The sequence below is a fragment of the Corynebacterium sp. 239_CJEI genome, assembly GCF_001055995.1.
Lineage (GTDB): Bacteria > Actinomycetota > Actinomycetes > Mycobacteriales > Mycobacteriaceae > Corynebacterium > Corynebacterium jeikeium_D.
Genome location: NZ_JVOW01000017.1, coordinates 1 through 54,330, shown reverse-complemented (window position 1 = coordinate 54,330; position 54,330 = coordinate 1). Strand labels below are relative to the sequence as shown.

General features: G+C 59.0%; 45 protein-coding genes, 2 tRNA genes and 1 pseudogene. 36 read left to right on the top strand and 12 right to left on the bottom strand.

Features of this window, described 5'->3' with window-relative positions; translation table 11 throughout:
- The first annotated feature begins 111 nt into the window (after window positions 1-111).
- The 7 genes and pseudogenes from ADB08_RS05420 (at window position 112) to ADB08_RS11890 (ending at window position 6,540) form a co-directional block, all read left to right on the top strand.
- A tRNA-Glu gene (locus ADB08_RS05420) sits at window positions 112-184 on the top strand.
- 76 nt (window positions 185-260) lie between these two features.
- Window positions 261-1,040: a tRNA threonylcarbamoyladenosine dehydratase gene (locus ADB08_RS05415; RefSeq protein WP_049171606.1), complete on the top strand. Its 780-nt coding sequence runs from the start codon at window positions 261-263 to the stop codon at window positions 1,038-1,040.
- A complete protein-coding gene (locus ADB08_RS05410) occupies window positions 1,040-1,822 on the top strand; it encodes a TatD family hydrolase (protein ID WP_049171604.1) in 783 nt (260 codons plus the stop codon). Before ADB08_RS05415 ends, ADB08_RS05410 begins: the two co-directional genes overlap by 1 nt.
- Before the next feature lie 84 nt (window positions 1,823-1,906).
- Window positions 1,907-1,979 (top strand) — tRNA-Glu (locus ADB08_RS05405).
- 193 nt (window positions 1,980-2,172) lie between these two features.
- Window positions 2,173-3,609: a hypothetical protein gene (locus tag ADB08_RS05400; RefSeq protein WP_049171601.1), complete on the top strand. Its 1,437-nt coding sequence runs from the start codon at window positions 2,173-2,175 to the stop codon at window positions 3,607-3,609.
- A 1,221-nt stretch (window positions 3,610-4,830) separates the two neighbouring features.
- On the top strand, window positions 4,831-5,106 hold the full coding sequence (locus tag ADB08_RS11490; RefSeq protein ID WP_141747121.1) for a hypothetical protein: 276 nt from the start codon (window positions 4,831-4,833) through the stop codon (window positions 5,104-5,106).
- A 376-nt stretch (window positions 5,107-5,482) separates the two neighbouring features.
- Window positions 5,483-6,540, top strand: a pseudogene (locus tag ADB08_RS11890) (acyltransferase family protein).
- Here the strand turns inward: ADB08_RS11890 and ADB08_RS05390 are convergent.
- The gene (locus ADB08_RS05390) at window positions 6,534-6,959 is read right to left on the bottom strand and encodes a carboxymuconolactone decarboxylase family protein (protein ID WP_049171597.1); all 426 of its coding nucleotides are present in this window, start codon (window positions 6,957-6,959) and stop codon (window positions 6,534-6,536) included. The pseudogene ADB08_RS11890 and the gene ADB08_RS05390 overlap by 7 nt on opposite strands.
- Entirely contained in the window at window positions 6,943-7,845 is a 903-nt protein-coding gene (locus ADB08_RS05385; RefSeq protein WP_049171594.1) for a LysR family transcriptional regulator, read from the bottom strand. The genes ADB08_RS05390 and ADB08_RS05385 overlap by 17 nt, the downstream gene beginning before the upstream one ends.
- 69 nt (window positions 7,846-7,914) lie before the next feature.
- Between ADB08_RS05385 and ADB08_RS05380 the strand changes: the two genes are divergently transcribed.
- Window positions 7,915-8,838 carry a TDT family transporter gene (locus ADB08_RS05380; RefSeq protein ID WP_065421654.1) on the top strand — a complete coding sequence of 308 codons (924 nt, stop codon included), beginning with the start codon at window positions 7,915-7,917 and terminating at the stop codon, window positions 8,836-8,838.
- Here ADB08_RS05380 and ADB08_RS05375 read toward each other — a convergent pair whose 3' ends face one another.
- Together ADB08_RS05375 and ADB08_RS05370 are read right to left on the bottom strand one after the other, a co-directional pair.
- Window positions 8,839-10,029, bottom strand: coding sequence for an MFS transporter (locus ADB08_RS05375; protein ID WP_049171589.1), 1,191 nt, complete (start codon window positions 10,027-10,029; stop codon window positions 8,839-8,841).
- Window positions 10,029-10,754 carry an IclR family transcriptional regulator gene (locus tag ADB08_RS05370; RefSeq protein ID WP_049171587.1) on the bottom strand — a complete coding sequence of 242 codons (726 nt, stop codon included), beginning with the start codon at window positions 10,752-10,754 and terminating at the stop codon, window positions 10,029-10,031. The genes ADB08_RS05375 and ADB08_RS05370 overlap by 1 nt, the downstream gene beginning before the upstream one ends.
- A gap of 65 nt (window positions 10,755-10,819) precedes the next feature.
- On the opposite strand from ADB08_RS05370, the gene leuC reads away from it, so the two are divergent.
- The 4 genes from leuC (at window position 10,820) to ADB08_RS05350 (ending at window position 16,820) form a co-directional block, all read left to right on the top strand.
- The gene (gene leuC / locus ADB08_RS05365) at window positions 10,820-12,247 is read left to right on the top strand and encodes a 3-isopropylmalate dehydratase large subunit (protein ID WP_049171584.1); all 1,428 of its coding nucleotides are present in this window, start codon (window positions 10,820-10,822) and stop codon (window positions 12,245-12,247) included.
- A 62-nt stretch (window positions 12,248-12,309) separates the two neighbouring features.
- Window positions 12,310-12,900, top strand: coding sequence for a 3-isopropylmalate dehydratase small subunit (gene leuD / locus ADB08_RS05360; protein WP_048735441.1), 591 nt, complete (start codon window positions 12,310-12,312; stop codon window positions 12,898-12,900).
- A gap of 48 nt (window positions 12,901-12,948) precedes the next feature.
- Complete coding sequence (locus ADB08_RS05355) at window positions 12,949-14,349, top strand: 3' terminal RNA ribose 2'-O-methyltransferase Hen1 (RefSeq protein ID WP_048735444.1); 1,401 nt, start codon at window positions 12,949-12,951, stop codon at window positions 14,347-14,349.
- 2 nt (window positions 14,350-14,351) lie between these two features.
- Complete coding sequence (locus tag ADB08_RS05350; RefSeq protein ID WP_049171581.1) at window positions 14,352-16,820, top strand: polynucleotide kinase-phosphatase; 2,469 nt, start codon at window positions 14,352-14,354, stop codon at window positions 16,818-16,820.
- 3 nt (window positions 16,821-16,823) lie between these two features.
- On the opposite strand, the gene ADB08_RS05345 is transcribed toward ADB08_RS05350, so the two are convergent.
- A complete protein-coding gene (locus ADB08_RS05345) occupies window positions 16,824-17,804 on the bottom strand; it encodes an NUDIX hydrolase (RefSeq protein ID WP_172954645.1) in 981 nt (326 codons plus the stop codon).
- A 112-nt stretch (window positions 17,805-17,916) separates the two neighbouring features.
- Here ADB08_RS05345 and ADB08_RS05340 point away from each other — a divergent pair, with 112 nt between their 5' ends.
- Both ADB08_RS05340 and ADB08_RS05335 read left to right on the top strand, forming a co-directional pair.
- Window positions 17,917-18,915 carry an NAD(P)H-dependent glycerol-3-phosphate dehydrogenase gene (locus ADB08_RS05340; protein ID WP_049171574.1) on the top strand — a complete coding sequence of 333 codons (999 nt, stop codon included), beginning with the start codon at window positions 17,917-17,919 and terminating at the stop codon, window positions 18,913-18,915.
- Window positions 18,916-18,950: 35 nt separating this feature from the next.
- Window positions 18,951-20,054, top strand: coding sequence for a D-alanine--D-alanine ligase family protein (locus ADB08_RS05335; protein ID WP_049171570.1), 1,104 nt, complete (start codon window positions 18,951-18,953; stop codon window positions 20,052-20,054).
- Window positions 20,055-20,064: 10 nt separating this feature from the next.
- Here ADB08_RS05335 and ADB08_RS05330 read toward each other — a convergent pair whose 3' ends face one another.
- Complete coding sequence (locus ADB08_RS05330) at window positions 20,065-21,045, bottom strand: DUF3515 domain-containing protein (RefSeq protein ID WP_048735456.1); 981 nt, start codon at window positions 21,043-21,045, stop codon at window positions 20,065-20,067.
- A gap of 112 nt (window positions 21,046-21,157) precedes the next feature.
- Here ADB08_RS05330 and ADB08_RS05325 point away from each other — a divergent pair, with 112 nt between their 5' ends.
- The 16 genes from ADB08_RS05325 (at window position 21,158) to ftsY (ending at window position 39,398) form a co-directional block, all read left to right on the top strand.
- A complete protein-coding gene (locus ADB08_RS05325) occupies window positions 21,158-22,114 on the top strand; it encodes a thiamine-phosphate kinase (protein WP_049171566.1) in 957 nt (318 codons plus the stop codon).
- A 37-nt stretch (window positions 22,115-22,151) separates the two neighbouring features.
- Window positions 22,152-22,817, top strand: coding sequence for a uracil-DNA glycosylase (locus ADB08_RS05320; protein ID WP_048735462.1), 666 nt, complete (start codon window positions 22,152-22,154; stop codon window positions 22,815-22,817).
- Between the two features lie 6 nt (window positions 22,818-22,823).
- Window positions 22,824-24,350 (top strand): DAK2 domain-containing protein, encoded by a 1,527-nt coding sequence (locus ADB08_RS05315; RefSeq protein ID WP_049171563.1) that lies wholly within the window; start codon window positions 22,824-22,826, stop codon window positions 24,348-24,350.
- A gap of 4 nt (window positions 24,351-24,354) precedes the next feature.
- Window positions 24,355-26,505 (top strand): ATP-dependent DNA helicase RecG, encoded by a 2,151-nt coding sequence (locus ADB08_RS05310; RefSeq protein ID WP_049171560.1) that lies wholly within the window; start codon window positions 24,355-24,357, stop codon window positions 26,503-26,505.
- 24 nt (window positions 26,506-26,529) lie between these two features.
- Window positions 26,530-26,802, top strand: coding sequence for an acetyl-CoA carboxylase biotin carboxyl carrier protein subunit (locus tag ADB08_RS05305; RefSeq protein WP_049171558.1), 273 nt, complete (start codon window positions 26,530-26,532; stop codon window positions 26,800-26,802).
- Window positions 26,803-27,369: a 16S rRNA (guanine(966)-N(2))-methyltransferase RsmD gene (gene rsmD / locus ADB08_RS05300; protein ID WP_048735471.1), complete on the top strand. Its 567-nt coding sequence runs from the start codon at window positions 26,803-26,805 to the stop codon at window positions 27,367-27,369.
- A 45-nt stretch (window positions 27,370-27,414) separates the two neighbouring features.
- Entirely contained in the window at window positions 27,415-27,888 is a 474-nt protein-coding gene (gene coaD / locus ADB08_RS05295) for a pantetheine-phosphate adenylyltransferase (protein ID WP_016422540.1), read from the top strand.
- A 10-nt stretch (window positions 27,889-27,898) separates the two neighbouring features.
- Window positions 27,899-28,660, top strand: a complete 762-nt coding sequence (locus ADB08_RS05290; protein ID WP_049171555.1) for a DivIVA domain-containing protein — start codon at window positions 27,899-27,901, stop codon at window positions 28,658-28,660.
- Window positions 28,661-28,689: 29 nt separating this feature from the next.
- Window positions 28,690-29,250 carry a YceD family protein gene (locus ADB08_RS05285; RefSeq protein WP_048735478.1) on the top strand — a complete coding sequence of 187 codons (561 nt, stop codon included), beginning with the start codon at window positions 28,690-28,692 and terminating at the stop codon, window positions 29,248-29,250.
- 42 nt (window positions 29,251-29,292) lie between these two features.
- Window positions 29,293-30,021 (top strand): ribonuclease III, encoded by a 729-nt coding sequence (gene rnc, locus ADB08_RS05280; RefSeq protein WP_049171552.1) that lies wholly within the window; start codon window positions 29,293-29,295, stop codon window positions 30,019-30,021.
- Window positions 30,021-30,884 (top strand): bifunctional DNA-formamidopyrimidine glycosylase/DNA-(apurinic or apyrimidinic site) lyase, encoded by an 864-nt coding sequence (gene mutM / locus ADB08_RS05275; RefSeq protein ID WP_049171549.1) that lies wholly within the window; start codon window positions 30,021-30,023, stop codon window positions 30,882-30,884. Before rnc ends, mutM begins: the two co-directional genes overlap by 1 nt.
- A gap of 18 nt (window positions 30,885-30,902) precedes the next feature.
- Window positions 30,903-32,363, top strand: coding sequence for an alanine/glycine:cation symporter family protein (locus ADB08_RS05270; RefSeq protein WP_049171612.1), 1,461 nt, complete (start codon window positions 30,903-30,905; stop codon window positions 32,361-32,363).
- Window positions 32,353-32,634 carry an acylphosphatase gene (locus ADB08_RS05265; protein WP_049171546.1) on the top strand — a complete coding sequence of 94 codons (282 nt, stop codon included), beginning with the start codon at window positions 32,353-32,355 and terminating at the stop codon, window positions 32,632-32,634. The genes ADB08_RS05270 and ADB08_RS05265 overlap by 11 nt, the downstream gene beginning before the upstream one ends.
- Window positions 32,635-32,891: 257 nt before the next feature.
- Window positions 32,892-34,208 carry an ammonium transporter gene (locus ADB08_RS05260; protein WP_049171543.1) on the top strand — a complete coding sequence of 439 codons (1,317 nt, stop codon included), beginning with the start codon at window positions 32,892-32,894 and terminating at the stop codon, window positions 34,206-34,208.
- An 88-nt stretch (window positions 34,209-34,296) separates the two neighbouring features.
- The gene (gene smc, locus ADB08_RS05255) at window positions 34,297-37,791 is read left to right on the top strand and encodes a chromosome segregation protein SMC (protein WP_049171541.1); all 3,495 of its coding nucleotides are present in this window, start codon (window positions 34,297-34,299) and stop codon (window positions 37,789-37,791) included.
- 47 nt (window positions 37,792-37,838) lie between these two features.
- On the top strand, window positions 37,839-39,398 hold the full coding sequence (gene ftsY, locus ADB08_RS05250) for a signal recognition particle-docking protein FtsY (protein WP_049171536.1): 1,560 nt from the start codon (window positions 37,839-37,841) through the stop codon (window positions 39,396-39,398).
- 167 nt (window positions 39,399-39,565) lie between these two features.
- On the opposite strand, the gene ADB08_RS05245 is transcribed toward ftsY, so the two are convergent.
- Both ADB08_RS05245 and ADB08_RS05240 read right to left on the bottom strand, forming a co-directional pair.
- Window positions 39,566-40,282 carry a hypothetical protein gene (locus ADB08_RS05245; RefSeq protein ID WP_049171534.1) on the bottom strand — a complete coding sequence of 239 codons (717 nt, stop codon included), beginning with the start codon at window positions 40,280-40,282 and terminating at the stop codon, window positions 39,566-39,568.
- Between the two features lie 477 nt (window positions 40,283-40,759).
- Complete coding sequence (locus ADB08_RS05240; protein ID WP_049171532.1) at window positions 40,760-41,611, bottom strand: hypothetical protein; 852 nt, start codon at window positions 41,609-41,611, stop codon at window positions 40,760-40,762.
- Window positions 41,612-42,216: 605 nt separating this feature from the next.
- Here ADB08_RS05240 and ffh point away from each other — a divergent pair.
- Window positions 42,217-43,830, top strand: coding sequence for a signal recognition particle protein (gene ffh, locus ADB08_RS05235; protein WP_048735500.1), 1,614 nt, complete (start codon window positions 42,217-42,219; stop codon window positions 43,828-43,830).
- A gap of 16 nt (window positions 43,831-43,846) precedes the next feature.
- Here the strand turns inward: ffh and ADB08_RS05230 are convergent, their stop codons facing one another.
- Window positions 43,847-45,997: an acyltransferase family protein gene (locus ADB08_RS05230; protein ID WP_049171528.1), complete on the bottom strand. Its 2,151-nt coding sequence runs from the start codon at window positions 45,995-45,997 to the stop codon at window positions 43,847-43,849.
- Window positions 45,998-46,295: 298 nt separating this feature from the next.
- Between ADB08_RS05230 and rpsP the strand changes: the two genes are divergently transcribed.
- The 4 genes from rpsP to ADB08_RS05210 all read left to right on the top strand — a co-directional run bounded on the left by rpsP (window position 46,296) and on the right by ADB08_RS05210 (window position 48,948).
- Window positions 46,296-46,778, top strand: coding sequence for a 30S ribosomal protein S16 (gene rpsP / locus ADB08_RS05225; protein ID WP_038628648.1), 483 nt, complete (start codon window positions 46,296-46,298; stop codon window positions 46,776-46,778).
- A 144-nt stretch (window positions 46,779-46,922) separates the two neighbouring features.
- Entirely contained in the window at window positions 46,923-47,417 is a 495-nt protein-coding gene (rimM, locus tag ADB08_RS05220; protein ID WP_049171609.1) for a ribosome maturation factor RimM, read from the top strand.
- A complete protein-coding gene (gene trmD / locus ADB08_RS05215) occupies window positions 47,414-48,301 on the top strand; it encodes a tRNA (guanosine(37)-N1)-methyltransferase TrmD (protein ID WP_049171525.1) in 888 nt (295 codons plus the stop codon). Before rimM ends, trmD begins: the two co-directional genes overlap by 4 nt.
- Window positions 48,301-48,948: a phosphatase PAP2 family protein gene (locus ADB08_RS05210; protein ID WP_049171524.1), complete on the top strand. Its 648-nt coding sequence runs from the start codon at window positions 48,301-48,303 to the stop codon at window positions 48,946-48,948. Before trmD ends, ADB08_RS05210 begins: the two co-directional genes overlap by 1 nt.
- Here ADB08_RS05210 and ADB08_RS05205 read toward each other — a convergent pair.
- Window positions 48,908-49,402, bottom strand: a complete 495-nt coding sequence (locus tag ADB08_RS05205; RefSeq protein WP_049171521.1) for a DUF1877 family protein — start codon at window positions 49,400-49,402, stop codon at window positions 48,908-48,910. The two genes, ADB08_RS05210 and ADB08_RS05205, sit on opposite strands and share 41 nt — an antisense overlap.
- Window positions 49,403-49,484: 82 nt before the next feature.
- Here ADB08_RS05205 and ADB08_RS05200 point away from each other — a divergent pair, with 82 nt between their 5' ends.
- A complete protein-coding gene (locus ADB08_RS05200; RefSeq protein WP_049171519.1) occupies window positions 49,485-51,800 on the top strand; it encodes a Tex family protein in 2,316 nt (771 codons plus the stop codon).
- Between the two features lie 38 nt (window positions 51,801-51,838).
- Here the strand turns inward: ADB08_RS05200 and ADB08_RS05195 are convergent, their stop codons facing one another.
- Window positions 51,839-52,822: a DUF1648 domain-containing protein gene (locus tag ADB08_RS05195; RefSeq protein WP_049171516.1), complete on the bottom strand. Its 984-nt coding sequence runs from the start codon at window positions 52,820-52,822 to the stop codon at window positions 51,839-51,841.
- Between the two features lie 143 nt (window positions 52,823-52,965).
- Window positions 52,966-54,177, bottom strand: a complete 1,212-nt coding sequence (locus tag ADB08_RS05190) for an IS110 family transposase (RefSeq protein ID WP_011273191.1) — start codon at window positions 54,175-54,177, stop codon at window positions 52,966-52,968.
- Window positions 54,178-54,330: the final 153 nt, after the last annotated feature.

Here is a 54,330-nt window from a genome sequence, read left to right as displayed (position 1 = left end):
AATTGGCAACACTACGGTTTCTGGTACCGTCATTCTAGGTTCGAGTCCTGGTAGGCCAGCGGAATTCGCTTGCTTAACTAACTTGATTAGTTGAGTTGAATTCAGTTCTAAGCCCCGTTCGTCTAGCGGCCTAGGACGCCGCCCTCTCACGGCGGTAACACGGGTTCAAATCCCGTACGGGGTACAAAGTTACTCCCCAGTCAGTTGGCTGGGGAGTTTTTGTTTTTTAAGAATCGAGGCCGCTATGACCAGAGGTGACTATGACCAGTGAACGTTTCGCACGACTGAAGCTTCTCCTAGGGGAGGAGGGGCTGGAAACGTTGGCTGAATCTACCGTCATGGTTGTCGGACTCGGAGGCGTGGGGTCGAGTTGTGCCGAAGCTCTCGCGAGAGGTGGCGTGGGCAACCTCATCTTGATTGACGGCGATGTCGTGGAGCCGAGCAATCTCAACCGTCAGGCGCTGGCATTTGTCTCCACGATTGGTCGGGTCAAAGCCGAGGTTATGGAGGCGATGGTTGCCGATATCAACCCGGATTGTACGACCTATGCCCGCCAGATTTTTCTCACACGCGAAAACCTGTCAGAGACCTTCGAGAAGTTCCCGCGTCCGGATTACATCATCGACGCTATCGACGATGTCACCGGGAAAATTGAGATCGCGCAGTGGTGCGCGGAAAATCGCATCCACCTCATTTCCGCTATGGGCGGCGGAAATAAGCTCGACCCATCTCGGCTGACCTTCTCAAAAATCAATAAGACAAAGGTCTGTCCGCTGGCGAAGGTCGTCCGTCAGGTGTGTATCCGCCGACGCATTCGCGGTCTTGAAGTGCTGTACTCATCCGAAGAGCCTGTGCGCATTGCGGACAAGGGCAGCGGCACCAAAGCGGAAACCCTCGGTACCATGAGCTACATACCGCCAATCATGGGGCAGATGCTGGCCGGAAAGGTCATTCGCCGTCTGCTCGGGTTCGAGGAAACCCCGCTGGCCCCGCGAATCGGCGGTCCAGCCGACGATAGCCAGCCACCGACGGAAAAGTAATGCGGTTCATCGATACCCACTTTCACTACGACTTCCTGCCACAGGATTCGCGCGAGCGTTTTAAGGCTGATCTTGCACGGGAGGGTGTAGAGATTATCGCGCAGACGGTCCGGCCCTCCGGCTTTGTCGAGCTAGAGAGTGAAAGCTTGCCCATGGCCGCCGTGGGCTATCACCCGTGGTACATCGATGGCAACTATGAGCGAGAGCTCGAGATTTTTCGCGCGGCCCTCCCTCGCACTCGCTTCATCGGCGAGATTGGCTTGGACTTCGCGCCCCGCAGGCTTGACGACGTTTCTGCCGAGACTCAAATCCATGTCTTTACCAGCATCCTGGATGCTGTCCAAGCCTCGAGCCTGTCACATATCCTGTCCATTCACACGGTTCGGAGTGCTGGTGTGGTGCTTGGCCTAATCGAACCACGTTTGGACACCAGCTCCAGCGTCGCACCAGGCGAGACCTTCGTGCCCATCTTTCACCGCTTCGGTGGCACTAGCGATGAACTGACGCGGCTGATCCGCGCCGGTGGTTATATCTCCGTCAACCCGCTCATGTTGCGGACAAAGCGCGGACGGGCCTATGTGTCGCAGGTGCCCGTCGATAGGCTCTTGCTGGAGACAGACCTTCCGCGCGAGCCTGGAAGCGGTGACGCGGTGGAAGCGGTCGCTGCAGAGGTAGTCGCTGCGTTGCGGGAAACTGTCGCCGAGGTTGCGGCCTTGCGAAAAATGGATGAAGCGGAGCTTGCAAACGAGCTGGCCAACAATGCGAAAACGCTAGGGATTTAATGCCTTAACCTGCGGATTTGCAGTTACTATCCACGTCTAGTGTATTGTTTAACAAGTCCGCAGCGCGCGGATGAAAAGTTCTAAGCCCCGTTCGTCTAGCGGCCTAGGACGCCGCCCTCTCACGGCGGTAACACGGGTTCAAATCCCGTACGGGGTACAAAGTGGCAGTTTCGCTTTTCTGACCTAGACAGTTCATGAAAACGGAATTTGCGACACGGGATCCCGATTCGGCTGAATGCGAATCGGGATTTTGCCTTTTCAAATGTCCTTCAACCCTATTCCATGACAATTACAGGGTTAGCAGCAAGAAACTCTTTTTCGCTGCTATTGGGGTGGGTGACAATAGAGGTATGGCTGCGAAAGAGCTAACCAGCAGACAGAAGAAGATTCTTGGATGGATCGTGGATGGTTGCGCCGGTGACCCTCCGCATGAATTTTATAAGAATACAGCGCGCATGCTAGAGGGGCACAAGTTAGTCAAGATTTCAGGTCACGGTGATAAGTGGAAGGCTGTAGCTACAAAACGTGGTGAGAGGGTTTACGCCGGTACCGAAGCGCTTGTAGTCAATAAGAAGCGGCGGAAGAACACGGCGGCGAAGGAGCCACCGGTACCCTCCACATTGAGAAAACCAAAACCAACGCCAAAACCCGACGAGCCTGAAGTTGATTTAACTCCTTACATGGCTCGAATACGCCATGGTATTGGAGAGTCAGACCTCGACGTTTTCACAATCGTGGCCTCGGCCGGTGAGATTCGCGACTTCTGGTTACCGGCGGCGGCGAAACTATCCCGTGATAGGTCTTGGTTGGAAGATGGCCACGTTTTTGACTACGCAGGAAGTACCTACGTATATGGCCAGGAGAAGCCCCGATTCAAGGCCGCTGTTATCTCTATTGAGCCAATGAAACTGGTTGGGTGGAGGGAGATTTTACGTGGCGATAAACGCGTGGCGAAATACAATAAGAAAGCTGTCGAAGCGTTTGGATACTACAAGAGGCAGTTTAGTTCCGATGTGCAATTGCGGATTAAGCGAGTTTTGCATGTGCTCTTCACAGAGATTGAACTGAACGGTGGCCGGATAGAACTAGAGACTTGGTACGACTCATGGTCTAAAGAGAAAGTGCTTCGTGCAGTTAAGCTCGGCTTTGATTTCGATCTTCAAGATCTCAAGTTCCGCGAGAGATATAACCGTGTGCAGCGTGAGCCAACACAAGATGAAATCGATTATCACAACCGTTGGCACGAGGGCGAAAAGATGAGGCGCTTCTGGGAAAAAATCCCGAATGGTCAACTTGTCCTTGAATTTCGAGGGATGTCCGCTCGTGATTCGAAGAAGAACTCAGAAGCGTTTGCCGACGGCATTGAGGCCTATTTCAAGTGGCATCAAATTCGAGAATTCTGGAAGAAGACAGATTATGAGATTGCGGGCAGAGAGAGGGCGCTCCGAGCGAAGCAATATGAGTTCGCTAAGCCAATCGCTGCGAAGACTGTCGCGAAGGATTTCTATTTCAACGCGTTGTATCAGCGCTCTCAGGAGTTAAAAAAGTTTGAAGCGGTGTGTTCCTATCTCGAATATGTGAAGCGAATTGAGCCTGACAGCCCGTGGATCTCGTGGGCTGAGAAGTATCTCGATACGTTCAATCCGAGAGACTGTATTACGATGCCGGATCCACCTGCGCTCGACATCAAGGCTCATGCCGGGCTCATTGAAAAGATTATTGATGCGCTTGGCAGGGATGAAAGCACGTGGGCTGACGCGTTCCCCGACGGTGAATTTCACGGATGATTTTTCTGTAGCACCGTGCATGTGAAGGTCAACTTACGAGTCCGTGGACTCACTACTCATTGCTGTCTTCAAATGAGCTGAGCTCAGCGAGGAGTACTTCTTGTCCGACCTTCGACTCTGAGATTGCAGCCGGTGCACGCATTTGCGCAGTATATTCTGAGCGCTGTCGAACTCTACACACTTGATGAACTAGCCTTCTGGCTGACCGAAACCGGCTTCATGCCACCGAAGTCCTGGAAGAAAACCCGCTGCAAAATCTGGTCGGGCTAGGCCGCAACTGCGCACTATTCGAATCAGCACGCACCTGAGCCTATCTCGAAATCCGCCACCACCTCGGCGACCCCGATGGGCTTGGTCTCGCTATCCAAACCGCAGCGCAATCCATGAACCAGAACTCTTCAGCGGACCACTTTCCACACGCGAAGTCGACCAGATTGCCCGATCTATCCACTGATGGATCGTCAACCGCTCACGCATGTGAGCAGACGGCTCAGCAATCTACGAAGAAACCTTTAGCACCATCCAAAGCGCACGAGGGAGAGAATCTCGTAGCAAACGTCAAGGAAGAAGAGCTGAAACCGACAAATGGATTGAGGCTGGCCATGAGTAGGGATCCAAGAAATAGATATCCGGGTTATCCACGAAAGGGGTGGTCAGTTCGGGAACTTGCTGAAAAACCGGAGTATTTACCCGTGCAATTTCTAATTGTACAAGCGAGCCAAGAGCGAGCTATCTCGCTCGAGCAGTTGAAAAACGCCAACGCGTACGCGAGCTACGTGCCAGGAGCCTAACCATCCGAGCGATAGCACAGGAAACTGGGTACTTCGTTGGCACAGTTCATAGATACGCGAGTGAAGAATCTCGCGTATAACGCGTATAACGTGCTTACGTAGTGATGAGTAACCAATCTCCATCGTTATTAGGGTCTGGGATGCACGTAACTGAGCCAAATGCATCGGTTACAAGCCAGTACCGAAACTTAGCCGTCTCACAGTCGTTCGCTGATAAGTGCACACTGATTACTCTTCCGTATAGGTCATTCCCGGCTAGAGTAGTGGCAGCCATGCCATTTGCTGTTTCGGCAGAAGGCGATGCCGCAGCAACTCCGCTTAGGCCAAAACACAGCGAAAAAAGGAAGCGATAGATGCAACTGCTATTCTCTTCATGCTTTTCCCTCAACTAGGTTCACCATTAAAGAAACACGAACTCTGGAGAGATGCAATGGCAAAATTTCCTCCTGAAACGGACTTGTCGCTCCACGATGTCATTGACATCCTGGAGTCAGTTCTCCGTGAAGAAGAGATAGACAATGCTCCAGCAGCAAAAGTATGGATAAAGTCTACCCTTCCAGAGCTAAGACGAGCTGAAGAAAAATGCGCTTCCATCTCGACTAATAGAGTTATCGTAAAAATTCTCGAAGCGATGGTTCTTATCGAGAGAAAATATGGGAAAAACCATAATCTTTCTTCACATGATGATCGTCTAGATCTGTCTTAAAAACGGCAAGAACCCAATTCCCGTTACCGTATATAGACATACGGATACCCAAAAAGTAACCCGCTTTCAGCATGAGTGTTTCCTCCGCTTCTACGAGAAGCAGAAGCACTTCGACTTTTATTTCCAACTCGCGATTGGGACAATGCCCCCGCTAGCTGGATAGGATTGCTGAGCACGGTAGGGGAACCAGACCTTCCGCATCAATATTTGAACCTCGCTGGTCACAGAACAGTTTCCGGGGTGTGTACTGAGGTAGCAAGATTTTGTAGACCGGGCTTGTGCCAAAACGAGCACGCCAAGTAGTTTGCAGTCATAAAATATTGGCATGAATTCGGCCAAGTCCTCCTACGTTCCGGAGCTGACCAGCATTCGAGCCATCGGTGCGTTCGGTGTCCTGCTTACGCATGCCGCGTTCTGGACTGGACATTACACGGACGATTGGTGGGGGCGTCTCAACGGTCGATTCGAAATTGGCGTCACCATCTTCTTCGTGCTCAGTGCGTTTCTGCTCACAGGGCGTTGGCTCGGTTCGCCTGACGACGTCCCTGCGAATCGACCGGACTTGCGGAAGTACTTCACCAGTCGCGCGAAGAGAGTTCTGCCGGCCTACTGGATTGTGGTTACTGCGGCATTCCTCATTCATGCCGCAGATGACCCGCCACCATCGGGTGGAGGGCTACAGGGCTGGTTGCGCACGATGTCGTTTACCCAGACGCTCCAATTCGGCTGGATTCACCGGGCTTGTCGCAGATGTGGTCGATGGTGGTGGAAGTCGGCTTCTACTTGGTATTGCCGCTGGTGGGGCTTGGCATCTGGACGATCACAAAGGGGCGGCTACGGCCTGGTCCAACGTTGGCCATCATTATTGGTTTTGGCCTCATTGGCCCGGTCTGGACTGTGCTATCGCACCAGGAAAACCTGCTGCCGGTAGTGGCACGGCTGTGGCCGATGGCGTATTTCGACTGGTTCGCCATCGGAATGCTGCTGGCCTACGGGCGAAAAGTTGGCTGGCGCGTTAATTTGGCGGCCAGCTGGCTGATAGCGCTAGTCCTGTTTTTCCTATCCACAACCACTCACGTGGGGCCAGCAACCTTGGTGCCGGATGATGTCGACCAGGCGTTGTGGAAGACCACGCTGTATGGCTTGTCCGCAGGCGCATTCGTGGCCCCGATTGCGCTGGGTACGGAGGTAAGGTGGCTTCGTCATCCAGCCTTGATGTGGTTGGGGGAGGTCTCCTACGAGTTCTTCCTCGTCCACGTGTTGGTCATGGACTGGGTAATGAGCTTGATGGGTTATCAGACCTTCCAGGGCTCGATGTTGGCAGTGGCAATTGTCACCACAGCCATCGCCCTGCCATTGTCGTGGCTGCTGCGCCGCATCACTGATGTACTAATGCGGAGGCCAGGGCCTGAGAGCCCGTGGGCTGCCTACTGATCGTCGTCGTCAAGCGGGCCGAGCTCGGCAACGAGCACTTCCTGCGCGACCTTCATTGCGGACAGTGCGGCCGGTGCGCCGCAGTAACCGGAAGCGTGGACGATGGCTTCGGTGATCTCGGTGCGGGTCAGACCGTTGGCGAGGGCGCCCTTGATGTGGCCGCGCAGTTCCTCGGTGGCTCGCAGAGCGACGAGCATTCCAATGTTGAGCAGAGAGCGATCGCGCTTGGCCAGCCCTTCGCGGCTCCAGACAGAACCCCAGACTGTGGCGGTGATGTGCTTCTGCAGGGTCTCTCCGTCGGAGCCAGCATTGCGGGCGAGGGCGGCATCGACGAATTCGTCGCCCATTACCTCGCGGCGGATTTGGATACCGGCATCGTAGCGGTCGGAGGAAAAGAGTTCATCATTCGAATTGCTCATGCTTGCTAAGTATAGGACTAGCAATGCGGATAAATTCCGAAATGTCCCCACTAGCTTTACTGCCACGACGCATAACCACGCTGAGGTTGCGAGTAAAAACGGTGTCGGTGGGAACGATGACGATGCGCCCGAGCGTTACCTGATCGCGAATTGCGCCGCGGGCGATGATTGTTGGCGCTGCCAGCGCAATCATTCCAGCGCGCTGTGCTGAAAGGGAGCCAAATTCTCCGGCGGGTTCGGTGAGAGTGCCCAGTGCATCTTCCACCACCTGTCGGCTGCCGGAACCCGGTTCGCGAATAACGAGTGGCGTCGCGCGCAGTTCCTCGGCGGATATCTCGGCCCGCTCAGCCCACGGATGGCCAGTCGGCACGGCGAGGACCAATTCGTCGGTGCCGATGATTCGTTCTTCGAGGTCGTGCCGACCAGCCTCGCCCTCTACCAGCCCGAAGTCCACCGCACTGTCGGCTACTAGTTGCCGCACCTCACGGGAGTTTGCCTGCACCATCGAAAGTTTGACTGCGGGATGTTGCCGGTGGAACTCTGCGGCCCAGCCGGGGTAGTAGAGCTCAGCGACAGTGTTGGACACCGCAAGGGTGAGGTGGCGGGGAACATTGTCGGAACGCAAGCTGGCGGCAATGCCCGAAAACCTGTGGCAGGCGGCGAGGAGATCTGGGAGGGCGTCGATAAGCACTTGCCCTGTTTCTGTAGGTGAGACGCCGTAAGGGGAGCGTTCGAAGACGGTGATTCCCAGCGCTCTTTCCGCCCGTGCGATGCGTGCGGACATGGTCTGCTGGTTGGTGCCGAGCTCACGCGCGGCCTTCGAGATCGACCCCGCACGGGCGACGGTGAAAAGTGCTTCGAGTTCGGCCACAGCGGAGGGGTACATGCGTCAATGGTACCCCTCACAGAGTTTCGTGATAGCGGTGACTGCAGCAAGAACAAATACGGTATGGGCATGACCAACTCTCCTTGCAGTGATGTGCTTGCGCCCGCCGGGCCTGCGTGGGCAGGATCGCTGATGGGCACCTCCATCTTCGCCACGCTTACGCACATTCATGATGTGCCGGTGGTTCCGGAACTGCTTCTCGTCGTGGCAGGTGGCATTCTCGGTTTCATAGTGGTCGGTTGGCTGCGCCTTCGAAACCCGCCTTTCCACTCGAAGCTGATGGCGCCGTGGGGCATGCTCTCGATGGGCATCATGGCTCTCGGTAGTGCTGCGACTGCGCTAGCTAGTAACTCATCGTGGCAGCTGATGTCCTGGTGGATCGGTGCGCCGCTGGCAATCTACGTCAGCCTTCGCCAACTGCGAGGATTCGAAGGCGAACCAACTTTTCAGTGGGGCCTCGCGCTAGTCGCCCCGATGGTGGCGGCGACAAGTGGCGCACAGCTGAGCGTTGACTACGGCACGTTCTATCACGTCTGCGCACAAATACTCTTTTGGATGGCGCTGATTACGGTTCTGCCGGTTTTCGTACGCTGCTACGTCGCGCTGTTCTCTGGCGCCATGCGCATCCCCGATTCCATCGCCGGTACTGCCTGGATTCCGCTCGGGCTGGTCGGTCAGTCCACGGCCGCTGCGCAGCTGCTTTTCAACCGAACCTCCGCTGTCGCTTACGGCACCGCTGTGCTCATTGTCGGTGTCTTCCTCGCCGCCATCGCTTTACGACGATTCACCCGCGCCGTAATCAGTTGGGCCGGATACAGCCCTGGTTGGTGGGGTGCAACCTTCCCCGTGGGCACTCTGAGTCTTGGTACGCACAGCCTGGGTGACATTACCGGCGTGCAGTGGCTATACGTGGCCAGCGCTGGGCTGCTGTGTTTGCTGGCTGTGCACTGGTGCGCGTGCGTGGCTCGATTTGTTTGGTGGGCGCGGAGCTAGCTAGTCAAGCTCGACCCGCACCCGCCCGTTGCGGTTCTGGTCTTCTCGTGGCGCAATACCCAGCGCGGCGGCGGGGAACAGAGCCGTGACGGCAAACAGCGCGGGGAAGCCCGCAGCGGCCACAATCGCACCCGAAACCGGAGGCGTTGCAGCGTAGATAATGCTCTGGAACGTGTTCTGCGTACCCATAGCGCGTCCGGACCAGAAGGGGCCTGCGTATTCAGCAACTGCGGTGAAGGCGAGTCCATTCGGGCTGACCACAGCAACGGCCAGTGCGCAGACCAGCAAAGTTCCAAGCGTGCGCCAATCAGCCCAGCTGGCAATCATCATTGCGACAGCCAAAACAAAGGTCGCACCCGAGACCCAGCGGTAGGGGCGGATGCGAGATCGCACTCGGTCAGAGACCACACCCATCAGTGCTCGCGATCCGGCACCGAGCAGCTGCGAGACCATCACAATTGTGCCCGCCGTGCCATCGGAGTACCCCACAGACAGCAACCACACCAGAATGTAGGCACCCATCATCGACTGCGGCCAGGACAGCAGCGCCGAGGCGATGTGGATGCGCACGAGGTACTTGCCGTCCCGGTAGGGGCTGGCCGTGACGGTGGGGTTCGAGGCATCAGGGCGAGGGGGATTCTTCACGCCTATCAGTACAAGCAACGCCAGCACGGCGCACAGGATTGCGGGCATCGCGAGTGCGACTCCGATGCTGTAATTCTGCGCGAGAGGGTGCAGGGTTACCGCTGATAGTGCAGCGCCGAGGGGCTGAGCCATTTGGCGAATGCCCATCGCAGTGCCGCGCTGATGCGGTGGGTACCAGCCCGACACCACGCGGCCGGATGCCGAATTCACGCTCGCCGCCGCACACCCGGCGAGAAAGAGCGTGGCCCCGAGCAGAGCCGGGCTTGACGACGAAGCTAGCGCCGCAAGCCCCGTCGTTAAGGCAGTAGAGGTCAGGCCGGCGAACAGAGCTGCGCGTTCGCCATAGCGGTCGACAAACCAGCCCCAGGCGATGAGCGTGAAGACAATACCGGCCGCCGGCATTGCTGCGACGAGGCCGGCGGCGGAGAGGCTTAAGCCGTTTTCCTGTAGGGATGGGATGAGAAAAGGCACACCCATGTGAACGACGGACGAACCGACCGCCGCGAACATGGACAGAAGAAGGACAAGGTGACGGTAAGCGGGCATTACAGTCGGGAGCTCATCTCTTCAGCGGCGCCGAGAACCTTTGCGCCCCAGCATTCGTAGGGCGACGGAGTCATGCGCTCCACGGGGCCGGAGACGGATAGGACTGCAATCATGCGCTGGTTGCTGTCGAAAACCGGGGCGGAGACGGAGGCAAGTGCGGGGTCGCGCTCACCCATGGACTCGGACCAGCCGAGACGTCGGCAGTCGTCGAGGTCCTGTTGGTTGAAGTCGGCGTCGGGAAGCATTCGCTCAGCGAGGTTGGCCGGGCCAAAGGCCAGGAGAACACGTGCGGCGGAGCCGGCGGTTAGCGGCATGCGAGAGCCAACTGGCACGGTGTTGCGCAGTCCGGTGGCGGGCTCCATGGAGGCAATACAGGTGCGGGTATCGCCGGTGAGACGGTAGAGCTGCACGGACTCTCCGGTTACCTCTACTAGCTTCGGCAGGATGTGCGCTGCGGCGTCGGCAAGCAGGTCGGTTGTGACAGGCGTGATCTCGGTGAGGCCGGGGCCCGTCGTCCAGCGGCCGTCCGGAGTGCGGGTGACAAGGCGGTGTACTTCCAACGCCGTGGCCAGCCGATGGGCGGTGGCGCGGGGCAGGCCGGTGTCGTCACAGAGCTCGGCGAGGGTGCGTGGAGTTTCTGCAACAGACTTGAGAATGAGTACCGAACGGTCGAGAACCTTAATGCCACTTAGAGCTGGCGTCTCGGATGTGCTAATCTGTCCCATGCCATGATATTAACATCTCATTCCTTGAGATAAAAGAGATATATCCGGAAGGCGGCTCACCCACTATGCGCACCACGGACACCAGCCCGAAGACTCTGGCCGAGAAAGTCTGGCGTGACCACGTAGTCAAGCAAGGCGACAACGGCGAACCAGATTTGATTTATATCGATCTGCACCTCGTCCACGAGGTTACCTCGCCACAGGCTTTTGATGGCCTCCGTCTGGCAGGGCGCAAGGTGCGCCGCCCGGATTTGACCATCGCAACCGAGGACCACAACGTTCCGACTACTGTCGCCGGCGGCAAAATCAATCTGATTGAGGAACCGACCTCTCGTACCCAGATTGCCACACTGCGCAAGAACGCCGAGGAGTTCGGTATCCGCCTGCATCCGATGGGCGACCGCGAACAGGGTATCGTGCACGTCGTCGGCCCACAGCTGGGCCTGACTCAGCCGGGCACCACCGTCGTCTGTGGTGACTCGCATACCGCAACCCACGGTGCTTTCGGTGCTATGGCCTTCGGTATCGGTACCTCGGAGGTTGAGCACGTTCTGGCTACCCAGACCCTGCCGCTGAAGCCTTTCAAGACCATGGCGGTCAACGTCACCGGCGAACTGCAGGATGGTGTTACCGCCAAGGATTTGATTCTGGCGATTATCGCCAAGATTGGCACCGGCGGTGGTCAGGGCCACGTTATTGAGTACCGCGGCGAGGCCATCGAGAAGCTGTCGATGGAAGCCCGCATGACCATTTGCAACATGTCCATCGAAGCCGGTGCCCGTGCCGGCATGATTGCTCCGGACGAGACCACCTTCGAATACCTGAAGGACCGCCCGCACGCGCCGCAGGGCGAGCAGTGGGACGAGGCAGTCGAATACTGGAAGTCCCTGGTTACTGACGAGGACGCGAAGTTCGACAAGGTCGTCGAAATCGACGGTTCCGCGCTGACCCCATTCGTTACCTGGGGTACTAACCCTGGCCAGGGCGTGCCGCTGGGGGAGACCGTGCCAGATCCGGAGTTCATCGCTGAGGACTCCGACCGCATCGCGGCCGAACGCGCACTGGAGTACATGGATCTGAAGCCGGGCACCCCGATGCGCGACGTCAAGGTCGACGTGGTCTTCGTAGGTTCCTGCACCAACGGCCGCATCGAGGACATGCGCGCCGTCGCCGACGTGCTGAAGGACCGCAAGGTTGCCGACGGCGTCCAGATGCTCATCGTGCCGGGCTCCGCAAAGGTCCGTGCGCAGGCTGAGGAAGAGGGACTGGGCAAGATCTTCGAAGAGGCAGGCGCTGAATGGCGTATGCCGGGCTGCTCCATGTGCCTGGGCATGAACCCGGATCAGCTGACCCCCGGCCAGCGTTGCGCTTCGACCTCCAACCGTAACTTCGAGGGCCGTCAGGGCAAGGGTGGTCGTACCCACCTGGTCAGCCCGGCTGTCGCCGCAGCCACTGCCGTCGCCGGTCACTTCGCAGCACCGGCTGATCTCTAACTGACTCTCACTGCCGATCTTTGTACAACAGACCCAAGCAGAACTTCTAAGGACCTTTCACCATGGAAAAGTTTGATACACACACCGGCGTCGGCGTTCCCCTGCAGCGGTCCAACGTCGACACTGACCAGATCATTCCGGCTGTCTACCTAAAGCGCGTCACCCGCACCGGATTCGAGGATGGCCTGTTCAGCAACTGGCGCAACAACGAGTCCGACTTCGTGCTCAACCGTCCGGAATACGCAAAGGGCTCCGTCCTCGTAGCAGGGCCGGACTTCGGTACCGGTTCTTCCCGCGAGCACGCCGTGTGGGCCCTGATGGACTACGGTTTCCGCGTCGTCATCTCCTCCCGCTTCGCCGATATCTTCCGTGGCAATGCCGGCAAGGCGGGGCTGCTCGCCGCACAGATGCAGCAGTCCGATGTCGAGCTGCTGTGGAAGCTGCTGGAAGCTAACCCCGGCATGGAGCTCACCGTCAACCTGGAGACCCGCACCGTCGAGGCAGGTGAGCAGGTCTTCCCGTTCGAGGTGGACGACTACACCCGCTGGCGTCTGATGGAAGGGCTTGACGACGTCTCCCTGACTCTGCGCAACGAAGCGGACATTGTGACCTACGAGGAGAGTCGTCCGGCCCACAAGCCGAAGACGCTGTAGGTCAAAAAATGCTCTAGTCCAATCCGCGGTAGGCGTTAGACTTGCCGTATGTATCTGGCAATCACTAAACACTCTCGGCTCGGTGAATCTTCGCCTGCTGAATCGGCACGCGATTTGGGATTTATTTTGCGAAAGCATCCCGATCGCGTGCATGAGTCCGAGTTAAAGTTCGGTGTTGCCAGAGTCTTTTTCCCCACGGCTACCGATGCCGAATGCACGGCAGTTCTCTGGGTTGATATTGACCGCGACGAGCTGCTGAAACTCAAGCAGTACCGCGCTGATACGTTCAATCTGACCGGCTACATCAATGACCGGCAATGGGCCGCGTCATCGATTATGACAGTGGCGCTGAAGTCCGTCTTCTCCACAGCGATGGTCATGGAGAAGCCCTCGCCTTACGACGAAGTGCCAAGCGACCTCACCGCGACGGTCGCCGCGGTACCCGGCACCGAGGAAGAGATTCGCGCTCTGTTCGAGCCGCTGGGGTGGAACGTTGCCTGCGATTTTTCGAACAATGTTGCCGGGCAGAAGTTCTCACCGACGGTAACGCTTTCGGGTAGAGCAACCGTCCGCGATTTGCTCAATCACCTGTATATTCTGCTTCCTGTCCTCGACGGTGGGAAACACTATTGGGTCGATGACCGGGAAATCGACAAGCTCGCCGCGCGTGCGCAGGACTGGCTACCGGAGCACCCACAGCGGGAGAGAATCCTGGGGCGCTACCTTGCGGATCAAAAAGGCCTGGTCAACGAGGCCGTCGTGAAGCTTGCTGGGGAAGCCGGGGAAGCCGGTGCAATCGAACTGTTCAGCGGTGACCAGCCAGCCAACCCACTAAATCGACAGCGTCAAGAGCGGGTCCTGCGTGAGGTATTTAGCCTGCGCCCGCGCAGCGTTGTGGACATCGGCTGTGGTTCCGGCGTGTTGCTGGGGCCGATGCTGGAGAATCCGCGAATCGCGCAGATCGTTGGTACCGATGTTTCTGTGGGGGAGCTTCGTAAGGCGCACAAGGCGCTGAACCTAGATCGTATGCCGGAGCGCCAAGCCGCGCGGGTTGAGCTTTTCCAATCCTCGGTTACCTATGCCGATGAGCGCATCGCGAACATGGACGTGGCGATCCTGATGGAGGTCATCGAGCATGTTGATGCCGACCGACTGCCCGCGTTGGAGAACAACGTCTTTGGAGCAGCCCGGCCACAGTACGTCATCGTCACCACGCCGAACAGCGACTATAACGCGTGCTATCCAAACCTAGCGCCCGGGCAGTTCCGACACCTGGATCACCGTTTCGAGTTTAGTCGCGTGGAGTTTCGACAGTGGGCGAAGGGCGTGGCTGAGAAGTTCGGTTATCTGGTGGACTTCGACGGTATTGGGGACGTGCACGAAACCTATGGACAACCGACAGAAATGGCGGTCTTTTCCTACGACTTCACCGGAGCAGAGGAGAGCTAATTATGAGTACCATCTCACTTCCTAACCTCAGCTTGGTCATGCTGGTCGGTGTCTCCGGTGCTGGAAAGTCGACCTTTGCGGCACGACACTTTGGTCCATTTGAGGTCGTTTCCTCGGATACCTGTCGCGGCATTGTTTCCAACGATCCGAATGACCAGGCGGCGACGGCGCCTGCTTTTGAGCTGCTGGAGACGATCGTCGGCAAGCGGCTGGAAGCAGGCTTACTCACCGTGGTCGATGCGACGAATGTGAAACCGCAGGACCGCGCCCGGCTCGTGAAGCTGGCGCGCAGACACCATGCGCTCAGTGCTGCTATCGTTTTGAATCTTCCGTTGGCGGAGGTGAAGGAGCGGCACAGGCAGCGCACTGACCGCAACTTCGGAGTAGAGGTGTTGGAGCGCCAGCACCGTGACCTGCGCCGAGGGCTCAAGCACCTGAAGCGCGAGAAGATTCACAACGTTTTCATCTTGAATTCCGCGGAGGAAATCGACAACGTCACCATTGAACGTGTGCCGCTGAAGGTCGATCGCAGCGATCTCCACGGCCCTTTCGACATCATCGGCGATGTCCACGGTTGCTTCGACGAGCTGACCGCACTGCTGGAGAAGCTCGGCTACGAGCTCTCGGCGGATGGCAGCAATGCTCATCACCCAGATGGCCGCAAGACCATTTTCGTTGGTGACCTCGTTGACCGCGGCCCCAATAGCCCAGCCGTCTTGAAGCTGGTCATGGGGATGGTCTCGGACGGCAATGCTCTCTGCGTGCCCGGAAACCACGACTCTAAGTTGGTGCGCGCCCTCGACGGCCACAACGTCACCACGGGCCACGGGCTGGCCGAAACGCTCACTCAGCTCGCCGACGAAAGTGAGGAATTCCGGAAGGACGTCCGCGACTTCATCGACCACTTGCCGGTGCACTACGTGCTGGATGACGGCGCCCTGGTCGTAGCCCACGCGGGACTGCCTGAGCACCTCCATGGCAGGGCCTCCGGCAAGGTCCGCGAGTTCGCGCTCTACGGTGCGACTACTGGCAAGCGTGATGAAAATGGCCTGCCAGAACGTTTGGATTGGGCAGCGGACTACCGCGGTTCCGCCCGTGTGGTCTATGGCCACATGGAAGCGGACCGTCTGCGCTGGGTCAATAACACCATGTGCATCGACACTGGTTGCGTGTTTGGCGGCAAGCTCTCTGCGCTGCGCTATCCCGAGCTAGAGACTGTGCAGGTTGATGCAAAGCACACCTGGTGGGAGGCCCCATCCCGCAAGACCACCAATCGCACGGAGTCCGAGCTGCGCATCACTGACGTGTTGGATGTCGATGGTATCCAGACTGGGCGCCATGGCCGCATCCGCATTGATAGTGACCGCGCGGCTGCAGCGCTGGAAACAATTAGTCGTTTTACGCTCGCGCCGGAGAAAATTCCGTACCTGCCACCGACAATGTCACCGGCGCCGACCTCGCAGCGAGAGGGATTCCTGGAACACCCGGAGGAGGCATTCCGCTACTACGCAGCGCACACTGACCAGGTCATTTGTCAGGAGAAGCACATGGGTTCCCGAGCTGTGCTCTGCCTGATCCGGCCAGGGGCAAAGACCCGTTTCGGTGCTAGCACCTACGCATATACCCGTACCGGACGCGCCTTCTTCGAAGGTAAGAATCCAGCACTCGACGAAATGACCAAGGCCGCAGAGCGCGCCGGGCTTTTCGATCAATTCGGCGACTGGGTCCTGCTCGACGGTGAAATGTTGCCTTGGAATCTCAAGGCACAAGGGCTTATCGACGACATCTATGCACCCACCGCTGCCGCCGGTATTGGTGCTGCCAGACAGCTCGCGGTCGCTCTGCAGGCGGCAACCGATAGGGGAGTAGAGGTCGGCGGTCCCGCTCCAGAACAGACTCTGGACGAACTCGAGAAGTTCCGCGCTGCTTACAACCGCTATGTCGACAGCGACAACAAGATTCAGTTCGCACCCTTCCAAGTGCTGGCAAGTGAGGATGCCACCTGGCACCACAAGCCGCACTCATGGCACTTGGATATCGCGAACCAGCTGGTAGCAGCTGACAGTGAGATCTACCAGCAGACGCGCTGCTTCGTCCTCGACCCCAGTGACCCGGAACAGGTAGAGGCCGCATCGCAGTGGTGGTTGCAGCTGACAGAGTCGGGCGGGGAGGGGGCCGTCGTCAAGCCAATGGAAAACGCGGCAGTGGACCGCCAGGTGCAGCCCGGTATGAAGGTGCGGGGGCGGGAGTATCTGCGCATGATTTATGGGCATGACTACCTGCACCCGCAGCGTCAAGAGCAGTTGAAGCGGCGAAATCTGCAGCACAAGCAGTCATCGGCGCTGCGCGAGTATGCCCTCGGCATTGAGTCGCTGGAACGTCTAGCGGCGGGCGAGCCTCTGCATCGAATCCACGTCCCTGTCTTCGGCGTGTTGGCGCTGGAGTCAGAGCCGATGGATCCGAGGTTGTAGGGGCTACTTCACCGGCAGCGCCGAGGCGTAGTAATCAGCCGTGGTCATCACACCGTCGTTGAAGCCCAGCACCCAGGCAGAGCCCTTCTTGCACAGGATTTCCTCGTCGAATGGCAGGGTGCCCTCAGCGGACCAGGCGGCAAGTAGGTCTGGGATGGTGATGCCCTGAGAGCAGATCACGCTGACTCCGCCGAGCGCGACAATGTCCTCGAAGGCCTTCTTGGACTCCACCTGGTTGGCAATCCAGTGCTCGTCGCCAAGCCGTTCGTCGACTGTGACCTGCATGCCCAGCTCTGCGGCGAGTGGCGCGACGGTGTCCTGGCAACGCACGGGCTCGGCGGAGTAGATCCGCTCGGGGCGGAAGCCTTCCAGGGCAGAGACGAGCAGTTCCGCTTGACGACGTCCCTTCTTATCCAGTGGTCGCAGTGCATCATTGCCGTTCCAGTTGGTGCGACGGTGCGCACGCCCATGGCGAACCAGAATGAGACGGGTGTCCGGTTCCTTGTTCATGCGCTTGCGGGCCTTGACCAGCACGTCGCGGTCGAGGTCGTAGGACAGCAGCTCCTCGGCTTCGTCCCAGGAGACCCAACGAAGCTCGTTGACCTCGGAGTTCTGTTCGAATTCGCCGTCTAGAACCTCAGCGGTCCAGTACCAGACCAGCTTCGTGCGTCCGGCGACAGGGTAAGAGACGTTGCCGACGAGCTTGCCCAGACGGACGCGGTAACCGGTCTCTTCCCAGATTTCGCGGACGGCGGTGGCAATGAGGTTCTCGCCGGCGTCGAGCTTGCCTTTCGGCAGCGACCAGTCGTCGTAGGAGGGACGGTGAATCACGCAGATTTCAGGGTTGTGGACATCGCCGCGCCATAGAACCGCGCCGGCCGCGAAGGTCGGCTTGGTGACATCCTGACCTGGCTTCGTTGGAATCTGGCGCAGGCGACCGGTCACGGAGGTATCGCCCTTGAGGTCCTTGTCCTCTTCGTGCATCATCGTGAATTCCCTTTCAATCCTTTGTCGCCGACCTAGTTTAGTATCGCAGTGTGAGAACGTCTCGCTAGACTTGTTGGAGATTAGAGACTAACGGAGGAAGGTCGCGGCGATGGTGCAGGTTTCAGTGATGGGTGCGGGCTCGTGGGGCACGACGCTCGCCAAGGTTTTTGCTGATGCGGGCAATCCTGTACGGCTGTGGTCGCGACGTGCGGAGCAGGCACAGCGTATTGAGATCAGCCGCGAAAACCACGACTACCTGCCTGGTCTGGGGCTGCCGCGCAACATCGAAGCCACCTCGGATGCAGAGGCCGCGCTGAAGGGCGCGGATGTGGTGGTGCTGGGCGTGCCCTCGCAGACTCTGCGTGACAACCTCAAGGTCTGGAAGGACTTCATCGGGCCGGAGACGATTCTGCTCAGCCTGGCCAAGGGTGTGGAGCGCGAGACACATCTGCGCATGAGTGAGGTCATTGCGGAGGTCACAGACCTGCCAGCAGAGCGTATTGCGGTGCTGTCCGGCCCGAACCTCGCCCGCGAAGTTGCGATGGAGCAGCCAGCGGCAACGGTGATTGCTTGCGCCGATGAGAACAACGCCAAGATGATTCAGGCGGCAGTTGCCACTAATTACTTCCGCCCGTACACCAACACCGATGTGATCGGCTGCGAAATCGGCGGTGCCTGCAAGAACGTCATTGCGTTGGCCTGCGGTATGGCCGCTGGTCAAGGATTGGGTGAGAACACGCTGGCAACCATTATCACCCGTGGCTTGGCGGAAATCACGCGTCTGGGCGACGCGGTTGGTGCAGAAGATAAGACTTTCGCGGGATTGGCGGGCCTCGGTGACTTGGTGGCCACTTGTTCCTCGCCGCTGTCGCGTAACCGTACCTTCGGCGATCGTCTCGGTCGCGGTGACACGATGGAGCAGGCGCAGCACGCTACGCGCGGTCAGGTGGCTGAGGGTGTGATTTCTTCAATCTCGGTCCGTGACCTCGCTCGTCGCAATGGCGTGGAAATGCCAATTACTGAGGCCGTTTACGCCGTCTGCCACGAAGGCGCGAAGGTCGATGAGACAATTCGCAAGCTGATGGGGCGCAGCCGCAAGTCGGAGTAACCACTTAAACGAGGTCGGGGCTAAACTTAGTCACCATGACTTCGTCGAATAGCTCGTCTGCAGATCGCATTTCCGTCGCCGTCATCTACGGCGGCGCAAGCCCTGAACACAGTGTTTCCTGTGTCTCGGCCGGCGCAATTATGGATCACCTGGATGAAGACCGCTTCCGAGTGGTTCCCATTGGTATTACCAAGGATGGTGTCTGGACCGTCGGCACGCGTGAGACGGATACGCTGCGCACGCAGGGGCGTACGATGCCTGAGGTCATCCCGGGCGAGGAGGTTGCGCTGAGCACCTCGCCGTCACGCCGCGGTGAATTCCGCTTCGTCACCGGTGATCGCGCCGGCGAGGTTTTCGACACCGTCGACGTTATCTTCCCGGTCCTCCACGGTCCGCACGGCGAGGACGGCACGATTCAGGGGCTCTTTGAGCTTTCCGGCATTGCTTATGTCGGCCCGGGCGTGCTCGCTTCCGCTGCGGGAATGGATAAGGAACGCACGAAGAATCTCTTGCAGGCAGCGGGGCTTCCTATTGGCAAGCAGGTTGTTTTGCATGTCGGCGAGTCGCTTTCCGACGAGGACAAGGAGACCCTTGGCCTGCCGGTGTTCGTTAAACCTGCCCGTGGTGGATCGTCGATTGGTATCTCCCGCGTCGATGATTGGGCGAATCTGGATGCGGCGGTAGAGCTGGCCCGAGAGCACGACTGGAAGGTCATTGTAGAGGCCGGTGTAGACGGCGCCGAAGTGGAGATTGGTGTGCTGCAGCGCGCTGACGGCAGCCTGCAGGTATCAGTTCCGTCGTTGCTGCGTGGCACGGAGGACTCTGACGAGGGCTTCTACGGTTTTGAGACCAAGTACTTGGATGATGTCGTCTCGGCGCAGATCCCGGCTGAGCTGCCGGAGGATGTTTTGAAGGCACTGGACACGGATGCTCGTCGGGCGTTCAGGGCACTGGGCTCTGATGGGCTGACTCGCGTGGACTTCTTTGTCACGGATAATGGCCCGATTATCAATGAGGTCAACACCATGCCGGGCTTTACCCCGATTTCGATGTACCCGCAGATGTTTGCGGCTTCCGGTGTTGCCTACGAGGAGCTGCTCAGCGCCCTGATTGAGCGGGCGCTAGTAGCTCGTCGATAGAAGTTGGTTCTTACTTTTCTTCGCTCGGCGAGATGTTCTCCAGGTTGTCCGCGATGACCGAGGAGAGCACCGGCATCAGTGAGCTGGCCTCCGACATCGGCATTTCAACGGCGACGAAGCGCTCCCGGCCCATGGCGTACCAGGTGGCGGAGGTACCGGAGGAAAGCGTTGGTTCGTTGAACCAGACAATGTCGCCAACCTGCGTCAGCTGCTGCGTGGTGGTGCTATAGCCAGCCGGCTCGTCGACACCACAGCGCAGCACCACCGGATCGGCTGGGGTGCCGCCCCAAATGACCATGTCCTTCGGCATGTCAGCCGGCATTTCCTCTGTGCTCAGACGGTGACGGTTGCCAAGCTCGCGGGGGAGGGCAGCCTCCAAGCCGCTGCAGCGCCTATCAGCTTCCGGAGCTGCCAGTTCTACCAGTGGGACGCCGCCGCGCTCCGGCTTGTTCTTGTACGCGGAGTCCGGGCGCAGCGCCTCGGCGAGGTCACTCAGGGCATCCTCCGCCTCTGCATTTCCTTCGGCGGTAATTGCAACAACCGGTTCGCGCCCGACGGTGAACCAAGTCGCCAAAGACTCGTCGGTACTGTCGACAACACGCAGCCACGAAATGCCCTTGACCTCTTCGGTCTTAGCCAGTTCGTTGTACTGGCTAGGTACGTTCGCGCCACAGCGCAGCGTGATGCGGTCTTGTTCCAAGTTTCGGTACACAGCGGCACCTTCTGGAGCTGGCTCTGCAATGTCGGCGCGAACCAGACCTGCGGCGCGATCTGGCAGTCGGTCGAGCAGTTCCGCACACTCGGGCGAGTCATTGGCGGGGAGCTCCGGGTTGGAAATCGCGACTGGCTTTGTCGCCTGATTATCCTGGTAAATCTTTGCGGCAAAAATGATGCCGAGGATAGAGATAATGGCGATAGCGAGTGCGATGCCCGCGCGTGTCCGGCTACCCTTGGACTGAACTGTTTCTCCCGATGGGGGTGCGTCTACCATGGGCCTGATTCTACGTTGTCCGGTACCAACTCCAATTGGTTGGGGGGCAATACCGAGACGGGTTCCGCTATTAACGGTTAACCATCGACTATTAGGAATGTGACTCGACACTGTGACTGAATTGACCATTGGCGATATTGGCGAGTTTGGGGTCATTGAGGCCATCCGGGCTATCGCCCCGTCGGCACGCAATGGCGACGATGCCGCCGTCTTGACACAGACAACCCCCAACGCCCGTTTTGTCACTTCCACCGACATGTTGGTGGAAGGGCGCCATTTCCGCCTGGACTGGTCGACACCTCAGCAAGTTGGAGCTAAGGCCGCAGTACAGAACTTCGCCGATATCGAATCGATGGGTGCGCGTCCAACGGCCATGCTTTTCGCCATCTCAGCACCGTTGCATACTCCGGTGAGTGTGGTCACCGGTATCGCCGAGGGGTTGTGGCAGGAAGGCAAGCAATGTCCGGCGGAGCTCGTCGGTGGTGACATGGTCAGCGGAGATTCTCTGGTGATTTCCATCAGTGCGATGGGCGAACTCGGTGGGCTTGGGCGGCCGCTGCTGCGCTCAGCGGCACGCGCGGGGGATACGGTGATTGCGTCGGGACGCATCGGCTACTCTGCTGCGGGCCTTGCGCTGCTGCAGCACTGCGGAAGCCCGGCAAAGGTTCCGAGTGAGTTTGCGCAGCTGGTGGCAGCACACTGTACGCCCGAATTTGAATATCGCAGGGGTGCCACGGCGCGAGCCACAGGTGTGCGTTCACTGACGGACAATTCCGATGGACTGGTGGTGGATCTCCGCGCTATTGCGCAGGCCTCCAGGGTTACTTTGGAAGTTGACAGCAGTGCTATTGCGCCCGATGAGTTGCAGATTGCCGCTGGTGAATACCTGGGCATCGACCCGTGGGAGTGGGTGCTCACCGGAGGGGAGGACCATACACTGATCGGTTCGACGCCGGGGGAGCCTCCGACGGGGTTCCGCGCTATCGGTACGGTGTCGAAGGAAAAGTTCGATTCGGTGCTTATCGACGGCAAACCTCCTGCCCGCGATGCCGGTTGGGTTTCCTTTTAAGAGTTCGAAGAGGTTTTGAGAAGAAAGGCTGCATGACATGGATCCGTTGCCGGTCGAAGAAGGGTGGCAGAAGGCGCTGGAGCCAGTGGCCGATGACATCCACCGGATGGGGCAGTTCCTGCGCGAGGAGAACGCGGCCGGCTACGGTTACCTGCCCGCGGGCACCGATGTGCTGCGCGCCTTTACTTATCCATTCGATGAGGTCAAGGTGCTCATTATCGGTCAGGACCCGTACCCGACCCCGGGGCATGCGATGGGGCTTAGCTTCTCGGTCCAGCCGGATGTGAAGCCGGTACCGCGGTCGTTGGCGAATATTTTTAAGGAGTACTCCTCCGACCTGGGGCTCCCGACTCCCTCCAACGGTGACCTCACTCCGTGGAGTAGGCAGGGCGTGGCCCTGTTCAACCGTGTACTGACCGTGCGCCCGGGTGCTGCTGCCTCGCACCGCGGTAAGGGCTGGGAGGCAATCACGGAGCATGCCATCAAAGCATTGGTCGCCCGTGATCAGCCTCTCGTGGCCATTCTGTGGGGACGCGACGCGCAGAGTTTGCAGCGTTGGCTCCCCGGCGTGGACTGCATCTGTTCGCCGCACCCGTCACCGCTGTCGGCATCCCGTGGGTTCTTCGGGTCGCGTCCGTTCAGCCGGGCCAATGAGTCGCTGATTCGTCAGGGAGCTACCCCTATCGACTGGACGCTAGAATAGGAATTCATGTCTTTGCAGATTGGTTCTGCCGCCATTGTCGGCTGGGTTGCCCGGGGGATTGACGCGCTTCAATCCCGCCGCGATGAGATCAACAGTCTCAATGTCTTCCCAGTACCGGATTCCGATACCGGGTCGAATATGCTCGCGACGTTGAGTTCGGCCTATGAGGAAGCGCAAAAGGCTGACGCTTCCGATGTTCGCGCAGTCACCGCGGCCCTAGCTGCCGGTGCAGTGCGCGGCGCCCGCGGTAATTCGGGCACTGTGCTCTCGCAGGTTTTTCGCGCGGTGGCTGAGGCTGCCTCCGGTAGTGGCATTGGCGTTGAGTCGGTACAACACTCGCTAAAGCTAGCTGTGCAACATGTTTCCCAAGCGATTGCCAATCCGGTGGAGGGCACGATTCTGACAGTCCTGCGGCACGCCGCGATTGCCGCGGAGGAATTTGAGGGCGACTCGATTGAGGAGCTCGCCGACACGATCGCGGATGCCGCTCGCGATGCGCTGGCGAAAACCCCCAGCCAGCTCCCGGCACTGCAGCAGGCGGGCGTGGTCGACGCCGGCGGCGCGGGGTTGGTCATTCTGCTCGACGCGCTTGCCGACGAAGTCAGCGGCCGCGCAGCCGCACCGGTCGATTTGCATGTCGACGCGCCACACGTAGCCACCGTTGAGATGGAGGTCATGTACCTGATTTCCTTGGCGGATACCCAGGCGGTGGAAGCGCTGCGAGAGCGGTTGAACCCGCTGGGCAATTCGCTCATCATCGCAGGTGATGCTGGTAATGCGGAGACCGCGCAGTACATGGTGCATATCCACACAGTGGAGCCGGGCGCGGTTATCGAGGCAGCACTTGACTTCGGTCGTCCGGAACGCATCCGTATCGAGGTGCTCGATGAGCCGGAGACAACACCTGACTCCACTCGCATCCTCATTGCGGTAGTGCCGGATGGTCCGCTGAATGATCTCATCACCTCCTCTGGGGCGATTGCTATCAGCCCGACCCCCGCTCCGACTCCCACATCCACTCCCACAGATCGCGCAGCCATCGCCGACCAGGAGTTCGCTGACAATGTGGTCACCAAGGCACTGACTGCCATGAGGGGCGCGGACGAGGTTATCCTGCTGCCAAATGGGCTGGTCAGCGACCAGGAATTGGCGGATATCGAATTCGCTGCTGCTGCGGCTAATCCGACTCTCGCGGTAGTGTCCACAGTCTCCATTCCGGCTGGCCTTGCTGCCTTGGCCGTGCATTCGGCTGAGCTGCCGCTGGCGGTTGCTGCGTATGCGATGGGAGAGGCTGCCAATGGCACGCGAACGGCTGTAGTCGCTGCGGACGTCGATAAGCCCCTGACTGACGCGCTCACAGAGACCATCTCAGACCTGTTGGCTGGCGGCGGGGAACTAGTGACTCTGCTGCTCGGGCGCGGAGCTGAGGGCGTGGACATAGCGCAAGTGCGGGCGCGGCTGGACAAGCCTGTGGAGGTCGTAGCCTATGATGCGACCGGCATCGATGAGCTGGTGCAGGTAGGAATCGAGTAGCGCGATGCTCGGATGGCTCGGCTCGGATTATGCGCGCACGCCCCTGAATATCGTGGTGGGGCCAAAGACTGCAAAGAAGCTGCATACGGCTTTTGGTATGGAGACCGTCTCGGATGCGCTGACGAATTTCCCGAAGCGCTACGTGGCGCAGGGTAAGAGCTTAGATGTGTCATTTTCCGACATTGGCGACACCATCACCACAGTCGTGGAGGTGCACAGCATTTCGCCAGCGCCCGCCTTCGCCGACCGACGCAAGCCACTGAAAATCTATGTCAGCGACGGCGTGCGCATTCTTCCGGCCGCGATTTTCGGTGCCGAATGGCTGCGCAATATGCTGCACCCCGGTGTGCGTCTACTCATTGTTGGCACGCTCAGCGAGTTCCGCAATGAGCTACAGCTGAAAAATGTTGATTGCATGGTGCTTAAAGCCGATGGTTCGGTAGGCGCAGCCACTGGCAAGCTGGCCACACTGACGAAGACAGCCAAGGGGATTGCGGAGATGCAGCGGCTGCTCACGCGCCCCTATCTGCCCATTTACCGTGGCCGTAAAGGAGTAGCGGGTATTCACCTGGCTCTGTACATGCAGCGCATCCTCGAATGGTTACCGCTGCAGCCAGACCCATTGCCCGCCACGCCGGAGGGACTTACCGATTTCGACTCCGCACTGCGTGGCGCACACTTTCCCTCCATCGCGGGCCCCGACATCGCGCTTGCCCGACTGAAGTACGACGAAGCGCTTGAGCTCCAGCTCGCCGTTGGTGCACGCAAGCGTACTCAAGCGAGTCTCACCGCTCCGGCCTGCATGGAAGTCGCCGGGGGACTTCGCGACGAGCTACGCCGGGGGTTGCCGTTTTCGCTTACCGACGGTCAGGTCGCGGTCGCAGCCGATATCGCGCAGGATATAGCGAGGTCTAACCCGATGAACCGCCTGCTAGCAGGTGAAGTCGGCTCGGGTAAGACCGTGGTGGCCCTACTGGGAATGCTGCAAGCAGTCGATTCCAGCAGGCAGTGCGCGATGCTGGCGCCGACGGAAGTCCTGGCCCAACAGCACTACCGATCGCTGACAGCGATGCTGGAGCAAGCCGGAGTAGCAGTGACTGTACGACTGTTGACGGGATCGATGTCGACGAAGGAGCGCCGGGCAACCCTGTTGGAGGCAGTCAACGGGGAGGCTGACATTGTCGTCGGCACGCATGCCCTGCTCAGTGAGGGCGTGGAGTTCTTCGATCTCGGGCTGGTGGTCGTCGATGAGCAGCACCGCTTTGGTGTGCGCCAGCGCGATCAGCTGCGAAGCAGGGGACGGGGTGGAATGACACCGCATCTGTTGGTGATGTCGGCAACCCCGATTCCGCGCACGGTAGCGATGACCATTTTTGGCGACCTCGCAGTTTCGCAGTTGACGGAATTGCCACGGGGACGTCAGGAAATCCAATCCTTTGTCGTACCGACGCTGGAGAAACCCCGCTGGGAGGCACGAACCTGGGAGCGCATTGGGGAAGAAGTGGCCAAGGGCAACCGCGCCTTCATTGTCTGTCCCCGCATTACCCGCGATGAGGAACAGTTCCTCGACGAGTCCGTGGAGGCGGTGTTCGACCGAGCGAGGAAAAAACTGCCCGGTGTACGTATCAGTCAGTTGCACGGCAATATGGCACCGGAGGACAAAGACCGCGTGATGCAGGCCTTTGCCACAGGACAGCTGGATGTGCTGGTGTCCACCACAGTTATCGAAGTCGGCGTGGATGTACCAGAGGCCACGATCATGATGATTCGCCGCGCCGAGAGCTACGGTATCTCGCAGATTCACCAGCTGCGCGGTCGTGTCGGCCGTGGTGACCGTGGTGGCCTGTGCTTCCTATGTACACACACGCATTCGCAGACACCGGAGCGCACCCGGCTGGACCGCATTGCCGCCACCACCGACGGCATTCAACTGGCGGAGCTGGACCTGGCCACGCGTAGTTTCGGCGATCTGCTCGGCGATGACCAATCGGGACTGGCAACCGGCCTCGGCCTGGTGGACCTCACCACCGACGGCGAAATCATCGAGCGCACCCGACATGATGCCATGGCTCTTCTCGATGTTGATGAGAGGCTTGTGGGAGAGCTTATCTCCGATATCGATGAAGAGCAGTCGAACTACTTGGACCGCTCCTAGTAAGACCAAAGTAGACTGTTGGGCATGGTAGATGTCTGTGCACCTTTTGCAGGAGTAGTCCGCTGGGAGGTCGCCGAGAAAGACTCGGTGACGACCGGTCAGGTTATTGCGGTCGTGGAGGCCGTCAAGCTAGAAGCGCCGGTTTTAGCGCCCTGCCCGGGCACGGTCGCGGAGGTGGCGGCAGATCAATTTGTGGATGTCGAAGGCGGTCAGCTGCTGGCAAGAATCACGCCAGCAACTCACAGCGCCACGGCACAGCACAACGGCAACGAGAACACATCGCACGAAGGGAAGTAGATGACCCGCATTATTGCAGGTGAGGCACGCGGTCGTAGGCTAGTCGCGCCTAAGGGAGAGACCACTCGGCCAACTAGTGACCGCGCGAAGGAAGCCATCTTTTCCTCCTGGTCAACACGCTTTGGGCTAGAGGGAACTCGCGTTCTCGACCTGTTTGCTGGCTCGGGCGCGCTCGGTTTGGAAGCGGCTTCTCGCGGCGCGCGTTCCGTCGTGTTGGTGGAAAACGATCCGAACGCCATTGCCGCTATTGAAAAGAACATTCGCACCGTGGGGCATCCTGATGTGGCCGTGTCTCCGATGAAAGTGTCGTCGTACCTTGCGGGCGCGCCGGGCGAGCCTTTTGACCGCGTTATTGCGGATCCGCCCTATGAGCTGGCGGGGGAGGCCGTTACAGAGATGCTGGAGGCGCTGCGCAGTTTCCTCGCGCCGGGCGCGGTCGTGACTGTGGAGCGTCACCGCGATGACGAGGAGACGCAGTGGCCCGAGGGCTACGAACAGCTCCAGCAGAAGCTGAAGCGTCGCATTCACGGTTTGGCGCGCTTCGACACCGCTATCTACAACGCTTAACGTTCTTCTTTACGCTTTACGACGGCCAAAGGTGGTTTGACCTCTATGACTCACGCATGCTGCCCCGGTTCCTACGATCCCATGACCTCTGGTCACCTCGATGTGATTGAGCGTGCCGCGCGCCAATTCGATCAGGTGACCGTGCTGGTTACCCACAACCCGAATAAGCAGGGCATGTTCAACGTCGAAGAGCGCATGGACCTCATTCGGCAGTGCACGCAGCACTTGGACAATGTGCAGGTGGACTCCTGGTCGAAGCTGTTGGTTGACTACACCTCCGCGCAGGGTATCACCTGCCTGGTCAAGGGTCTGCGCTCGGCGGCGGACTACGAGTACGAGGCGCCCATGGCGCAGATGAATCGGCGCATGACGGGCATTGAGACTCTCTTTGTGGAAGCTGATCCGAAGTACGGTCATGTGTCGTCGACACTGATGAAGGAAGTTGTTCGCTACGGCGGTTCGGTGGAAGGGCTAGTTCCTGAGCCTGTCTTGCACGCCCTGCAGCGCCGACTGAAGTAGCATGTAAGTCATGTTTCGCGTCTTCGAATCTCTTGATGAACTGGTCCAGATCCTAGAAGAGGCACACGGCGTGCCACTGTCGGCCAATTGTATGGTTCCGCGTCAGCGTGTTCTCGAGTTGCTCGATGAGCTGAGGGATGCTTTCCCGGCTGAGCTCGATGACGCGCAGGATGTCTTGGACCAGCGGGATGAGATTATCAACGATGCTGAAGCCCGGGCGAACAACACCATTTCGACTGCGGATGAAGAAGCCCATCGCATTGTCGACGAGGCCGAGGCCCGCGCTAACCACACCGTCGAGGATGCCAATGCCCACGCAGCTGGCACCGTCGCGGCCGCTGAGGACGACGCCCGTCGCCTCCGCGAGGATGCTCAGCACGAGTACGACAGCATTGTGGATCGTGCTTCTGCCGAGTCCGATCGCCTGATTCACGCTGGTAACGAATCCTACGAGCGTTCCGTTGCGGAAGGCCGCGAGGAGCAGGCTCGCCTGGTCGCTGAGTCAACGGTCGTCCGCGAAGCCAACGACGAGGCGAATCGTCTGCTTTCCGACGCACACGCGGATTCCTCTCGCCTCCGTGAAGAGTGTGACCGCTACGTTGATTCCAAGCTCGCCGAGTTTGAACAGACTCTCCAGGAGACCCTGCGTAATGTCGGTCGCAATCGCTCGGTACTGCGTTCGGGGGCCGGTGCCGTCGGCGGTGGTGCAGGGGCACAGAGCGCGCCGTCTTCCTTCTCCGAGGGGCAGGAACGCCGCCGGTACGAGCGTTAGCGCATCTTCGGGGTAGACTGAGGTCTATCATGACTGACTCATCCCCATTTGTTCTGGACGTTTCGACATGTCTGCAGGGCGGCATGCCCGAGCAGTTCCGCAAGGTAGGCGATAGCCCCGTCCGCGTTGGTGTCGAGATGATTGGCATCGCCGCTGGCGAGGAGGTTGTCGTTGACGGCATTGTCACGAACCTCGGCAGTGGTGTCATGGTTGACGCGACTGTGACTGCCAAGGCCACCGGCGAGTGTGTCCGCTGCCTAGCCCCGCTGAATCCGGAGCTCAGCTTCCACATTTCGGCTGTCTTTTCCAACAACGAGGACTTCATCACAGGCGACGATGCCGAGGAAGAAGACCTTGAGGACGAAGTTGGCCAGATCGTCGACAATACGGTGGATATCACTCAAGCCGTCATCGATGAGGCGGGCTTGAATCTGCCCTTCAATCCGACCTGTCTGGATTTCGATTCCAGCTGTGCTGAGTCGGACTCAGAAGTGCCGGAGCCAGACGGCATCTCGGGTGAAGAGGAGCGCATTGATCCGCGTTGGGCTGGCCTGGCGGAAAAGTTTGGCTCGCTCGGCGACGAGAAGTAATCGACGACGACTTAGACGAAGACTTTAAAGGAGATATAACGGATGAGCCGCAAGCGTCGGCTAACCGGTGAGGCGGCTAGAAAGGCGGCTTTCGAGGCCGTCGATCACGCCCCGCTGCTGGAAAAACTCGGTGTTGAGCTATCAGAGGAGTCCCTGAAGCTCGCTTTGACCCACCGCAGTTTCGCGAATGAAAATGGCATGCTGACCAATAACGAGCGGCTAGAGTTCCTGGGCGACGCCGTGCTGGGCATGTGCGTTGCTGAAGAACTCTACCGTCGCTTCCCGGACCGCGCTGAGCAGGATATTTCCAAGATGCGCGCAGGTGTCGTGAACATGTACGCGCTGGCTGACCTGGCCCGCAGTATCGGATTGGGGGAGCACATTCTCCTCGGTCGCGGTGAGAAGGCCACCGGTGGTGCGGATAAGCACTCAATTCTCGCTGACACCACCGAGGCGCTGCTGGGTGCCATTTACCTGCAGCATGGCTTTGAGGTTGCCCGCGAGACCGTTCTTCGCCTGTTTAACCAGATGATTGACGATGCCCCGACGGAGTCTCGCGGTCGTGACTGGAAGACGCTGTTGCAGGAGCGCCTGGCGGTCAAGCAACTACCGGCTGCTGAGTACACCGTGCGCACCACCGGCCCCGACCATGACCTAACTTTCTACGTTGACGTGCTGGTTGACGGCGTGGTTAAGGGCAGCGGTACCGGCGCCACGAAGAAGGAAGCCGAGATGCACGCCGCGCATCAGGCGCATACTGCACTGGCATAATGCCCGAGCTTCCTGAAGTCGAGTCCGTACGCCGCGGTCTCGACGCTTACGTCGTCGGTGGCCGCATCGAGGACACTTTCGTCTACAACGCTCGTGCCGTGCGGCGCCAACCCGGTGGTGCCGCAGAGTTTATCGGTCGCACGCGCGGGCGCACGGTTATCGCTACGGATCGCCGCGGCAAGTTCATGTGGCTCACGCTTGACGACGACTCCGCAATTGCCATCCACCTGGGTATGAGCGGCCAATTGCGTGTGGAAGCTCCGTACACGCCCGATACGCTGCCCGGACGCCACACCAGGGCCGCATTTGACATAGCCCTGCCGGACGGCGCTCGGCACCTTATCAACTTCAACGATCAGCGCACCTTTGGTTGGGTCTGGGCCTGTGAAATGGTCGAATCCCACGGTCGCTTTGTTCCGGAACCCGCAGTCAAGATCGCGCCCGATCTATTGGAGCCAACTGTCGATGTGGTTGCACTTGCACACCGCATGATGAAGTCGCGTTCGCCGATTAAGGCCGTATTGCTCAACCAGAACATTGTGTCGGGTATCGGTAACATCTATGCCGACGAAATGCTTTGGGCAGCGAAGGTCGATGGGCGCGTGCCGGCGTGTGACCTTTCGGTCCGTCGTTTAGCGAAACTTTTGCGCGAGGGGCAAGCGGTACTTCAGCGGGCGCTAGCGGCGGGTGGCACGAGCTTCGATGCGTTATATGTGCATGTCAACGGCGAAAGTGGCTATTTCGAGCGGAGCTTGAACGCCTATGGCCAAGCGGGGGAGCCGTGCTCGAGGTGTGGGCGCGCAATTGTCCGTCTGCCATTTGGGAATAGATCGAGTTATCTGTGTCCCACCTGTCAGCGCTAGAATTTCCTTATGAGCTTCATGGAACAAGCGACCGATTGGGTCAACGCCTGGAATGACAAGTACTGGCTGTTCATGATTCTGCTACTCAGCGGTGCAGGCCTGTACTTCTGCTGGCGGACCATTGTGGTGCAGCTCCGGTACATCCCGGAGATGTTCAAGGCAATTACCGAAAAGCCGTCTGACATCTCCGAGGGGGTCAAGGGCATCTCGGCCTTTAAGGCCTTCACAATCTCTGCTGCCTCGCGTGTCGGTACCGGTAACGTCGCAGGTGTGGCGGTGGCAATCACTACGGGTGGGCCAGGTGCCGTGTTTTGGATGTGGCTGCTCGCTGCGATTGGCGGTGCTACCAGCTTCGTGGAGTCGACGCTGGCGCAGCTGTACAAGGTGCGGGATAAGGACTCTTACCGAGGAGGGCCCGCGTACTACATCACCAAGGGGCTGGGAGAGAACTGGCGCTGGATGGCGTCGCTCTTCGTCATCGCTATCACGGTGACCTACGGTTTTGTGTTCAATGCGGTGCAGTCCAACTCAATCACGGCGGCTGTGGCTGAGTCGACTGGTCAGGGAACGCCGATCTTTAAATTCTGCGTCGGCATTGTGCTGGCAATCTTGGCCGGCGTCATCATCTTCGGTGGTGTGCAGCGCATTTCGGCGGTGACGCAAATTGTCGTACCGATCATGGCCGTGGCCTACATCATCCTCGGTCTGATTGTGCTGGCTCTCAATATCACTGAAGTGCCGGGCATGATCAAGCTCATCTTCGAGCACGCCTTCGGTATCCGTGAGATCGCTGGTGCCGCTGTCGGTACCGCCATGATGCAGGGTATTCGCCGTGGTCTGTTCTCCAACGAGGCCGGTATGGGTTCCACACCAAATGCGGCGGCTACGGCGTCGGTGTCGCACCCGGTCAAACAGGGCCTCATCCAGACGATGGGCGTCTACTTCGACACCTGGGTCGTCTGTACTATCACCGCAGTTATCATCCTGTTGTCCGATCCGACCTTCGGCGGCGATGCGGAGGGCACCGCGTTAACTCAGGCTGCGCTGTCGGCGCAGGTGGGTACGTGGGCCATCCACGCGGTCACGGTTATCATCTTCTTCCTCGCGTTCTCCTCGCTGGTGGGTAACTACTACTACGCCGAGGCGAATATCCCGTTCCTGTCAAAGAGCAAGGCTGTCCTGAACACCGTGCGTGTCCTGGTCATCCTGTGCGTGATTGGCGGAGCTGTCGGTTCCGTGCCGCTCGTCTGGTCGCTTGCAGATACTTTCTCCGCACTCATGGCCACCATCAATATCATCGCCATTCTGCCGCTGGGCGGCGTAGCTGTCGCCCTACTAAAGAATTACTCCGAGCAGAAGTCCAAGGGGCTTAATCCGGTATTCCACCGCGATGATCTGCCTAACGTCCGCGGCCACGACAAGATTGAGTGCTGGGACGGTTCCGACCCGATGACAGTGCGTGAGTCCGATGTTGCTTAACGACGTCCGCCTCACCGCGTGGGTACACGGTCGTGTTCAAGGTGTTGGTTTTCGCTGGTACACCCGCGCGACGGCTCTGGAGTTGGGGTTGGTTGGTTACGCCCAGAACTACCCGGATGGTCGGGTGTTAGTTGTTGCTGAAGGGCCACGGGCAGACTGTGAGAGTTTGCTCGCTTGGCTTGAGGGGCCGAATACTCCGGGCGATGTGACGGCAGTGGTGCCGTTATGGCAGGAACCGAAGGGTGCATTGAGCACGTTTGACCGTCGTTAAGCGGGTGCCAACTGCCTTCCTCCCCCCCCCATGTCGGTGTAGGAATCCGAAAAATTCGAATACGTTCTATCCCTCGCTCTATGTCATTGTTTTTGCGCAGTTGGCGGGGGATTTTTCGTGTCTTGAGGTAGTCGATTGGTGCGTTGTAGAGGTCTCAGAGCGCTAAAAACCTACGCAACCGGGAAAAAGAATACGTAAATACGAAAGGCGAGTGGATTAAGTTAATAACTACCTACTGACAGGCAGGGGAGGCACATATGACGCCTGAAGAAGTAATTGCACAGTCTGGAAACTCAGCGTGGATGCTGATTTCGGCTTCGTTGGTTTTGCTGATGACACCGGCGCTCGCGCTGTTCTATGGCGGCATGTCGCGACAGAAGTCGGTGCTCAACATGATGATGATGAGTTTTGGTGCGGTCGGCGTTGTCGGTGCCATTTACGTGCTGTGGGGCTGGTCGATGTCCTACGGATCGCAGTCGATCGGTGGTGTTTTTGCCAACCCATTCGAGTTCTTCGGTCTGCGTAACTCGATTACGGATGGTGACGGCAACTACATCGCAGGTGCGAACGGGTACCCGAACATCATCGACATCGGGTTCCAGCTCACGTTCTGCTCTATCTCGGTGGCGCTGATTTCCGGTGCGCTGGCTGAACGTGTGAAGTTCTCCACCTGGTTGATCTTCGTCGGCTTCTGGACGACGCTGGTGTACTTCCCAATGGCCTTCATGGTCTGGGGCGGTGGCCTGCTGAGCCACTCGGCAGAGGGGCTGTCGGCAAAGCTGTTCGGTACCGCTGACGGTGAAGCATTGATCGCTCCAATTGACTTCGCTGGCGGTACGGTTGTGCACATTGCTGCTGGTACTGCCGCTTTGGTGCTGGCGATTATCGTCGGTAAGCGCAAGTCCATCGATGGCAGCCAGCATCGCCCGCACAATCTGCCACTCGTCATGCTGGGTGCTGCACTGCTGTGGTTCGGCTGGTTCGGCTTCAACGGCGGTTCGGCATTTGCGGCCGACGGTGTCGCTGGTCTGGCATGGCTGAATACGACGGTGGCAGCGTGCGTGGGTATGCTCGGCTGGATTTCACTCGAGCGTATTCGTGATGGACATCCCACCTCGCTGGGCGCCGCTTCGGGTGTCATCGCAGGGCTTGTGACTATTACTCCGGCCGCAGGAGATATGAACCCAGTGACCTCGATCATTCTGGGCTATATCGGCGGTGCGCTGGCTTGCTGGGGCGTTGGCTTAAAGTACAAGTTCAACTTCGATGACACCCTGGATGTGGTTGGTCTACATCTGGTTGCAGCTATGTGGGGAACGATTGGTGTTGGCCTGCTGGCCAACGATCGCGGATTGCTTACCGGCGGTGGCATCGACGGGCTGAAGTTGTTTGCCATCCAGATCATTATTGCTGTCATCGCAGCTGTGTTCTCGGGCGTGCTGACGTACATCATTGCCCGAGTCCTGAAGGCAACCGTCGGTTGGCGTATCCACGGCGAGCAGGAACATTCTGGTATCGACGTCGCTCAGCACGGTGAGTCGGCCTACACGTCGGCCAAGCAGGCAGTGGTGTAAACAACGCTGTGTAAACAATCTTGTGTAACAGGGTGCGTGCTTGGGGTAATTCAGCTCCAAACCGTAACTACGGGTAAGATATTGCCCCATGTATTTGAAATCGCTGACTCTGAAGGGCTTTAAATCCTTCGCTTCGGCGACGACGATGAAATTCGAGCCCGGCATCTGCGCAGTTGTCGGCCCGAATGGATCTGGTAAGTCGAATGTCGTCGATGCCCTCGCGTGGGTTATGGGTGAGCATTCCGCCAAGACCCTCCGTGGCGGCAAAATGGAAGATGTCATCTTCGCGGGAACCTCCGGGCGAAAGCCTTTGGGGCGCGCGGAGGTCACTCTTACCATCGACAATTCCGATGGGGCACTTCCCATTCAATATAAGGAAGTCTCTGTCACGCGTCGCATGTACCGCGACGGCGCAAGTGAGTACGAAATCAACGGTTCTCGCGTCCGCCTCATGGATGTCCAAGAGCTCCTCAGCGACACCGGCATTGGCCGCGAGATGCACATCATCGTCGGCCAGGGTCGGCTTTCGCAGATTCTGGAATCGCGGCCAGAGGAGCGTCGTGCGTTTATCGAAGAAGCCGCAGGCGTGCTCAAACACCGCCGTCGCAAGGAAAAGGCGCAGCGCAAGCTGCAGTCGATGCAGGCCAATCTCGACCGTCTGCAGGATCTGACAGGTGAGCTTTCCCGTCAGCTCAAACCGCTGAAGCGTCAGGCTGAGGCCGCCTCTCGCGCCCAGACTGTGCAGGCAGACCTGCGCGACGCCAAGTTGCGTTTGGCTGCCGCGGACTTCGTGGATTTGCAGGACAGCCTCAATGACATTGCTGGTCAAGCCAAGCTCATTGAGGAAAAGGTGGAGGCCGCCACGGAGCGAGCCGAGATTGCCGCTGAGCGCACTGCAGAACTCGAAGCCGAACTGGAGGACATCACTCCAGCTGCCGATGCTGCCCGAGATTTGTGGTTTCGTCTCTCCGCACTCGGTGAGCGTATTCAAGCGACGGCCCGCATCGCCGCCGATCGCGCGGCCGACCACTCCGTCGCTCCGTGGGTAGGCCCAGACCCGGACTTCCTGGAGCAGAGGGCCGACGACGCCGCCACCGAAGAAGCCACGCTCGCTGAGGCTGAGGCAGAGGCCCGCGAAAAACTGGAGGAAATCCGCGAAACGCTCTTCGACGCCGAGGAGACTTTCCGTGAAGCCGAAGCGGAGCACCTCGCGGCCGTTCGCGCAATCGCCGACCGTCGCGAAGGCGTGGTTCGTCTCATTTCCGCAGAAGAATCTCTGCGCACCCGCTTGGAAGCCGCCGAAGCCGAAGCTGCACGCCTTGCCGAGCAAACCAATGAGGCCGACGAACGCCGTGCCGATGCCACCGAAGCCGTGGAAAACGCCGCGCAGGAACTAGCCGAGGCCGAATTCGAAGGTCCCGAGCTGCAGAGTGCTTATGAACAGGCCAACCGGGAAGCAGAGCTGGCCTCTACACGGTTGAAAGAACTCCGCGCTGACGAGCGCGACCTCGAACGCAGTGTCTCAGGTCTGTCCGCCCGCATCGAAGCTCTGGAGACCGCCCGCACCGCCGCTGCCAACGACGGCACCGCGTGGCTACGTGAAAAACACGAACTCGGCGTTCTCTCTGAAGTCATCGATGTCGACGCTGGCTGGGAAAAAGCGCTCACTGCCGCCCTCGGCGCGGCCGCCGAAGCACTGGTCAGCGAGGGCAGTGGAGATTCGCTTATCGACGAGCTTGTGGCCACGGGCAAGGGCAGTGCCGTTGTTATCAATTCTGCGGATGCATCCGACTCTTGGCGCTTGGACATCACTCTGCCCGCACAGGCATCCTGGCTGCTCGATCATGTGACAGTGCCCGCGGAGCTTTCGGGTTCGTTGACCTCTCTGCTCGTTGACGTCGTGGCCTGCGACGACGAGCACGTCGCCCGTGAGCTGGTGACCCAGGATACTCGACTGCGCGTTGTTGACCGCGATGGTGTGCTGCGTGGCTCTGGTTGGGTAGCTGGCGGTGCTGGTGGCACTGCATCAGGTGTGGAAATCGCCGCCGACATTGCTAAGACTCGCGAAGAACTAGCAGAAGCACAGGTGCGTTTGAGTGACCTCGGTGGTGTGCTCTCCGGTGCACAGGCCGAAGAAGAGGACCGCCGCACGGACGCGGCGGCCGCCCGTGCTGCGCTGCGTGAACACCAGAGTCGTATGAAGGTCCTCACGGATGCCCGAACTCGGGCCACAGCGCAGCTGTCCGGCGTGGTGCATGATGCCGAACGCGCTGAGCAGCGCGGAGCCGAAGCCGCGGACCGAGTAACGAAGCTCCAGAAGGAGTTGGCGGTGGTCGCAGACCGCTTAGCTCGCGTTGACCGTGACCCCGAGGAGGGGGAACCGTCGACAAGCGAACGTGACCGTGCCTCGGAGGCGCTGACGGCTGTGCGCGCCATGGAAACAGAGGCGCGTCTGTCGCTGCGTACGGCAGAGGAGCGACTGTCGAGTGTACGAGGCAAGGCCGAGCGGCTCCGTCGCCAGGCTGCATCGGAGCGCGTAGCGAAGGCCCGCCATGAGCAGGCGCAGATGGCGAAGGTTGCCCAGCGCGAATTGGCAGAAGTTGTCGCGGAGCTGGCTGAGGATTTGCATGCGAAGGTCAACGTGTCGTTGGCGCGGGCAGAGGCCGATCGCGACGATGCCGAGGCGCAGAAGAAGACAGTGTCGCAGGCACTATCAGCGGCCCGGACGGAGGCAAATGCGGCGCAACGTGAGCTGGCACAGCTAACGGATTCCGCGCACCAGGGCGACATCGCCCGTGCGCAGGCGCAGGTCCGCGTGACCGAGGCTGCAGAGCGCATCGTCGACCAGTTGGGGCTGTCTGTCGATGACCTGCTCGCGGACTTTGCTCCTGATGAGAACTTCGACCGCGCAGCCGTGACGAAGCAGCTCAAACAGGCGGAGAAGGATCTGCGTGTGCTCGGCCGCGTCAACCCGTTGGCGCTGGAGGAGTATAAGGCGATGGAGGAGCGCTACTCTTTCCTATCCACGCAGCTCGATGATGTCCTCAAGGCCCGCCAGGACCTCACCGATGTTGTCGAGGAAGTCGATGCCACGATCCTGCAGCTCTTCACAGACGCGTGGAACGATGTCGAGGCAGAATTCCCCGCAGTCTTTCAAACGCTTTTCCCGGGCGGCGACGGACGACTGGTTCTCACCGAGCCGGACAACCTGCTCACGACAGGTATCGAGGTTGAAGCCCGCCCGCCGGGCAAAAAGGTTAAGCGGCTGTCGTTGCTCTCCGGCGGCGAGAAGTCGCTGACGGCGCTGGCAATGCTCGTCGCTATTTTCCGCGCGCGCCCGAGTCCCTTTTACGTACTCGACGAGGTGGAAGCCGCGCTTGACGACGTTAACCTGCGTCGCCTTATTGCGCTGCTCGAGGAACTCCGCGCGACCAGTCAGCTGATTGTCATTACGCACCAGAAGCCAACAATGGACGTTGCGAATGTGCTCTACGGCGTGACCATGCGGGGCGATGGTGTGACTCGAGTAATCTCGCAGCGAATGTCACCGGCATCCGCAACTCCGTCGACAGGAGCGGAGTAAGCGCGGAGTAAGTGAGGAAGAGTCGTTGATACTGCATAATGAGAGTTATGACTCCAACTCAGTGGATACTCCTTGTCGTCGCGATTGTCGTTATTATCGCGCTGCTCTTTGTTGTGGGCTATGTCCGCAGGAAGAACCAGCGCATTTCCTTTGCGAAGGAAGATACTAAGGAACTCACCCAGCAGGAGAAGTCTGGAAATTACCAGGCCACTAGTGGTTTTAACTTCGCTCCGGCCGGTGGTGGGACTGATACCCGCGAGAAGCAGCCGGTTGAAAAACCGATGCCGAAACCGGCGGAAAAGCCGATTGAAAAGCAGGCCCCGGAGCCAGAGGAAAAGCAGGCTGATATACCTGCCGATCAGCCGGACGGTTCACTGCTGAAACCAGAAGGTCGACTGGTTATTCCGGATAACCCCACCGAAATGGAGGGGGATTATGACCGCGTAATGCGGGAAATCCCAATCGATTTGCCAACGGCCGGGGAAGAGGAATCAGAGCCCGAGCCGGAACCACAACCAGAGCCCGAAGCAGAGCCTGAGGTAGAGGTAGTTCCTGCTCCTGAACCGGAGCTGGAGCCGGAGCCGACTCCCGAACCAGAACCGACGCCAGAGCCGGAGCCGGAAGCTGCGCCGGAGCCGACGCCAGAGCCAGAAGCAGAACAGCAGATTGACTCCATCGACCCGGCTGAGGGACGTCTGGGCCGCCTGCGCGGTCGTCTGTCACGGTCGCAGAATGCAATTGGCCAGTCTGTGCTCGGCATCTTGGGCGCGGGTGACCTTGATGAGGACGCGTGGGAAGAGGTTGAAGACATCCTGGTTATGGCTGACCTCGGTGCGGCTGCGACGCAGCGTGTCGTCGATAAGCTGCGCGAGCGTATTGCCAGCCAGAAGGTGAGCACGGAAGAGCAAGTGCGCGCCCTGCTGCGTGAGGTGTTGATTGAGGAGTGCAAGCCTGAGATGGACCGCTCCATCCGCGCACTTCCGCACGAGGGCAAGCCCGCAGTGATTCTGGTAGTCGGTGTCAACGGCACAGGTAAGACCACGACGACGGGCAAGCTGGCTCGTGTACTGGTCGCCGGTGGCCACCGTGTTGTTCTCGGCGCAGCGGATACCTTCCGTGCTGCTGCAGCCGACCAGCTGGAGACCTGGGGGCGACGCGTTGGCGCGGAGACCGTTCGCGGCGCTGAAGGCGCCGATCCTGCTTCTATTGCATTTGAGGCAGTTGCTCACGGTATCGAGTCCGGCGCTGATGTGGTGCTCATCGACACCGCCGGCCGCCTGCACACCAAGGTCGGTCTGATGGACCAACTGGACAAGATTAAGCGCGTGGTGGAGAAGAAGGCTCAGGTTGACGAAGTCATCCTGGTTTTGGACGCGACGGTTGGCCAAAATGGTCTACTGCAAGCTCGTACGTTCCGGGATGTAGTAGACATCACCGGCGTTGCCCTGACCAAGCTGGACGGTACCGCGAAGGGCGGCATTGTATTCCAGGTGCAAAACGAGCTCGGTGTGCCGGTGAAGTTGGTTGGCCTTGGTGAAGGTGCTGACCACCTGGCGCCGTTTGAGCCGGAGAGCTTCGTAGACGCACTGCTCGGCGGCCGCAAATAGTAACTAACATCGATGAGTGAATTTTCCATCGATTGGTGAGTACAGCGTCGCCCGTTGCCCCCGGCAAAAATAAAGGCCTCGGAGCCACCGCGTAGATTTCTGTAGAGGATACGCGGGGCTCCGGGGCCTTTAATGTTGAGGTGCTAGGAATCTAGCGGAGAGTTGTGCTAGGAATCCTTAGAATTCTTGCGTGCGAGGCGGGTAGCTGCCACGCCACCGACCAAGAGTGCAAGAGCGGCACCGCCGAGGGCAGTCGCCTGAACACCAGTGACTGCTAGCCCAGTGTTCTTGGTCCCGGTTTGCTTACCGTCATTCTTAGGGGTGTCGGGCTTGTCGCCTGGATTTTCCTCCCCAGGATTCTCGTCCTCCCCGGGCTGTTCGTCACCTGGGTTTTCATCGTCGCCCGGAGTTTCGTCATCGGAGGTCGGACAGTAGCCGTAGACTCCGGTTGCCGGGTCAATCTTGCTCATATCACGCGGGGAACCGTCGGGGCACGTTGCGGTGTCGTCGACTCCCGGCGGAATTCCGTCATTTTCTGGGGCATCTTCATCAGGCTCCGGAGTTGGGCCGGAATCATCTGAAGTGCCACAAGCACCGTAAGCCCCGGTTGCCGGGTCAATCTTGCTCATGTCACGCGGGGAACCGTCGGGACAGGTCTGGGTGTCCTCAACGCCCGGTGGGATGCCATCGTTAGATGAACCTCCTGGATCCGGATTTGCAGCGTCATCTACACACTGGAAAGTACCGCCAACATTTTCAAAATGTTGACCGGCGGGGCATTCCGACGGGGCGGGGTCAGGAATCTGTGCGGTGGCGGCGCCAACGCCGATGAGCATGCCGGCTGAAGCGGCAGCGGCCACCATGGTCGAAGAGAGCTTCTTCATTTGGAAACCTCACAATGTCTATAGGAAAGCCCTGCAATCAAAGGACTTAAAGGGGAACACTGTTCACACTTTTGATTCTAATAACTAATTACAGTCTTTGGTGGTATGGGTTTGGGAAGGGGGGGTAAAGAGAAATTGTTGACTTGTCCAAACCCCAGTAAGGGGAAGTGGGAACTTATATTTACAACGCTGAGTGTGTACACCCGTTGTGGGTAGGGCGTTTATAGAACCAGTCACTGTCGACTCGGTAGGGGGCTTTTCTGTCTTCGCTAGCGAAGCGTGGTACCTGATTGTGTCGGGTGGTGAAAGGTGGATGGGGCGTAGAGGTTCGGTAAAAAATCGGTGCCTGTGAGGTTTTATGCTTCGGGCTATAGGAGCTATGACTTTTCGGAGGTATGGCGCACAAAAATGCTCCCGATGCTAAATAGGCATCAGGAGCATTTTATGTTTCGTTACCGGGGTAGAACCCCAAGCTTCTTAGCGGTTCTTGCGGGCGATGCGGGTAGCGGCGACACCGCCGACAAGGAGAACCAGAGCGGCTCCGCCCAGGGTGGTGGCGTCAACGCCGGTGGCTGCCAGGCCAGTGCTCTGAGTCGAAGAAGCCTTCTTGGACTCCGAGGTATTCTGCTCAGACTTCTTGGAGTCCGAAACCTTCTTTACATTCTCGGAAGAGGTCGTCTTCTTGGACTCGGAAGCCTTCTTCTCGGCCTTTTCCTTGGCCTTCTTCTCTTCCTTCGTGCACTTGTTTTCGTTCTTGCACTCAGCAGAGATCTTGATGTCAACGTTTACCTTGACATCCTTGCCGTCCTTGCCCGGCTTACCGTCCTTGCCGTCCTTGCCTGGCTTCTCGGTGTCCGGCTTGTCCGTGCCTGGTTTGTCAGTGTCCGGCTTCGCCTCGTCCTTGACGCAGACACCGAAGACGTTCGGGTTGCCTGGGACTGGCTTGCTCATGTCGAAGTGCTCGCCCTCCGGGCACTGCTTATCAGAAATGCCTGGGTTTCCCAGGTCGCCCGGCTGGGACTCATTGTCGCCCGGTGTTTCGGGCTTAGGAGCTTCCTGGTCCGCGACGCACTGGAAGGTTCCGCCGACGTTCTCAAAGTGCTGCCCGTCTGGGCACTTGTCCGGCATTGGGGCCGGAATTCCGTCAGTGGAATCCTGCTCAGGCTGGTCTGCGACGCACTGGAAGGTGCCTCCGACGTTTTCAAAGTGCTGGCCGGCGGGGCACTCGGTCGGCATTGAGTCCGGAATCTGTGCAGTAGCGGTGCCTGCGCTTGCAATCATGCTGGCGGAGAAGGCAGCGGCGGCGATAGCCGTGGTGAACTTCTTCATGAAAACCTCTCAAGGAGTCAAACGGTCAGAGACCAATGAATATGATTTCGCCGTTCATCCCTCATCGTGCACGGCGGAAAATAAAACCAGGCCAACTGCGGTTAACTAGGTTCATGATTAACCATAAACTGGTTGATATATGAACGGTATTGGAGGTAGTTATAGGAATAACATCAGGTGCGCAGTGGCGTGCTTTGACCTGCTGCAATGCCGCCGGTTTGCTATTTGGCTTACACCATTCCGGGGGAGGTTCTTACTAAGGGTGGCCTTAGCAAAAGCTAGCCACTGGCGTTATCTTTCTGTTACCTAGCTGGTGGTAACTGGGTTGGATAAACGTTCTTTATGCAGTAGGGCATTCATATCTGGAGGCTCGTTTAATTGTCACGTTAAAATAACGAACAGTAATCTAACGTCCTTGAGAATAAAAGAGCTTCGTCCTATTGCTATTTTTTACTTCCTATTGGTTACACCCGAATCGGGGCATTTAGGGTGGGTGGGCTGCAATCGTTGTCGATAGGCGAAGCTGTAGATATGTGCCAAATGGAGTATCCAGCGGGTACGGTAGAACAGTTAAGAAAAAACAAGGCAAAAGGGGAGCTGGAAACTTGTTTGAGTCTCTTTCCGATCGTTTGACGGGTGCCCTGCGGGGGCTGGGCGGGAAGGGCCGCCTGACTGAGGCGGATATTAACGCCACCGCCCGCGAGATTCGGCTGGCTCTTCTGGAAGCCGATGTCTCCCTCGAGGTTGTCCGTACCTTCATCAAGCGCATCAAGGAACGCGCTAACGAAATTATTGGCAGCCAGACTGTCAACCCGGCAAACCAGATTATTGAGGTCGTCAATGAGGAACTGATTAACATCCTCGGTGGCGAGACTCGACGGCTGAATATGTCGAAGCAGCCACCAACAGTTATCATGCTGGCCGGTCTGCAGGGCGCTGGTAAGACCACCTTGGCCGGTAAATTGGCCAGGTACCTCACGGATCAGGGGCACACCCCGGTCCTCGTCGCCTGTGACCTGCAGCGTCCAGGTGCGGTGCAGCAGCTGGAAATTGTCGCTGAGCGTGCAGGCGTGCCGTGCTTCGCACCGTTCCCGGGCACCAGCCTCGATTCCACCCATGAAATGGGCACCAGCGAGGACAACCCAGTTGACGCCGCGTTCCGTGGCCTCGCTTATGCTCGCCAGCATCGCCACGATGTGGTGATTATCGATACCGCAGGTCGCCTGGGTATCGATGAGGTTCTGATGAAGCAGGCTCGCGACATTCGCGATGCCATCAACCCGCATGAAGTTCTGTTTGTCATCGACTCCATGATTGGTCAGGATGCGGTAGAGACCGCCAAGGCCTTCCGAGACGGCGTTGACTTCACCGGCGTTGTACTGACCAAGCTCGATGGCGACGCGCGCGGTGGCGCTGCACTGTCTATCCGTGAGGTCACCGGTAAGCCGATTCTGTTCGCCTCCACGGGCGAGAAGTTGGAGGACTTTGACGTCTTCCACCCAGACCGTATGGCCAGCCGCATCCTGGGCATGGGTGACCTGAAGACGTTGGTTGAGGTCGCTTCCAAGGAAATCGATCATGAGCAGGCTGCCAAGTCCGCCCAGAAGATTGGTTCCGGCGAGCTGACTCTCGAGGACTTCCTCGAGCAGATGATGATGGTCCGCAAGATGGGCCCAATCGGCAACATCCTCAAGATGCTCCCCGGCGGCGCGGAAATGTCCAAGGCCGCGGAAATGGTCGACGAAAAGCAGCTTGACCGCATCGAGGCGATTATCCGCGGTATGACTCCGGAAGAGCGCGAGAATCCGAAGATTTTGAATGCTTCACGACGTCGTCGTATCGCCAACGGTTCCGGTGTGTCCGTTTCAGAGGTTAACCAGCTCATCGAGCGTTTCAATGAGGCGCGGAAGATGATGGCGCAGATGGCCGGCCGATTTGGTATGGGCGGTGGTCGCCCATCGAACCGCAAGGCCAAGCGTGGTCGAAAGGGCAAGGGCAAGAATAAGCGCAAGGGCGCTAACCGTGGTCCAACGCCGCCGAAGGCAATGCGCGGTGGCGGAATGCCCGGTATGCCTGGAATGCCAGGTATGCAGGGCATGCCGGGTATGCCTAGCATGGCTGAACTGCAGAAGCTGCAGAAGCAGATGGGTAATCAGCTGCCAGAAGGTATGGAGGACTTTGACCTCAACAATCTCGACTTCGGACAGGGCAAGAAGTAGCGGGGACTAGAAGTAGCTAGTCCCGCAGAGCCTTCTGAATCTGGCGGTCCATTTCAGGACTGAAAGTGGCCGCTAGTTCATCGGTGATGTGATTGCTGTCGCGGTAGACGTAGATATTGCCAATAACTTTACGGCAGGTGGTCGGACCGCAGAAGATGTCGGAGAAATCTAGACTGTGCCCGTTGGGGAAGTTCGCAAGAATCTCCTCAGCGGGATTTTCTGCATTTAGGGCAGTTTTGCGGTGGATAGTGCAGTCTTCTTCCGCTTCTTCGCATACGCTGGGGGAGAATTGGTCCAAGTCCTCCCGTAGCGCCCATGGGTTATCGCGGATGGCGAAGAAATCAATTCCGCGTTCTTGCAGAGCAGCGAAAAACGAAACGTAACCATCCGGTGTGTAGTCGCCGGGCTGCGGTGGGTCCGCCTGGAACAAGGGTCTGGTTGCAGTGGTGAAAACCATCTCTGGCTGAATCTCGTCAATTTTCTGCAGAGCCTCGAAAGTCCAGGCCACGCAGATATCGCCGACTCCGTGGATCGGTTCTAAGGTCGCTGGACAGCCTTGTCGGAGAAGAACCACCACTCGGTACCCGTTGTTTTTGCCGTAGGCATCAATCGGGGCAAACCAATGTTCCATGTGCGAGCCGCCGACGATGACAATCGATTCACTAGCATCTGCATCACCGTAGACACACGGCTGGGTCTCATCGCGCCAACGGCGATTCGGCGGGAAGTATCCGACGTCCTCACCGCCTGTCGCAAGGCAGCCATCGAGGGCAGGTTCCGGCCAAAGGTCCGTGATGAAATCGGTATTCGGCTTTGTGGCTGCCTTGGGGACCTCGTACCCGTCGGTAAGCGCGAGTGCACCTGGATAGACCTCTGGATCTAGGCTGGTGGCGGAGGCGCGATCGACGCGCACCTGTTGCACGTTGACAAGGCTGGACATGCCGACCAACGCAATGACGACAACAGTGCCGACTGCCGCTAGACGACGAGCCGGGCGACGATGCTTCATTGCGTGGATTGCATCGCCAACGACGGGCTGAGTCCGGGTCGGTCGGCGAGTCGATTGAGCCAGCGGCTGCTCGACATACTTGTTGGTGAGTTTGGCCAAAATAAAGGAAACGACGATCACTGTGGTGCCAAGTTTCAGCCCCGGAGTATCGCGGTTGAGGTAGTTTATGGCCAGGATGAGAAGAGGCCAGTGCCACAGGTAGAGCGCGTAGGCGCTCTGGCCTACTTCGCGCATTGGGCGGCTGGCCAGGAACTTGGAGATCCAGCCCGCCTCAGGGCCGGCGATAATAATCAGCGCAGCACCACCGAGGGGCCATAGGGTCCAAGGGCCTGGGAACTGTGCGGCGCCGTCGAAGATGAAACCGGTGGAGACTACCAGTGCGAGGCCGATGCTGGCTAACAGCACTCGAAGTGGCTTGGGCATGGGGATGGAGCCCCGGACAAGAATCAGTCCGAGTAGTGCGCCGAGGCAGAGTTCCCAGAGGCGGCTGACAGTGGAGTAGTAGTTCCAGCCCTGGTTTTCGGAGTGCATATAGAAGGCATAGGCAAGCGAGCCGAGAGTGATAACTGCCAGCAAAGGGGTGAGGATTCGGCGGAGTTTACCGCCGGTAGCGTCGGTGCGCTTCGCCTCCACCGGTGAGGTAACCGCGCCGACAATCTGGGGTGAGCGCGTCATCCAGGCGAGTAGGGAGATGAGCAAAATGGAGCCGAGATAAAACTGGCCCTGTACCGACATTGACCACAGGTGCTGCAGTGGGGAGGTTTCGCTCTCTGCGGCTGCGTAGTCCGAGCCCTGGAGTGCCAGTTCATAATTTTGGTAGTAGAGCAGGCTGGCGCGGAGTTGCTGGGCAATGTCGATCGTGCGAAGCGATGGAATGAAGTAAATGACAAACAGGGTTGTCGCAAAGAGGACCAGCACTAGTGTCGGGATTAGGCGACGCAGCGTGCGCCAGATGCTCCACCATGGATTGATGGACTGCCGGGGATTGATGGCATTGCGGTACTGCGCGCCGAAGAAGAAAAACCCGGAGAGCAAGAGGAATACGTCCACACCACCGGAAACGCGGCCGACGTAAACGTGGAAAAGGACTACGAGGGCAATCGAAATGCCCCGTAGTCCGTCCAAGTCATACCTATATTGGGTGCCGGTGGTTTTCATAGAATGTTACGTTACCGCACTGTCAACGACGTTCAGCATTAGTGGGTATGCAGCGTTTCGAGTGCGCAGTTTTGTTAATTTCCAAAAACTGCTGGTAACATACCTCGAGTTGTCTCAATGAGAATCCTCAGCTGAGGCACGACTGCGAATTCATCGGATCCGGCCACGGCCGCCCGGTGGTCACGCGCAGTGTAAATATCCCAAGGGCAAAACCGGTCCGAGGCACTTCGTTAGTAATTACTCGTGAGCTCGGATGCATAAGTATTGTCCAGTGACATAGAAGAAAGAGGAACTCCTCATGGCAGTCAAGATTAAGCTGCAGCGCCTGGGTAAGATTCGTACTGCTCAGTACCGCGTCGTCGTTGCTGATGCTCGTACCCGTCGCAACGGTGCGGTCATTGAGAACCTGGGCATCTACCAGCCGAAGGAAGAGCCGTCGATCATCAAGATTGACTCCGAGCGCGTTCAGTACTGGCTGGGCGTCGGTGCACAGCCGACCGAGCCGGTTCTGGCTCTGCTGAAGGTCACCGGCGACTGGCAGAAGTTCAAGGGCCTCGAGGGTGCAGAGGGCACTCTGAAGGTTGCTGAGCCGAAGCCGACCAAGCTCGAGCTGTTCAACAAGGCTCTGGAAGAGGCCAACAATGGCCCGTCCGCTGAGGCCATCACCGCTAAGCGCCGCGAGGCCAAGGAAGCAGCTAAGGCTGCTAAGGAAGCTGAGGAGGCCGCAAAGGCTGCCGAGGCTGAGGCTGCTGAGTCCGAGGCTTCCGAGGACGCCGAGTAATAAGGACGCTGAGTACGCCGCTTAGCTAATCCGGGCGCTACCTTATACTTCAAGACGAAGTGTTGGGTGGCGCCTTTTTGCTTTACGCAGGGTGTTTTACAGAGCCTTTATAAGAGAGGGAGTGTGCGCGTGTCGGTAGCTGACATGGTGCTTATTGGCCGAGTGATCAAGCCCCACGGTGTGCGCGGGGAAGTCGTCGTCGATGCGACAACGGATGATCCGGAAGGGCGTTTCGCAGTCGGGGCCACGCTGTTGGGTGTACAGGCCGGCCGTGAGGAACAGCTGACTGTGAAAACGGCACGCCCGCACCAGGGGCGTTTGCTGATTCGCTTCGAGGAGATTCCGGGCCGCAATGAGGCCGAGCGTCATCGGGGTATGAAGTTTTATGCCGAGCCCGTCTTCGAAGACGAGGACTTTTATGACTTTGAACTTGAAGGCCTGCGCGTAGTCCATAACGGCACCGATATAGGCGAGGTCACTTCTATCGTCCGCGCGCCCGCTCATCGTCTCCTTGAAGTCACGCTTGACGACGGGGCCCGGGAGGTACTCATCCCTCTGGTAGAGGACATCGTTCCGGAAGTTGACCTTGAGAATTCTACTGTCACCATCACCCCGCCGGAAGGACTGTTGGAGCTGTGAGCTTACGTCTCGATGTAGTCACAATCTTCCCGGAGTACCTCGAGCCACTGCGTCATGCGCTGCTGGGCAAGGCAATTGAGCAGGGCATTTTGAGTGTCGGAGTGCACAACCTGCGCGACTGGGCGCCAGGTGTACATCAAGCCGTGGATGACTCGCCCTACGGCGGTGGCCCCGGCATGGTTATGAAGCCGGATGTCTGGGGCCCCGCCCTCGACGAGGTGGCGACGCTGAAAGCGGAGCAGTCGCTCACGTCCGCGGTGCCACATTTGGACAATGTCCGCCATGATCAGAAACTGGGCTTGGTCGAGGAATCTTCCTATGCTGCAGCGGAAGTGCCGTCGTTAAGCGAAGAAGATTCAGCGAAGCCCCTGCTGATCGTCCCGACCCCGGCGGGCGAGCCGTTTACGCAGCAGATGGCGCAGGAGTTCTCACACGAGGAGCACATTGTGTTCGCGTGCGGGCGCTACGAGGGCATCGACCAGCGAGTTATTGATGATGCCGCTAATCGTTACCGCGTGCGTGAGGTCTCTATTGGGGACTATGTGCTGATCGGCGGGGAAGTGGCGGTGCTGGTGATTGCGGAGTCCGTCGTGCGGTTGATCCCGGGTGTGTTGGGCAATCGCAAAAGCCACGAGGAGGACTCTTTCTCTGACGGTCTGCTCGAAGGGCCGTCCTACACCAAGCCGCGCGAGTGGCGTGGACTGACAGTGCCGGACGTTCTCCTCAGCGGCAATCACGCGCTGGTGGACCGTTGGCGGCGCGACCAATCGCTCATCCGCACGGCCGAACGTCGTCCCGATTTGCTTGCCGACGTCGACCTCAGCGCCCGTGACCGGGAAATAATCCAGGGAGTCATTGGGGAAGTAACCGAGGAGAACTGCTAGTGGCACGTGTTCGAATTGCGCGACCTCGGCACGTCATTGGTTGGCTAGCTGTCCTTGGGGCGCTGGCGTGGTTCACTCAGACGCAGCTGGCGGGGAGTATGGATCAGTCGTTTGCGGGCTGGGTCAGTGACCTGCATGGGGCGCGGGATGGCCGCGTCGATAGTGTGATGCTGGCTTTGAGCGAGATTATCCGGCCGATTTACATCGCGCCGGTCACGCTTGTTGCTGCGGCACTCCTGTGGTTCCGCTTCCGTGCGTGGGCGTTGCTACTGCCGGCGTCATTCGGTTCGTCAATTGCGGTGACTTATGCCATGAAGTGGTTTTTGGACCGCGACCGACCGGGAGAGGAGTTCTCACTGGTCAACCTGCACGATGCGGCGTTTCCTTCTGCACATGTGGCAGCGGTTACCTCCAGTGGCATGGCCGCGATGCAGCTTGCCATCCCCGTATTGCGCCGCACAGCCCGCAAGCTGCTCGACCTGGCCATCATCGCGCTTATCGGCGCTGTGGCACTGTCGCGCGTGTGGGTCGGGGCGCACTGGCTCACCGATGTTATCGGCGGCCTCATCGCCGGAGTTATCGGCTTAGCAGTTGCGCTGCTAGTTCTTAGGAGATGGCCACGAGCACGGCGCTACGCGCTGCCTTAGTCTCCTCGTAGAAGGCCACGAGTTCGCGGTACCGCTGTGTCGCAGTGGCTTCGTCGATAAGCGAACCATTGTCCGTGATGCGGGCGGCAAGATCGATGCTTGCCAGCGTCTGGTGCACGTCGCCGACGCGATCGGCGCGGATGACTGCAGACAGCGGCTTGCGGCAGACGCGGTCGGCACCGAGGATGGCCTCCGCCAGCGGGTCGCCGAGTGCCTGGCCGTCGATGGGATTGCCGGTCAACGTGCGCAGCAGGGACTCCCAGTCCGTGTCGATGTCCAGGGCATCTTCGTCCGGAACGTCGACGAAGTGCTGCAGGATAATCTTCTCCGCGCCGTCGGTAACAAGCCCCGCCGTGCCGCCGTCGCTGGTCGCCGCAGGTGCTGCGACCTCAACTAACCGCGCTGCCTCCTCATCGGAAATGCGCAGGTATTCGGCACAGAGTTTCTGCTTCATGGGGCTCCTTTTCCGGTGATTACTGCGAGCCTTCTGTGGGGCGTTCGCCAATTGGTACTTCCACGATAGTAAAGTTGCCCGGGTGATTTCATCAGTAATTGCCCGAGAACTCGCCGCCACTGGTGCGGACGTTGCCGAAAGTGCCGTCGCCGCCGCTATCAAGCTTCTCGACGAAGGCAACACCGTGCCTTTCATCGCCCGCTATCGCAAGGAAGTAACCGGCGGACTCGATGACACACAGCTGCGTTTCATCGAGGAACGCGTCGTCTACCTGCGCGAGCTAGAAGATCGCAAGCAAACGATTCTCGCCGCTATCGAAGAGCAGGGAAAGCTTAACGACGACCTGAAGGCCGCCATCCTCGCCTGCGACACTAAGGCGCGGTTGGAGGATCTCTACCTGCCGTACAAGAAGAAGCGCAAGACCAAGGCCGATATTGCACGTGAGGCCGGGTACGAACCGCTGGTGGAGGAGCTGCTGGCCGACCCAGCCGCGGACCCCGAGACTCTGGCCACTAAGTACGGCGAGGCAGCTGGTAAGGATGCGAAGGACGCTCTGACCGGTGCCCGTGCCATCTTGGTCGATCGCTTCGCTACCGATGCTGATTTGGTTGGCTCTGTCCGTGAGCAGGTGTGGTCCTCCGGTTCCGCCGCCGCTGCCGTGGTGGAGGGCAAGGAGACTGCGGGTGCGAAGTACCGTGACTACTTCGAGCACAACGAACCTCTGGACACCATGCCTAGCCACCGCGTGTTGGCCGTGCTGCGCGGTGAGGCCGAGGGCATCCTGACGCTCAACATCGATGCGGGTGAGGATGAGACCTACGAGCACATGATCCGTGAGGCCTTTGAGCTTCCCGACGGCGGTACCTCCAAGTGGATTGACCAGGCCGTTCGTTTCGGTTGGCGCACCAAGTTGGAGGTGTCCGCTGCCCTCGATGCCCGCACTCGACTGAAGGAGCGCGCCGAGGCCGAAGCCGTGGATGTCTTCGCCCGTAACCTGCGTGACCTGCTGCTGGCCGCACCGGCTGGCCAGCGCGCCACTCTCGGCCTGGACCCGGGATACCGCAATGGTGTTAAGTGCGCCGTTGTCGACTCCACTGGCAAGGTGCTCGACACTGCCATCGTCTACCCGCACCAGCCGCGCAATGACTGGTCCGGCGCCAAGGAGCAACTGGCCACTCTCTGCGCCACGCACCGCGTGGAGCTCATGGCCATCGGCAACGGCACCGCTTCCCGCGAGACCGAAACCCTGGCCCGCGAAATCGCTGACCTGATAGCTCAGGCCGGCGGCAAAAAGCCGACCCCTGTGGTGGTTTCTGAGGCCGGTGCTTCCGTCTACTCCGCATCGTCCCTGGCAGCAGCTGAGTTCCCGGACATGGATGTATCTCTCCGCGGTGCCGTATCGATTGCCCGCCGCCTGCAGGACCCGCTTGCTGAGCTCGTCAAAATCGATCCGAAGTCCATCGGTGTCGGCCAGTACCAGCACGACGTTTCCCAGACCAAGCTCGAGCACTCTCTCGATGCCGTGGTCGAGGATGCCGTCAACGCTGTCGGCGTGGAGGTCAACACCGCCTCTGCGCCGCTGCTCGGTCGCGTTGCTGGCGTGTCCTCGACTGTTGCGGACAGCATCGTCGCTTACCGAGACGAAAACGGCGCTTTCACCTCCCGCAAGGAGCTGCTGAAGGTTCCGCGTCTTGGCCCGAAGGCCTTCGAGCAGTGCGCCGGCTTCCTTCGCATCCACGGCGCTAACAACCCGCTGGATGCCTCCGCCGTGCACCCGGAGTCCTACCGCGTCGTCGATGCCATCGCCGCTTCGACCGGCGTTAGTGTCCAGGAGCTCATCGGCAACTCCCGTGTCCTGTCCAAGGTGCGTGCTGCAGACTTCGTCGACGAGTCCGCAGGTATCGGCCTGCCCACCGTCCAGGACATCTTGACCGAGCTGGACAAGCCCGGCCGCGATCCGCGTCCCGAGTTCGTCACCGCCACCTTCAAGGAAGGCGTGGAGAAGGTCTCCGATCTTCAGCCCGGCATGATTCTCGAGGGCACCGTCACTAACGTCGCGGCCTTCGGCGCCTTCGTCGACGTCGGAGTCCACCAGGACGGCCTCGTCCACGTCTCCAACATGGCCCGCGGTTTCGTCTCCGACCCGCACGAGGTCGTCCGCTCGGGCGAGGTGGTCAAGGTGAAGGTTCTCGACGTTGACGTCGAACGCAACCGCATCGGTCTATCGCTCAGGCTTGACGACGACGCCTCGGATGCCAAGCCAAAGCGTGACGGCGGTCGCGGAGAAGGCCGTGGAGGCGGCCGAAAGCGTGGTTCCCAGAATAAGAAGCGCGGTGGAGCCAACCGCGGTGGAGGCGGCGGTTCCATGGCTGACGCGCTGCGCAGGGCAGGCTTTTAGCTCCTGATCTGTTAGCGCTTGATTTATTAGCGCATAGCCTATTGGCGCATAGCGTCGATGCGGCTGTTGATCTCACCCGCGACAGCCGCAGCCATTCCATCCGGTACGACGATGGTGTAATCGGACCCCGAGGTCTCAATCTTGACTGCCTCGCCTGACCGTGCCGCCACGGTGATGCGGCCATCATTGCCAAGTCGAAGCCCAATACCGCCACCGTCGGCCCAGTTATAAGTGGCCGGCTTCGCATATTTGATGGTTCGAAGCTCAATGGGGTGTTTCATCTTCAGCGGTCCACAGCCGTTAAAAACGGTAATGGAATCTGTCTTCGGGTCCGTGTCTAGTGTCATGCCGGTTTCATATGCGATGAGGAATAGCGGCGTGCACAGCAGAAAAACAATGCCGAGGCTTGGCAGGAACACTGCGAGCGCTACAGACACCACGCACCAGACTGCGAGGGTGACCTTGACCCCCTTAGAGATGGCCACACTGACATCGATGGGAGTCGGGGCTCCTTCTCGATGGGGCAACTGTGGCGATGTCGGCTCGGTGACCGTGGCGTCGGTAAGCGAGGAGTAGTCCTTGAGGCGGCGCGTCACGAGCAGGGCCGCTACTAGGCCGATGATGACGCCGGCTATTGCATAGATCCAGCCGATTCGGGCGGTCGTAGGGTCCGTCGTGCCGATCTGCGGGATGATAATCGCGAATTCAATGCCGATTAAGAAGCCGCAGAGGGCGAGGTTGGTTATTGCAATTGGCTTGCGCACGACAAGCGGCGTGCTGGTCTTTGCACCGAGCCAACCGATCTGCGCACATGCGATGACGATGATGGCCATAATCAATGTGCTTTGAATTGGCGGCATGAAACCGTTGGGAGTGCCGCTACCGCTCCAATGCGTTGCTAACTGCTCCGGTAGTCGGTCGGAAATGGCAATTACCCACAGAAGCTGTGCAATCGCCAGAACGCACGGGGCGATGATTGTTCCTCGAACAATCCAGGGGTCAAAGCGTGGAATCTGCTGCATGGAGACAATCTAGCAGTTGGGGGGGTGTCCCTATGTTTTTGTCAAGTGCCAGACCGATGTTGACGAGCACAGTCTTGGGAGTAGTTTCTTAGGCGTGCCTAGGAGCCGGCCAGCGTGTGCTGGTCGGCTTCGTCTTTGGGGCTTTATGCGGCGACGGGGCGTGGCGGGATTTCGCGGAAGAACTCCTTGTTTTTCAGCATCGCGTAGATGACATTGCATCGGCGTCGTGCCAGGCAGATGACTGCTGCGTTGTGGCGTTTTCCTTCAGCGCGTTTGCGTTCGTAATACCGCCGTGACGGTTCGTGGCTGCGGATAACTGCGAATGCGGAGTAGAACAAGGCGTTTTTCAGTCGTTTATTGCCTGACCGTGCCGGGAATTCACCTCTGATCGACGAACCGGATCGTCTAGTCACGGGTGCTATTCCAGCATAAGCAGCTAAGTGGCCAGCACTAGCGAAGTCGGAGCCATCACCGATCGCAAGAAGGATCTGCGCTGCGGTCTTGATGCCGACTCCGGGCATACTCATCAAGACCTCACAAAGAGGGAAATCAGCGAGCATCTCTTCAACCTGCTCAGCAATGGTGTTTCGTTGCTCTTTGAGGGCCTGGATGTTTGCAGCCAGTTGAGGAATTACTAACTCGGCGGCATCGCTTCCAGGCACGGTGACTGTTTGAGCTTTCAGCGCTGTAAAAATGTCGTCTACCAGCGGGGTGGGGTCTTTACGTGTGCGCTTGATCATCCAGTTCAACACTCGTTGGTATCCGGCTCTTTTTAGCCCCTGCGGTCCCTTGTAATGGATCAATAATTCCAGGATCGGCGTGCGAGTCAGGGTGCTACCAGCAAAAACTCGTTCCAGGCTGGGGTAGATCTGGGTGAGGACACTGCGAAGCCGATTGACAGTGCGAGTGCAATCGCGGGCGATGTCATCATCGAAGCCGGACAGCATCTTTAGGGCGGAGAGTACCTCATCATTGCGGTCGACGGCACGTAGCGTGTGGGGCATTGTGCGGGCGGTGTCGGCGATGATGAATGCGTCGCGTTTGTCTGTTTTTGCACGTCCCGGATAGAGATCTGCAGCTTTGCGCATCGCAAGACCTGGCAGGTATCCGACTTCGCAACCGCAGTCCCGGGCTACAGCAATCGGTAGTGCGCCGATGGTGTTGGGTTGGTCGACGATCACGAGCACGGTGCCAAGCTTCTGAAGCTGGTGAAAAACGCCTGCTAGTTCGGATTCGAGTTGAGGCAACGGTTTGTCGAAGACCTTGTTGCCATCACGGTCTAAGGCGCAGGCGTGGTGTTCAGATTTGCCGACGTCTAACCCAAGGAATATGTCGATGGAATGCTCCGGAGACATGATGAGCTCCTAGAAAACGAGATGGGTATGGCGTTGTTCCAGTCGCTGGTGTCATGACCTTCGTTGCAAGCACCCACGTTACAAAGAGACCTAGTTTAAAACTGGCCGTGTCCCTATCAGCTGTCATCGAAAGTCCTGGCACCCGGCGGCAAC

Coding starts and splice junctions, on each gene's coding strand:
- ADB08_RS05355 (WP_048735444.1), top strand. CDS start 12,949: ATGTATCTGGCAATCACTAAACACTCTCGGCTCGGTGAATCTTCGCCT.
- ADB08_RS05195 (WP_049171516.1), bottom strand. CDS start 52,822: ATGCAGCAGATTCCACGCTTTGACCCCTGGATTGTTCGAGGAACAATC.
- ADB08_RS05400 (WP_049171601.1), top strand. CDS start 2,173: ATGGCTGCGAAAGAGCTAACCAGCAGACAGAAGAAGATTCTTGGATGG.
- ADB08_RS05370 (WP_049171587.1), bottom strand. CDS start 10,754: ATGGGACAGATTAGCACATCCGAGACGCCAGCTCTAAGTGGCATTAAG.
- ADB08_RS05205 (WP_049171521.1), bottom strand. CDS start 49,402: ATGAAGCAGAAACTCTGTGCCGAATACCTGCGCATTTCCGATGAGGAG.
- ADB08_RS05330 (WP_048735456.1), bottom strand. CDS start 21,045: ATGGTAGACGCACCCCCATCGGGAGAAACAGTTCAGTCCAAGGGTAGC.
- ADB08_RS05190 (WP_011273191.1), bottom strand. CDS start 54,177: ATGTCTCCGGAGCATTCCATCGACATATTCCTTGGGTTAGACGTCGGC.
- ADB08_RS05230 (WP_049171528.1), bottom strand. CDS start 45,997: ATGAAAACCACCGGCACCCAATATAGGTATGACTTGGACGGACTACGG.
- smc (WP_049171541.1), top strand. CDS start 34,297: ATGTATTTGAAATCGCTGACTCTGAAGGGCTTTAAATCCTTCGCTTCG.
- ADB08_RS05320 (WP_048735462.1), top strand. CDS start 22,152: ATGGATCCGTTGCCGGTCGAAGAAGGGTGGCAGAAGGCGCTGGAGCCA.
- ADB08_RS05345 (WP_172954645.1), bottom strand. CDS start 17,804: ATGCACGAAGAGGACAAGGACCTCAAGGGCGATACCTCCGTGACCGGT.
- rnc (WP_049171552.1), top strand. CDS start 29,293: ATGAGCCGCAAGCGTCGGCTAACCGGTGAGGCGGCTAGAAAGGCGGCT.
- ADB08_RS05335 (WP_049171570.1), top strand. CDS start 18,951: ATGACTTCGTCGAATAGCTCGTCTGCAGATCGCATTTCCGTCGCCGTC.
- ADB08_RS05260 (WP_049171543.1), top strand. CDS start 32,892: ATGACGCCTGAAGAAGTAATTGCACAGTCTGGAAACTCAGCGTGGATG.
- ADB08_RS05410 (WP_049171604.1), top strand. CDS start 1,040: ATGCGGTTCATCGATACCCACTTTCACTACGACTTCCTGCCACAGGAT.
- ADB08_RS05415 (WP_049171606.1), top strand. CDS start 261: ATGACCAGTGAACGTTTCGCACGACTGAAGCTTCTCCTAGGGGAGGAG.
- ADB08_RS05340 (WP_049171574.1), top strand. CDS start 17,917: ATGGTGCAGGTTTCAGTGATGGGTGCGGGCTCGTGGGGCACGACGCTC.
- ADB08_RS05385 (WP_049171594.1), bottom strand. CDS start 7,845: ATGTACCCCTCCGCTGTGGCCGAACTCGAAGCACTTTTCACCGTCGCC.
- coaD (WP_016422540.1), top strand. CDS start 27,415: ATGACTCACGCATGCTGCCCCGGTTCCTACGATCCCATGACCTCTGGT.
- rsmD (WP_048735471.1), top strand. CDS start 26,803: ATGACCCGCATTATTGCAGGTGAGGCACGCGGTCGTAGGCTAGTCGCG.
- ADB08_RS05265 (WP_049171546.1), top strand. CDS start 32,353: ATGTTGCTTAACGACGTCCGCCTCACCGCGTGGGTACACGGTCGTGTT.
- ADB08_RS05310 (WP_049171560.1), top strand. CDS start 24,355: ATGCTCGGATGGCTCGGCTCGGATTATGCGCGCACGCCCCTGAATATC.
- ADB08_RS05285 (WP_048735478.1), top strand. CDS start 28,690: ATGACTGACTCATCCCCATTTGTTCTGGACGTTTCGACATGTCTGCAG.
- ADB08_RS11490 (WP_141747121.1), top strand. CDS start 4,831: ATGGCAAAATTTCCTCCTGAAACGGACTTGTCGCTCCACGATGTCATT.
- rpsP (WP_038628648.1), top strand. CDS start 46,296: ATGGCAGTCAAGATTAAGCTGCAGCGCCTGGGTAAGATTCGTACTGCT.
- ftsY (WP_049171536.1), top strand. CDS start 37,839: ATGACTCCAACTCAGTGGATACTCCTTGTCGTCGCGATTGTCGTTATT.
- ADB08_RS05290 (WP_049171555.1), top strand. CDS start 27,899: ATGTTTCGCGTCTTCGAATCTCTTGATGAACTGGTCCAGATCCTAGAA.
- ADB08_RS05375 (WP_049171589.1), bottom strand. CDS start 10,029: ATGCCCGCTTACCGTCACCTTGTCCTTCTTCTGTCCATGTTCGCGGCG.
- ADB08_RS05305 (WP_049171558.1), top strand. CDS start 26,530: ATGGTAGATGTCTGTGCACCTTTTGCAGGAGTAGTCCGCTGGGAGGTC.
- ADB08_RS05240 (WP_049171532.1), bottom strand. CDS start 41,611: ATGAAGAAGTTCACCACGGCTATCGCCGCCGCTGCCTTCTCCGCCAGC.
- ADB08_RS05390 (WP_049171597.1), bottom strand. CDS start 6,959: ATGAGCAATTCGAATGATGAACTCTTTTCCTCCGACCGCTACGATGCC.
- mutM (WP_049171549.1), top strand. CDS start 30,021: ATGCCCGAGCTTCCTGAAGTCGAGTCCGTACGCCGCGGTCTCGACGCT.
- leuC (WP_049171584.1), top strand. CDS start 10,820: ATGCGCACCACGGACACCAGCCCGAAGACTCTGGCCGAGAAAGTCTGG.
- ADB08_RS05315 (WP_049171563.1), top strand. CDS start 22,824: ATGTCTTTGCAGATTGGTTCTGCCGCCATTGTCGGCTGGGTTGCCCGG.
- ADB08_RS05270 (WP_049171612.1), top strand. CDS start 30,903: ATGGAACAAGCGACCGATTGGGTCAACGCCTGGAATGACAAGTACTGG.
- leuD (WP_048735441.1), top strand. CDS start 12,310: ATGGAAAAGTTTGATACACACACCGGCGTCGGCGTTCCCCTGCAGCGG.
- rimM (WP_049171609.1), top strand. CDS start 46,923: ATGGTGCTTATTGGCCGAGTGATCAAGCCCCACGGTGTGCGCGGGGAA.
- ADB08_RS05380 (WP_065421654.1), top strand. CDS start 7,915: ATGACCAACTCTCCTTGCAGTGATGTGCTTGCGCCCGCCGGGCCTGCG.
- ADB08_RS05350 (WP_049171581.1), top strand. CDS start 14,352: ATGAGTACCATCTCACTTCCTAACCTCAGCTTGGTCATGCTGGTCGGT.
- ADB08_RS05245 (WP_049171534.1), bottom strand. CDS start 40,282: ATGAAGAAGCTCTCTTCGACCATGGTGGCCGCTGCCGCTTCAGCCGGC.